Raw genomic sequence first — 56,548 nt, 5'->3', positions numbered from 1 at the left:
CTGATGATGATAGGATCCTGGTATGCAACCGCTCAGGACCCCCACCGGGCTCCAGCTCGGCCGGACCGCCCGCGTGGTGAGCCGCGCCTTCGACGAGGCTCTCGACGAGGCCGGCGGCTCGCTCCCGATGTGGCTGATCCTGCTCAACCTGAAGATCGGCCGCCCTGGGAACCAGCGCGAACTGGCCGCGGCGGTCGGCGTCCGCGACGCCACGCTGACCCACCACCTCAACGCGATGGACGCCCGCGGCCTGATCACCCGCCGCCGGGACGAGGCCAACCGCCGCGTCCACGTCGTCGAGTTGACCGAGGAGGGCGAGGCCGCGTTCGTCCGCCTGCGCGACGCCGCCGTCGACTTCGACCACCGGCTCAACGCCGGCCTCACCGAGGCCGAGCGCGACGCCCTGGACACCCTCCTCACCCGCCTCGCCGCCAACGTCGGCGCCCCGCCGTCCGACGACCCCGCCACCCCGCCCTGGACCGGCCTCGCCGACCACTGAGCCCACCGGCCCGGACTTCGGCCCGGGCTTCGGCCCGAACGGGGTCAGTTGAGGACGATCCAGGTCTGGCCGGGCTGGAGGGGGAAGGGCTTGCCCTGGTAGGTGAACGTGGTGCCGGAGGCGGGGGTGGGGCGGGTCCAGGTGACGGGGAAGGACTTCCCGTCGCGCAGCACGGTGCCCGTGCCGGAGCCCACCGTCCGGCTGAACGGCTCGCTGACCCGTCCGCCGCCGTTGGTGTCGACGAACCCGCCGGGCGACTTCGTCACCTCCACGTGCTGGATGATCACGTTCTGCGGGTGCGCGGGAGCCGTGTCGCGGCCGTCCATCAGCACGGTGTAGGACGCGGGGCCGGGGTTCCAGGTGAAGCGGAACGACGCCGCGGGCATCGCGGTGTTGGTGACCGCGGCCGCCGTGCCGCCCGCCGGCACGGCGCCGAAGCGCAGCCCGATGTCCTTGGCCGTCGACGCGCCCTGGGTGAGGCCCGCGGTCCGCACGAACAGGTTGTGCGGTGCGGACCGGTCGCTGCTGCGGACGTACGAGCCCGGCTTCTGCGCGGGCGAGACGTTCACCACGTCGGCCCCCTTCAGCACCTTGAGGAACCCGCTGACCGCCCCGCTGTACGCGAACGCCGGCTTGCCGTAGGCGGACAGCACCTGCAGGTCCGTCTCGCGGGCGCTGCGCACCGGGCCGACCTCCGCCGGCTTGTCCGTGCCGCCGTACACGGCCATGAACCGGCTCAGGCCGCCCTCGACCCGCTCGACGTACACGATGTCGGCCTGCGCCAGGCCGACCGCGGGCCGCGCCGGTTCCACGTTGTCGATCTTCACCGCGAGCAGCGGTCCGGCCGCTCCGGGCCGGCCGGTCAGCGGGTCGACGCCGCTCGCGGTCGTCGTGGGCCGCGCGGTGCCGCCGCCTCCCCCGCCGCCTCCGCCGCCGTTCCCGCCGGCCAGCGCGCCGATGCCCACGCCGGCCCCCGCCAGCACGATCGCGCAGCCGGCCGCGATCGCCGCCTTGGCCTTCGTCTCCACAACCCGGCCTCCTTCGGCCACCGCCGCCCTGTCGGCTCCGCCGCGGAGTCACCCCACGATTCTAGGCCCGAATCCGGACATAACTCCCCAGCGATATAGAAGAGAGCGCCGCGAAAAGCCCGCCTTTCGGCGCGGGCCGCACCCGTCAGCGGGGTGACCGTAGGCTCGGCGGCATGAGTCTGCGTCTGAGCACCGTGATCCTGCCGATCTACCGCTGGGCCGCCGAGGGGCGCGGCATCTGGAAGCGGGCCGAGGAGATGGGGTTCGGCGCCGCCTACACCTACGACCACCTGTCGTGGCGCGAGCCGTTCAGGGACGGGCCCTGGTACGGGGCGCTCCCGACGCTGACGGCCGCGGCCGGCGTCACCGAGCGCGTCAGGCTCGGGACGATGGTGACGTCCCCCAACTTCCGGCACCCGGTGACCCTCGCCAAGGAACTGATGACGCTCGACGAGGTGAGCGCGGGCCGGGTGACGCTGGGCATCGGCGCCGGCGGCACCGGGTTCGACGCGACCGTGCTCGGCCAGGAGCCGTGGCCGCCGAAGGAGCGGGCGGACCGCTTCGCGGAGTTCACCGCGCTGCTCGACCGGCTGCTCTCCGAGCCGCACGTGACGTCCGAGGGCGTCTACTACTCGGCGACCGAGGCGCGGACCGTTCCGGGCTGCGTGCAGCGGCCCCGCCTGCCGTTCGCCGTCGCCGCCACCGGTCCGCGCGGGATGCGGCTGGCCGCCCGGTACGGGCAGGCGTGGGTGACCACCGGCGACCCCAAGCTGTACGAGACGGGCACCCCCGAGCAGTCGCTGGCGGCCATCGGCGACCAGGTGAAGCGGGTGTCGGCGGCGTTCGCCGCGGAGGGCCGCGAGCCCGGCGGCATCCCGAAGATCCTGCTCTCCGGCTTCACCCCGGACTACGCCGCCCCGTTCACCTCTGTCGACGCGTTCGTCGACTTCGCCGGACGGCACGCCGAGGCCGGCATCGACGAACTCGTCATCCACTGGCCGATCCCCGACTCGGACTTCGCCTACGACCACGCGACCTTCGAGCGGATCGCCGCCGAAGCCCCGGCCCAGCTGGCCTGACCGGCCGCCGTCGATGGCCGGCCCTGAAGGGCCGGCCTGAAGGGCCGGCCGCCCGGCGCGGCCGGGACCCGCTTCCGGGCTCAGCTCGACGGGAGGGACAGGACCCGGCCCGCCTTGGCGACCGCCTGCCGGTAGTAGGAGGACGCGACGTCCGACGAGCCGCCGCCGAGTTCGAAGTAGTAGTAGCTGATCATGACCGCGCCGAACCGCTGCATCGCCAGGTAGCCCTTGACCCCGAAGCCCTGGAGGCTGGCCTCTAGCCGGGCGGCCGCGGTGCCGTGGCCGCCGAACGCGACCGGGGTCAGCGAGAACTTCAGGTGCGTGCCGCCGGTCGTCAGCGTCAGGGTGCGGCAGGCGCTCAGGGCCGCCCGCGTCCTGGCGTAGTCGGTGGCCATCAGGTCCGGGGCCTTGGTGGTCAGCCCCTCGGCCACGAACGGGCCGGTGCCGCCGCCGGAGAACCCGGACGACGCGGCCTGCTGCCCGGGCCTGGACGACGCCGCCATCGTCGCGTTCAGCGTCCCCGCCAGCGGCTCGCAGCCCTTGATGGAGGCGCCACCGATGCTGGTGGGGCTCATCGTCGTGCCCAGGCCGAGGTCGTGCGCGGTCAGCAGCGCCGACTTCAGGGCCGCTGCCGACGGCACGGCCGTGGCGGACGGGCTCAAGGCGGTCCCCGTACCGCCGGCACCGGAGTGCCCGCTCGCCGCGTTGCGCCCGGTCCCGCTGCAGCCCGCGGCACCGGCAGCGACGCCCAGGGCCACCGCCAGCGCCAGTACGAAGGCCACCACCGGAGCCGTGCCCGCGACACCGGGCGCACCACCCCGCAGACCGCCTCGAAGGCCCCCTCGGAGATCGCTTCCGTGTCCGTCCTGTCGTCCGTCCATACGCCGCTCCTCTCCTCGGCCACATTCTGTGGCGGTGCCGCGGCGCGCGCCGGACGACCGCCGCCGGATGGCGGGATCGGATGGTCGCGGCCAAGGTGGAGAGGGGCGGGAAAGAGAGGGGAACGGGAGGGGACAAGGGGAGGGAGCCCAGACACCGCGGGGCCCGGGCAGGCCGCACGCGCCCGCACCCGGCGGCCCTGATCCGGATCACCGCTTGGAGATGCGAGATGTCCGAAGTCACCACCCCGTACGAACCCGGCACACCGTGCTGGACCGACCTGATGGTCCCGAACCAGCAGGCCGCGCTGGACTTCTACCGGGACCTGCTCGGCTGGCAGGGCGAGGTCGGGCCCGAGGAGTTCGGCGGGTACTCGATGTGCACCCTCAGGGGCAAGGCGGTCGCCGGGATCATGAAGACCCCGGAGATGGAGGGCCAGCCCTCGCCGCCGCCGGCCTGGACCACGTACTTCACCAGCGCCGACGCCGACGCGACCCAGGCCGCGATCAACGCCAACGGGGGCAAGGTGATCGTCCCGGTGGCGGACGTCGGCACCATCGGCCGGATGCTGGTCGCCGCCGACCCGCAGGGCGCGGTGTTCGGCGTGTGGCAGGCGAAGGACTTCGCCGGCGCGCAGATCGTCAACGAGCCGGGCGCCCTGGTCTGGAACCAGCTGCAGACCCCGGACGTCGACGGGGCCCGCGCCTTCTACAAGGCCGCGCTGGGCCTGGACTCCGGTCCGATGCCGGAGCTTCCGGAGTTCGTCGGCTTCCAGGTCAAGGGCCGGACGATCGGCGGCGTGCAGGGCATGGCGAACCTGCCCGAGGGCACCCCGCCGAACTGGCTGGTCAACTTCTCCGTCGACGACGTCGACAGCACCGTGGACGCGCTGGTGCGCTCCGGCGGGAACGTCCTCGCGCCCGCCTTCGACATGGAGAAGATCGGCCGGATGGCCGTCCTGCAGGACCCGCAGGGCGGGGTCTTCGCCGTCGTCTCCCTCGCCTCGGCCGGCTGACCGGCGCGCGGGGCCGGGCCACGGCACGCGTACCCCCGGGAGCCGGGGTCCCGATCCGGGGCCCCGGCTCCCGGCATGACCGCGGGCCGGCCCCGCCGGGAGCGGTTGCGGGCGGTCCGGGCGCGGAGGAGATTGGAAGATGAGCGCGTCCGGAGCCGGTCGTGCGCACAAGGGCGCCGGGGCGCCGGACGCGGGTCACCGGGAAGGTGAGCGTCATGCGCATGCTGCTGACGGCGAAAATGGACTCGGAGAAGACCAACCAGCTCATCACGGACGGGACGCTGGGCAAGACGATGGAGGGCATCCTCGAGGAACTCAAGCCCGAGGCTGCCTACTTCACCGCCTGGGAGGGCGAGCGGACCGCGCTGCTGGTCATCGACCTCGACGACTCCAGCCAGATGCCGTCCGTCGCGGAGCCCTTCTTCCAGGCCGGCGCGAAGGTCAGCCTGCGTCCGGCCATGAACCGCGACGACCTCACGAAGGGCCTGGCGAGCCTCGGACGGTGACGTCCGGAACACCTGGATTGCACCACTCGGGTGGCGTTGATGTGAATATCGCCGGATTCAAGGTGCGGCTCCTCGGAATCTGTGCTGGCTTCCGCATGATCGGACTAGTCGGTTCACCGGTTCACGAGAAGCGAGAGGTCGACAGGTCATGGCTGCTACCTTCCGGACGTTCTGGGGCGCTCTGCTGAGCGTCCTGCTCAAGTGCATCGCCGCCCTGGGGTTCCGCACCCCCGCCACCCGTACCCAGGCCGCCGCCCCGGCGCCGGTCCCCGCCGGTGCCGAGGCCGGCGCCGTCGCCACCGCGGCCGCCGTGCCCGCGGCGAGGGGAGCCGGCTCCTCAGGGGGCTCCCCTTCGGCACCCGAGCCGGAGGGCCGCCACGTGCCGGCGCCCCGGGTCTACGAACCCGTGCGGAGCAGTCGCGACTGCCTGCTGCCGCCCACGATGAAGCAGCGGATCAGCGCAGAGGCGCACGGAGCCACCCCCGCAGGACGCAGTCTGCCCGCCGGCACGCTGGTGGCCGACGACGGCTACGGCGGCCTGATGACGGTGCCCGCGCCGGACGACGGCGAGGCCGCACGACGTTCCGCGCGGCGCACCCGGAACAGCGGCGGCGCGGCGGCCACCGCGAAGTCCCCGTCGCACGACGGCCGTTCCGTGGACAAGGGCAATGCCGCCGGCCCGCGCCGGCTCGCCGCCCTGCACGGCTGAACGGATCGCGCCGCACTTTCGGCGGCGCAGCGCCCCAGGCGCACCTGACGGAATGCGTCCGACCGCGGTTCCCCGGCTCTCTTGAGCCATAACCCGCACCTTTGTGCGGGGCAGGGGTGCAGTGCGGGAGGATGGGGATCGTGACCTCAGCCACCGAGCCCACCGGGCCCAGCGAGCCGGCCGATCCGCCCCTGGACAACGACAATCCCGCGGCCATACCCGCCGCGGAACCACCGGAGTCGCACGAGTCGCTCGACGATCCCGCCCCGCGGCTGATCGCCACCGACCTGGACGGCACGCTGCTGCGGGACGACAAGACCGTCTCGCCGCGCACGGTAGCCGCACTCGCCGCCGCAGAGGCGGCAGGGATCGAGGTCTTCTTCGTCACCGGACGCCCCGCCCGCTGGATGGGCGTGGTCTCCGACCATCTCGCCAGCCACGGTATGGCCATCGTCGGCAACGGCGCCGCGGTCTTCGACCTGCGCGCCGGCACGCTGATCGAGGCGTTCCCGCTGCCGGAGTCCGACGCGCTCGCCGTCGCGCACGCACTGCGCGAGGCCGTGCCCGGAACCGCGTTCGCGGTCGAGCGCGCCAGCGTCTTCCGGCGTGAGCCCGCCTACGAGGCCGCAGAACCGGACGGTCCCGGCGCCTGTGCGCCCCTGGAGACCCTGCTGGCGGAGAACCGCGACCAGCCCATTCTGAAGCTGCTGGCCAAGCACCCGTCCCTCGATCCGGACGACTTCCTCGCGACCGCTCTGGCCGTCGCCGGCCGCCAGGCCGAGATCACCCGCTCCAGCGAGACCGCGCTGCTCGAGATCAGCGGTGCCGGCGTCAGCAAGGCGACGACGCTCGCCAAGTGCTGCGCGGAGCGAGGGGTGACCGCCGCGGAGGTCGTGGCCTTCGGGGACATGCCCAACGACCTGGCCATGCTGAGCTGGGCCGGCACCGCCTACGCGGTCGCCAACGCCCATCCCCATGTGCTGGCCGCGACCCGGCACCGCACCGCGTCCAACGAGGACGACGGCGTCGCCCAGGTCATCGAGCGGATCCTCGCCGCGCGGCAGGGCTGAGGCTCACCACCTGCGCGGCGCAGCGGCACCTTGCTGGGGACGCCGCAGCCAAGGCCGCGGGGCGGCCGTGAGACGGCGGCCGCGGTCAGAGGCGCGGCCACGACGCCGCAGGGGACAGGGCGGCCGGGCCCGGATCGCCGCCCGGGCCCGGCCGTCTGTCGAGAAACCCCCGCGGCCTCAGGCGGCCGCGGCCACCGCCACCGGTTCCGACGCCTGCTCGCGCTCCAGGGTGCGGCGGAACGGGCCGTCCACGGCGGCCAGTTCGGCGTAGCCGCCGCGCTGCACGACGCGTCCGGCGTCCAGCACCACGATCTCGTCGACGGCCCCGCCTGCCAGGCAGGCCAGGCGGTGGGTGATCAGCACGGTCGTCCGGTCCCGGGTCGCGGCCAGCAGGTCGGCGGTCAGCGCGTCGGCCGTGGGCAGGTCCAGGTGCTCGGCGGGCTCGTCCAGCACCAGCACGGGGAAGCCCGCCAGCAGGGCGCGGGCCAGGGCGAGGCGCTGCCGCATGCCCCCCGAGAGGCGGGCGCCGTGCTCGCCGACCGACAGGTCCAGGTCGACGTCCAGCCGCGCCGCGGCCAGCGCCTCCGTCAACTCCTCGTCCGTCGCGCCGGGGCGTGCCAGCCGCAGGTTCTCCCGCACGGTGCTGTCGAAGACGTGCGCGTCCTGGGCGCACAGGCCGACCAGGCGCCGCACGTCGTCGCCTTCGAACCCCTGGGCGTCCCGCCCGGCGAGCGTGTAGGCGCCGGCCTCGGTGTCCAGGAAACGCAGCAGGACGTGCGCGAGCGTGGTCTTGCCCGCGCCCGACGCGCCCACCACGGCGATCCTGCGGCCCTCGGTGAGCGTGAGGTCCAGGTCCGCGACGGCCGGTGCGTCCTGTCCCGGGTGACGGGCCGTCACGCCGCGCAGGACCAGCGGGAAGGGTGCCGCGGGGGCCTGGGCGGGCTCCTGCGGCTCCCGGACCGGCACGGGCGCGTCCAGCACCTCGCGCACCCGCTCTGCCGCCCTGCGGCTGCGCTGCCGCTGCTGGACGGCGGCCGGCATCCCGGCGACCGCCTCGAACGCCGCCAGCGGGGTCAGCACCAGCACCGCCAGCAGCACGCCGTGCACCCGGTGGGCCGCGACGGCCTGCACGCCCACCGCCGCGCAGGCGGTCACGGTCAGGCCGGTGACCAGGGCGGTCAGCCCGGCGCCGAGCGCGGTCGCGGCCGCCGACCGCGCCTCGATGCGGCGCAGTTCGCGGTCGGTCCCGGCGGCCTGCTCCCGGCGGGCGGACAGCGCGCCGGCGACGGTGAGCTCCGCGGTGCCGGTGAACAGCGCCAGCACCCGCGCCGAGAGCGCGCCGCGCACCGGGGCGGTACGGCCCGCGGTCCTGCGGGCGACCGCGGCGGACAGTGCGGGCACCGCCAACCCGGCGACCAGCAGTCCCGCGCCGAGCAGCAGGCCGGCTTCCGGCAGCAGCCAGCCGGTGAACACGGCCGCGAGCAGGGCAGTCGTCCCGGCGGTCAGCGCGGGCAGCAGCCAGCGCAGGAACCAGTCCTGCACCGCGTCGACGTCCGCGACCAGCCGCGACAGCAGGTCGCCGCGGCCGGTGGCGCCGAGCCCGGCGGGCGCGAGCCGCTCCAGCCGGCGGAACACCCGCACCCGTACCTCGGCCAGGGCCCGGAACACCGCGTCGTGCCCCACCAGGCGCTCGGCGTAGCGGAAGACGGCCCGCCCGATACCGAAGGCCCGGGTCGCCGTCACCGCCACCATCAGGTACAGCACCGGCGGCTGCTGGGCGGCCCGGCTGATCAGCCAGCCGGAGGTGCCCATCAGGCCGATCGCGCAGCCCAGCGCGAGCACGCCGAGCGCGCCCGCGGCCGCGACCCGGCGCAGGAACCCCGGCGCCCGCACCAGCCCGATGACGGTGCCGCCCGTCAGCCGCGCCGCCCGCACCCGCGACGCACGTCCCCCGGCGCTCCCAGCCGATGCCGCGGGTTCCGCGGCCCGGGGCGCGGGCAGGCGCGGCGAGGCCGTGGGGGCGGGCTCGCCGGCGGTCAGGAGTGCGGGCTCCATGGCGCCGGTGGCGACTCCGGCCTTCGCGAGCGGGACCGGCGTCACGGCCGCGACCGCACCCGTTGCCCTGGTGGCGTCCGCGGGCTCGCCGGGCGCCTTCTCGGCGAAGGCCAGCGGGTGGACGTGGTCGGCCAGCGGGAGCAGGGCCGGGCGGTGGGCCGTCATCACGACGGTCCGGCCGCGGGCCAGTTCCCGCAGGGCCGCGATCACCCCCTGCTCGGTGTCGCCGTCGAGATGCGCGGTCGGCTCGTCCAGCAGAAGCAGCGGGCGGTCGGCGAGGAACGCCCGGGCCAGGGCGAGCCGCTGGCGCTGCCCGGCGGAGAGCCCGGCGCCGTCCTCGCCCAGCAGGGTGCCGGGCTCGGCGAACGACGCGACGCCGGCCGCGGCCAGCGCGGACCGCACCTCGGCGTCGGTGGCCTGCGGCCGGCCCAGCCGGACGTTCTCGGCGACGGTGCCGGCGAACAGGTGCGGCCGCTGCGGCACCCAGGCGATCTGGGCGTGCCAGGTCGCCTGGTCGATCGACGCCAGGTCGACCCCGTCGACCAGGATCCGCCCGGCCGACGGCACGGCGAACCCCAGCAGGGCGCTGAGCAGCGTGGACTTGCCCACTCCGCTCGGCCCGGTGACGGCCAGGAACTCCCCGGGCGCGATCTCCAGACTGGTGGGCGCCAGCACCCCGTCGTGCCGCACCTCGACGCCGTCGACGCTGATGGTCGCCGTGCGCAGGTCCGGTGCGGCCAGCCGTCCCGCCGCGCGGGTCGGTTCGGCCTCCAGGACCTCGAAGACCTCCTCCGCCGCGGCCAGGCCCTCGGCCGCCGCGTGGTACTGCGCGCCCACCTGCCGCAGCGGCAGATACGCCTCGGGGGCGAGCACCAGCACCAGCAGCCCGGTCCGCAGGTCCAGTTCGCCGTGCACCAACCGCATGCCGATGCCGACGGCGACCAGCGCCACCGAGATCGTCGCGAGCAGTTCCAGCACGAACGACGACAGGAAGGCGATCCGCAGGGTCCGCAGCGTCGCCCGCCGGTACTCGGCGGTGATCGCCCGGATGTTGTCGGCCTGCACCTTGGCCCGGCCGAACACCTTGAGGGTGGGCAGGCCCGCGACGACGTCGAGGAAGTGCCCGGACAGCCGGGCGAGCAGCCGCCACTGGCGGTCCATCCGCTCCCGAGTGGCCCAGCCGACGAGCACCATGAACAGTGGGATGAGGGGCAGGGTGACCGCGATGGTCGCCGCGGAGATCCAGTCCGCGGTCGCGATCCTGGCCAGGACGACCGCGGGCACCACGACGGCCAGCCCCAGTTGCGGCAGGTAGCGGGCGAAGTAGTCGTCGAGGGCGTCGATGCCGCGGGTGGCGAGCGTGGTCAGCTCGCCGCTCCTGCGGCCGGTGAGCCAGCCGGGGCCGAGGGAGGTGGCGTGCTCCAGCATCCGCCGGCGCAGCTCGGACTTCACGGCCGCCCCGGCCCGGTAGGCGCACAGCTCGGTCAGCCAGGCGACCAGCGCCCGCCCGGCCGACACGGCGGCCAGCGCCAGCAGGTCGCCGCGCAGCGCGCCGAGCCCCTGCCCGTGCTGGAAACCGCCGACCACCACATCGGCGATAAGCGTGGCCTGGGCGATGAGCAGTCCCGCACCCGCGGCTCCGAGCAGCACGGAACCGGCGAGGAACACCCTCGTCGCGCGGGCGTGGCGGACCAGACGCGGATCGACAGGTTTCACGTGGAACATCCCCTTTCACGCGGGTCCGGATGTTCCACGTGGAACATCCGGACCGCGCAGGACGACCGGGTGCCGCGCACCATCAGTGCGCGCCCTCCGCGAGGTGCTGGGTGCCGATCCGCTTGCGGAACACCCAGTAGGTCCAGCCCTGGTAGAGCAGCACCAGCGGGGTCGCGATGCCGGCGCACCAGGTCATGATCCGCAGGGTGTACGGGGTGGCGGAGGCGTTGCTGACGGTCAGCGACCAGCCGGCGTTGAGGCTGGACGGCATCACGTTCGGGAACAGCGCGAGGAAGAGCATCGCCATCGCGGCCGCGATCGCGACCCCGGAGAAGGCGAAGGACCAGCCCTCACGCCCCGCCAGGTTCGCGCCGATCGCTGCGGCCAGGGCGGCCACGGCCACGATCAGCGCCACCAGGCTCCACCGGTCGCCGGAGTGCACCTGGGTCCACACCAGGAAGACGGCGGCCGCGGCGGCCGCGATCAGCCCGGCCACGGTGGCCAGTGTCCGCGCCCGCTCCCGGATCGGACCGACCGTCTTCAGCGACACGAACACCGCACCGTGGAAGGTGAACAGGGTCAGCGTCACCAGGCCGCCCAGCAGGGCGTAGCCGTTGAGCAGGTCGAAGAACCCGCCCACGTACTCCTTGTTCGCGTCGATCTTCACCCCGCGGACGATGTTGGCGAAGGCCACGCCCCACAGCACCGCCGGGATCAGCGAGGTCCAGAACACCGCGTGCTCCCAGTTGCGCTGCCAGCGCTCGCCCGGCTGCTTGGCGCGGTACTCGAACGCCACACCGCGCACGATCAGGCAGACCAGGATGATCAGCAGCGGCAGGTAGAAGCCGGAGAAGAGGGTGGCGTACCACTCGGGGAAGGCGGCGAACGTCGCGCCGCCCGCGGTGAGCAGCCACACCTCGTTGCCGTCCCAGACCGGGCCGATGGTGTTGATCAGCACCCGGCGCTCGGCGCGGTCGCGGGCGAGCAGCTTGGTGAGGATGCCGACCCCGAAGTCGAACCCCTCCAGGAAGAAGTAGCCGGTCCACAGAACGGCGATCAGGACGAACCAGACGTCGTGCAGATGCATGTCGCGCTCCTCAGCTGCTCAGTACGAGAAGGCCATCGGCCGGTCGGCGTCGTCGTGGTCGCCGCCGATCCGGGTGGGGGAGCGGCGGTCGTCGTCGGTCAGCTCAGGTGGGCCGGTCCTGACCGCCTTGATCAGCAGGCGCACCTCGATGACGGCGAGCACCGCGTACAGGAGCGTGAGGACGATTACCGAGGTGAGCATGTCGCCGGCCGAGACGCCGGGGGAGACCGCGTCCCGGGTGCGCAGCACGCCGTAGACCACCCACGGCTGGCGGCCGGTCTCGGTGAAGATCCAGCCCCAGGAGTTGGCGAGCAGCGGGAAGACCATGGTCAGCAGGGCGATCCGCCAGTACCAGCGGGACAGGCCCTCGTTGATCCGGATCCCCCGGGTGAGCATCAGATGCGGCACCTCGTCGTCGCCGGTGCGGTACTCGGGCGCCAGCCAGAACTTCCTGCGGGTCAGCCACAGCCCGGCCGCGCCCACCCCGATGGAGACCGCGCCGAAGCCGATCATCCAGCGGAAGCCCCAGTAGGCGACCGGGATGTTGGGCCGGTAGTCGCCCGGGCCGTACTTCTGCTGCTCGGCCTTGTTCACGTCGTTGATGCCGCCGACGTAGGAGGTGAAGTCATCGGTGGCCAGGAACGAGAGCAGGTTGGGGACCTCGATGGCCACCTCGTTGTGGCCCTTGTTGACGTTGCCGACCGCGAAGATCGAGAAGGGCGCGCCCTTCTGTCCGTCCCACAGCGCCTCGGCCGCGGCCATCTTCATCGGCTGCTGCTTGAACATGACCTTGCCCAGGGTGTCTCCGCTGATCGCGGTCAGCGCTCCGGCGACCACCGCGACCACCAGCGCCATCCGCAGCGAGGACCGCATCACCGCGATGTGCTTCTTGCGTGCCAGGTGGTAGGCGCAGATGCCGATCATGAACGCGGCGCCGGTGAGGAAGGCGGCCGACATAGTGTGGAAAAACTGGGCGAGCGCGGTGTTCTGGGTGAGCACCGCGAGGAAGTCGTCGAGTTCGGCGCGCTTGGTCGTGGGGTTGTAGTGGTAGCCCACCGGGTGCTGCATCCAGGAGTTGGCCGCCAGGATGAAGTACGCCGACAGCAGCGTGCCGAGCGACACCATCCAGATGCAGGCCAGGTGGATCTTCTTCGGCAGCTTGTCCCAGCCGAAGATCCACAGCCCGATGAAGGTGGACTCGAAGAAGAACGCGATCAGCGCCTCGAAGGCCAGCGGGGCGCCGAAGATGTCACCGACGAAGCGCGAGTAGTCCGACCAGTTCATGCCGAACTGGAACTCCTGGACGATGCCGGTGACCACGCCCATGGCGATGTTGATCAGGAACAGCTTGCCCCAGAACTTGGTGGCCTGGAGGTACTTGTCCTTGCCGGTCCGCACCCAGGCGGTCTGCAGTGCCGCGGTCAGCGCGGACAGCGAGATCGTCAGGGGCACGAAGAGGAAGTGGTAGACGGTTGTGATGCCGAACTGCCATCGGGCGATGTCCAGCGTCCCCAGCGCGATCTGCACGGTTCGCCTCCCTTTCCGCGACGGCGAGTGATTCGCCCTGTTCACCAGACAAGACGTGACGTATGGGTACGACACGTTCGCTTGTGAACGTGAATACATTCACAAGGTAGTATCGCCTACGCCAAAAAGCCCCCTGACACCGGGGGTGGGTCAGGGGGCTCAAGGGCCTGAAACAGGCGGAAAACGGGGCCAAGCGACGCCCTGGGGGAGGGCCGCCGGCGGCTACAGCTCCTTGCGGAACGCCTCCGCGGTCCGCAGCATGATCGCGTTCGCCTCGGTCTCACCGACGGTGATCCGCACGCCCTCACCGGCGAACGGCCGGACCGTCACCCCGGCCCGCTCGCACGCCGCGGCGAAGTCCATGGTGCGCTCCCCCAGCCGCAGCCAGACGAAGTTGGCCTGGGTCTCCGGCACGGTCCAGCCCTGGCCGGACAGCGCCTCGACGACCCGGTTCCGCTCCACCACCAGCGCGGCCACCCGCTCCAGCAGGGCCGGCTCGGCGCGCAGGCTGGCCACGGCGGCGTCCTGGGCCAGCTGGCTCACCCCGAAGGGGACCGCGGTCTTGCGCAGCGCGGCGGCCACCGGCTCGTGCGCGATCGCGAAACCGACCCGCAGCCCCGCCAGGCCGTACGCCTTGGAGAAGGTGCGCAGCACCGCCACGTTCGGGCGGTCCCGGTAGACGTCGACGCCGTCCGGCACCTCGTCGTCGGTGATGAACTCCCGGTAGGCCTCGTCCAGTACGACCAGCACATCGGACGGCACCCGGTCCAGGAACCGCTCCAGGGCGGCCCGCCGCACCACGGTGCCGGTCGGGTTGTTGGGGTTGCAGACGAAGATCAGCCGGGTCCGGTCGGTGACCGCGTCGGCCATCGCGTCCAGGTCGTGCCGCTCCTCGGCGTCCAGCGGCACCTGCACGGCCTCCGCGCCACTGATCCGGGTGATGATCGGGTAGGCCTCGAAGGAGCGCCAGGCGTAGATCACCTCGTCGCCCGGCCCGGACGTCGCCTGCAGCAGCTGCTGGGCCACGCCCACCGAGCCGGTGCCGGTCGCCACGTGCGCGGCGGGCACGCCGAAGCGCTCCGCCAGCTCCGCGGTGAGCGCCGCGCAGGCCATGTCGGGGTAGCGGTTGAAGGACCCCGCGGCGGCGGTGGCCGCCTGAAGGACCCCGGGCAGCGGAGGGTAGGGGTTCTCGTTCGAGGACAGCTTGAAGGCCGGGCCCGCGGAGGCGCCGTCCTCCTCCGTGGCCGGGGGTCGCCCGGGCTTGTACGTCGGGATGCCGTCCAGTTCCGCGCGCAGCTTGGGGGTGGTCATGGCCTCACCCTACGAGCCGGGCGTTCGGCTGGGGAGATGGTCGGCCGGGTGCGCTCCGACACAGGGCGCACCCATGCCCCGGTCACCCGTTGGGGACGCGTGCTCGGGTGGCGTGCGCGGTGGCGCGCATCCCCCGTAGGAGTGAGTTGCCGGACGGGCTGCCGCCGGGCCAATGGCCGCATCGGGGCCGAGAACAGGCCCGTATCCCCCGTATCGCGGGCCTGCCGCCTGCATATTCCACCTTGCATACAGGCTTCGATCTTGCAGAAACCGTTCTCCCGCCCGATCGGGCAGCCGGAGGCTTGGGGGACCCCTACCGCCCTAGTATCGGCACGCCATGACAGCAGCAGGGAAACACCAGGCGAGCCGGCCCATCGGACGCCGGCTGGAGCGAGCGGGGATCAGGGATGTCGCCGCTGCCGCCGGAGTCTCGATCACGACGGTCTCCGACGCGCTCAACGGCAAGGGCCGCCTGCCCGACGCCACCCGACGCCATGTGCGTGAGGTCGCCGACCGGCTGGGCTACCGCCCGTCCGCCGCCGCCCGCACCCTCCGCACCGGCCGCTCCGGCCTGATCGGCCTGACGGTGACGACCTACGGCGAAGAACCGTTCACCTTCACGGAGTTCGCGTACTTCGCCGAGATGGCCCGCGCCGCCACCTCGGCCGCGCTCGCCCGGGGCTACGCCCTGGTGATCCTGCCCGCCTCGTCCCGCCACGACGTGTGGGGCAACGTCGCGCTGGACGGCACCGTCGTCATCGACCCGTCCGACCAGGACCCGGTGGTCACCGAACTCGTCCGCCAGGGCGTGCCGGTGGTCAGCGACGGCCGGCCGGTGGGCAGCCTGCCGGTGCACGCCTGGGTCGACAACGACCACGAGAACGCCGTGCTCGGCATCCTCGACCACCTGGCCGCCGCCGGCGCCCGCCGGATCGGCCTGCTGACCGGCACCAGCACCGACACCTACACCCGGCTGTCCACCACCGCGTACCTGGACTGGTGCGCGCGCGTGGGCCAGGAACCGGTCTACGAGGCGTACCCCGCCCACGACCCGTGCGCCGGCGCCGTCGCCGCGGACCGCTTACTGGCGCGGCCCGACCGACCCGACGCCGTCTACGGCCTGTTCGACCCCAACGGCACCGATCTGCTGGGCGCCGCCCGCCGTTACGGGTTACGCGTCCCCGACGACCTGCTGCTGGTCTGCTGCAGCGAGAGCGGCGGCTACGCCGGCACCGATCCGCCGATCACCACCCTGTCCCTGCAGCCGCGCCGGATCGGCACGGCTGTCGTGCAGTTGCTCATCGACGCGATCGAGGGAATCGGCCCCGCCCACCCGGTGCAGCAGGTGATGCCCACCGAGCTGATCATCCGGGCCTCCTCCCAGCGCCGGCCGCACCGCACGACGGTCAGCCCGCCCCGAGGGCCCTCGCGCGGCGAGTGAACGGCGGTGCCGGGCACCGCCGGAGGGTGTACTGGGCGGTATTCGGGGTGGTTTGTCTGGACCTTGGGAAAACCCGGGTGCCTGGGTATGTCACAACGCGCCAGCGTCATTCCTATGATGGGCGGATGGCGGCGCGATCGTGGAGGGGTCGATGACTCAGGGGGCAGGTCACGGGTACGAACCCGGTGCCGGGTACGAGCCCGGTTCCGAGCCCGCGCCCGGTTACGGGACGGCGCCCGGCTACGAAGCGGCCGCCGGGTACGCACACGACTACCCGGCTCCCGGTTCGGCCTACGACCGCCCTGCCCCGGGAACCGGTGCGCCCGGACCCGGCGCCCCCGCGGCCCCGCCCGTGCCCTCGTACGACGCGGGCACCAGCGCGCCGCCGGCGCCCGCCGGTTACGAGCCCACCCGCCCCGACACCCCGCTGGTCCCGCCGGACTACACCCCGACGGCCCGCGATCTGCCGGTGATCACCGTGACCCCCGATCAGGGCGACCGCCCGGGACCGCTGTACGTCGTCGGCGACGTGCACGGCTACCTCAGCGAACTGCTGGCCGCCCTGCGGGAGAACGGCCTGGTCAACGCGGACGGGCACTGGTCCGCGGGCAGCGCCCGGCTGTGGTTCCTCGGCGACTTCACCGACCGCGGCCCGGACGGCATCGGCGTCATCGAACTCGTCATGCAGCTCTCGGCCGAGGCCGCGGCCGCCGGCGGCTACTGCCGCGCGCTGATGGGCAACCACGAGCTGCTGCTGCTCGGCGCCCACCGCTTCGGCGACACCCCGGTCAACTCCACCGGCGGCACCGCGTCCTTCCTCGCCGCCTGGCGGCTCAACGGCGGACAGCCGTCCGACATGGAGCGGCTGGAGGACCGCCACCTGACCTGGATCTCCCGGCTGGACGCCGCCCATGTCACGGACGGCCACCTGCTGGTGCACTCCGACACCACCGCGTACCTGGAGTACGGCAGCAGCGTCGAGGAGATGAACGACGCGATCACCGGGGTGCTGCAGCGCAGCGACGCCGACGAGTGCTGGGACCTGTTCCGGAAGCTGACCAAGCGATTCGCCTTCCGCGGCGACGGCGGCGCCCAGGCGGCGCGTGAACTGCTCGGCACCTACGGCGGCAAGCGGGTCGTGCACGGCCACAGCCCGATTCCGTATCTGCTCGGCGAGGTCGGCGGGGAGCACCCGCTCGACAGCGAGGAGCGGGGCCAGACGGTGAACGGGCCGATGGTCTACGCGGAGAACCTGGCCGTGGCCATGGACGGCGGGGTCACCATGGACGGCCGACTGCTGGTCGCCCAACTTCCGCTGGTCGGCTGAGAACTGACGATCCATCAGAAGACAAGGCGGAATCTGCCACACCACTCGTGCGATCCGGCAGGTTCCGCCACTCCCACATTTCCTGGTTGCACCCTGTCACGGCCTGACGTACCGCCCTACCATCGGCAGTATCCGTAGGGCACACCGCTCTCCTGGCATCCGGCGGGCCGAGACGGTTCCACGTGGAACGTCCAGCCGCGCACGGAGAGTCGGAGCATCGGGGGATGCACATGACCAGCGCTCCACATCTGCTCAACGAAGACCGCTCGGATTTCGAGCATGTCCTCGACGACGCACTGCGCATCGTCCTGGACGACATGGACGCGGAATCCGGGTCGCCGCTGAACGCCGAGCAGTTGCGCACGATGGCGCTCGCCGCGTCCGATCTCATCGGGACGGCGGCCGCCGAGGAGTACGACGCGTACCGCACGCTGCGTGCGGAGTTCCGTGAGGCGAACCGGGCGTCGGCGCGCGCCCGCGACAACAGGGCGTTCGGCTACGCGGCGATGGGCGTCGCCGAGGGCGCCGGATCCGGTGCCGGGCTGATCGCGGTGATGGCCGTCCTCACGCCCCTGCTGGCCGGCGCCGCCGCCGTGATCTTCCTGCTCATCGGCTACGCCCTGCACGCGGTGTCGCCCGAACCGGGCATCGCCTCGCCGCTGCGCACCGCCGGGTGGTTCTTCGCCGCCCTCATGGGCGCGTCCGTCCTGCTGGGCGGCGTCGGGCTGCTGCTGACCGCGCTGCGCAACAGCTCCTCGGCGATACACGACGCCCCCGACGCCATGCCGCCCGAGGTCGCGCAGGCCCGCCGGCAGTGGCACGACGCGCTGCTGACGCTGGGCCTGGTGCCCTTCCTGGACGACGCCCTGGCCGAGGCGGCCGCGAACGCCACCACCGCGGCCACCGCCACCGCCCCGCCCGCCGGGCCGGCCGCGGCATCGCCGCCCCGGATGCCCCGCCTCGGCTACACCCGCCCCGACTTCAGCTCGCCGCAGGACCCGCACGCCGCCGCTCCGCGCTTCTCCTCGCCGGACTTCACCAGCCCGGACTTCAGCGGCCCGGACCGCCGGCCGGACTAGTCACCCGGACGGACGCCGGAGCCGGCGGCCGGGGGGCGCGCCTCCCCGGTTGGACGTTGCCGGCTCGCGGGCCCGGCCACGGGCGGATTGACTCGTTCCGACCCAGTTCAGTTGTCCCGCGACTGGTCGGAACGGGAGAGGCCCATGCGTGTCCGTCGTCCGCTTGCCGTGCTGTGCGCGATCGTCCCGCTCGCCCTCGGCGCGGCGGCCTGCTCGGACTCGTCCGGCGGTACGGTGCAGGGCTTCCGCGGCGTGGTCCTCGTCCGCCAGATCAACAGCCCCATCCAGAACAACTGCCAGAACTTCGGCCCCGTCGGGGTGAGCCAGGTGCACAACAACACCGGCGTCGACATCGTGCTCCACAAGAACCTCGACTGCACCGACCCGCCGGGCCAGACCAGCTTCTACCTCGCCACCACCCTCTCGGCCACCTCCGCCGCCAACCTGGGCCTGTGGAAGAGCTTCGCCCCCGTCGGCTGGCCCCCGCCCGTCTCGGTCAACTGACCCCACCTTGGGCCTGGCACCCCACGGCCGGCCCTGTGCATGGCTGTGCCCCGGAGAGCGAGGCTCCCGGGGCACAGCTGCGGTGTGACGGTCCGTCGGTGTAGGGCGTCAGGGAGTCAGTCGGTCAGGGGGAGGTAGACGCGGTTGCCGGAGGCGGCGAACTCGCGGGACTTCTCGGCCATGCCCGCCTCGATCTCGGCGTCGGCATCGGCATCGGACTGGGTGGCGCCGTGGGTGCGGCGGATGTCCTGCGAGATCTTCATCGAGCAGAACTTGGGCCCGCACATGGAGCAGAAGTGGGCGGTCTTGGCGGGCTCGGCGGGGAGCGTCTCGTCGTGGAAGGCGCGCGCGGTGTCGGGGTCGAGGGCCAGGTTGAACTGGTCCTCCCAGCGGAACTCGAAGCGCGCGTCGGACAGGGCGTCGTCCCATGCCTGGGCGTCGGGGTGGCCCTTGGCCAGGTCGGCGGCGTGGGCGGCGATCTTGTAGGTGATCACACCGGTCTTCACGTCGTCGCGGTCCGGCAGCCCCAGGTGCTCCTTGGGCGTGACGTAGCAGAGCATCGCCGTGCCCCACCAGGCGATCATCGCCGCGCCGATGCCCGAGGTGATGTGGTCGTAGGCGGGCGCGATGTCCGTGGTCAGCGGGCCGAGCGTGTAGAACGGCGCCTCCTCGCAGATCTCCTGCTGGAGGTCGATGTTCTCCTTGATCTTGTGCATCGGCACATGGCCGGGGCCCTCGATCATGGTCTGCACGTCGTGCCGCTTGGCGAGGGTGTTGAGCTCGCCGAGCGTGCGCAGTTCGGCGAACTGCGCCTCGTCGTTGGCGTCCGCGATGGACCCCGGCCGCAGGCCGTCGCCGAGCGAGAACGTCACGTCGTAGGCGGCGAGGATCTCGCACAGCTCCTCGAAGTGCTCGTACAGGAAGGACTCCCTGTGGTGCGCCAGGCACCACGCGGCCATGATCGAACCGCCGCGGGAGACGATGCCGGTCTTGCGGCGGGCGGTCAGCGGCACGTAGCGCAGCAGCACGCCGGCGTGCACCGTCATGTAGTCGACGCCCTGCTCGGCCTGCTCGATGACGGTGTCCTTGTAGACCTCCCAGCTCAGTTCCTCGGCGCGCCCGTCGACCTTCTCCAGCGCCTGGTAGAGCGGGACGGTGCCGATGGGGACGGGGGAGTTGCGCAGCACCCACTCGCGGGTGGTGTGGATGTTGCGTCCGGTGGACAGGTCCATCACCGTGTCCGCGCCCCAGCGTGTCGCCCAGGTCATCTTCTCCACCTCCTCCTCGATGGAGGAAGTGACCGCGGAGTTGCCGATGTTGGCGTTGACCTTCACCAGGAACCGCTTGCCGATGATCATCGGCTCGATCTCCGGGTGGTTGACGTTCGCCGGCAGCACCGCGCGTCCCGCGGCGATCTCGTCGCGGACGACCTCGGGCGCGACGTTCTCGCGCAGGGCGACGAACTCCATCTCCGGGGTGATCTGGCCGCGCCTGGCGTACGCCAGTTGGGTGACGTGCGCTCCGTCCCGCCCGCGGCGGGGGAGCCGCGGGCGCCCGGGGAAGACCGCGTCGAGGTTGCGCAGTCCTCCGCGGGGCGCGGTGTGCTTGATGCCGTCGTCCTCGGGCCGGACGGGCCGGCCGGAGTACTCCTCGGTGTCGCCGCGGCCGGCGATCCAGTTCTCCCGGAGGGGGGCGAGCCCCCGGCGGACGTCGGTCTCCACGGTCGGGTCGGTGTACGGGCCGGACGTGTCGTACAGCGTCACGTCGCGGCCGGTGGTCAGGTGCACTTGCCGGACCGGAACCCGCAGGTCCGTCCGTGATCCGGTGAGGTACGACTTGTGCCAGCCGATTTCACGCGTGCGCGCATCCTGCATGGTCATCAGACCTACTCCCTACGCCGGCATTACCCGGTAACAGGTTCGGCGGTCGGCGCAGCCGTCGCGTTGTCGCGATCCAGCGCCCTCTCAGCCCGGTGCTCCGAGCTCCCGCGTGTGCAAAGGTGGCCCCAACGGTAGCGAACGTCTGCGGACACACACCAGGGGCCCTTGCGATGATCTGCCCGTGGACTCCTCCTCTGCAGGCCCGCACGGCCACCCCCACGACCACGGGCACGAACCGGCCCCCGGCGGTCCCGAGCTGACGCACGACCACGGCGGCGGCCACAGCCACGCGCACGGCCACGGCCACGGTCCGGTGCCGCCGGTCTCCCGCCACCTGCGCAAGGTGATCGCCGCGGTCCTCGTGCCGTTCGCCGCCGCGGTGCTGGTCGGCCTGGTCGTGCTCTGGCCGGGCGGCGCCCCCGGGCACGCGCGTACCGGCGTCGGGTTCGACCAGCAGACCCGCAAGGGCACGGTCGTCGCCCTGACCGACGTCTCGTGCCGCGCGGCGAACGCCCTGCCCGACCAGTCGTCGGCGGGCGGCCCGGCCTCCGACGCGTGCCAGAAGGCGACGATCGAGGTGACGTCCGGGCCGGACAAGGGCACGCGCTTCACCGAGATCGTGCAGCCGGACCAGACCCGCCGCTACACCAAGGGCGAGGGCGTGGTCCTGATGTACGCGCCCGCTGCCGAGCCGGGACAGCGCTACTCCGTCACCGACGCCCAGCGCGGCGTGCCGCTGGCGCTGCTGGCCGGCATCTTCGCCTTGGCGGTGATCGTCGTGGGGCGGCTGCGCGGGCTGATGGCGCTGGTCGCGCTCGCGGTGTCGTTCGCGGTGCTGACGCTGTTCATCCTCCCGGCGATCCTGCGCGGCGACAATCCGCTGCTGGTCGCGGTGGTGGGCGGCAGCGCCATCATGCTGGCCGCCCTGTACATGTGCCACGGCGTGAACGCCCGCACCTCGGTCGCGGTGCTGGGCACGCTGTGCTCGCTGTTCCTGATCGGGGCGCTGGGCTCCGGCTTCATCGGCTGGAGCCGGCTGACCGGCAACACCTCGGACGAGACCGGGGTGATCCACACCCTGTACCCGCACATCGAGATCAAGGGCGTGCTGCTGGCGGGGATCATCATCGGTTCGCTGGGGGTGCTGGACGACGTCACGGTGACCCAGGTCGCCGCGGTCTGGGAGCTGAAGGACGCCGATCCGGGCGCGGGCTGGCGCAAGCTGTACGGCGCCGGGATGCGGATCGGGCGGGACCACATCGCCTCGGTGGTCAACACCCTGGTGATGGCCTACGCGGGTGCGGCGCTGCCGCTGCTGCTGCTCTTCTCGATCGCCCGCAGCGGGGTGGTGCAGGTGGCGGGCAGCGAGCTGGTCGCGGAGGAGATCGTCAGGACCCTGGTCGGCAGCATCGGCCTGGTGGCCTCGGTACCGCTGACGACGGCGCTCGCCGCCCTCGTGGTCAGTGCCGACCGGGGCGGCGACGGGGGTGGGGGCCGCGGTGAGGCGGGCGGGGCCGGGTACGCGACGGCCGGCCGCCCTCCTGCGGGTGGTGCCGCGGTGCCGGGGCAGTCGGCCGGGGGCCGGGGAGCGGGGCTCCCCAGGGGCTCCGGCGGCGGCAGTCACCGCCGCCGTGCGAAGTGAGCGGCCCGCTGGTGCGGGCTGCGCCCACCGGGGTCACCAGTCCCGCTTGGACCCGCCGCCCGAGGTGACGCGCTTCACCACGAAGACCAGGGCGCCGACCAGGATCACGAAGACGATGACCTTGAACAGCAGCCCGACGACGATGCTGATCAGGCTCGCGACGAGTCCGCCGAAGACGACCAGCGCGATGACCGGGATGCCGATCCACTTGACCCACCAGGGCAGGCTCTTCAGCAGATTGTCCATGACGCTCGTAGTCTCCTTGGTTGCCGTAGCGTTCTGGTACTTCGAGAGTAGGGCCATCCGGGCACTCCGCGGAGGCCCCGGAGTCCCGATCCGACCCTGAACGCTCCCCTAGGGTTCCGGGGGCGAGAACACCACCATGACCCTGAGGTCCTCGCTGATGTGGTGGAAGCGGTGCGGCGTGCGGGCCGGGACGAACACCACGCTGCCGCGGGCGACCGACGTCGTCTCCTCCCCCACGGTGAGCGAGGCCCGGCCGCTGACCACGAGGTAGATCTCGTCCTGGTCGTGCGGCTTCTGCGGGTCGCTCTCCCCGGCGCGCAGCGCGTACAGCCCGGCCGACATCGTGCGTTCCTTGAGGAATCGCAGGTAGGCGCCCTGGTTCGCGGCACGCTCCGCGTCCAGGTCGTCCAGCCGGAACACCTTCATTGCCACTCCTCAGGCTGCGGTACAGCTACGGTTCTGTCCGGTCTCTTGTCCTGGTGATCGGTTCTGCGACGATCACACCATGAAGAATTTCATCGTCAAGACCCTGGCCAACGCCGGGGCCCTGGCAGTGGCCATCTGGCTACTCAAGGACATCACGCTCTCCGGTGGCTCCACCGCGCACAAGGCACTGACGCTGATACTCGTCGCCCTGGTCTTCGGCGTCGTGAACTGGCTGGTCAAGCCGGTCGTCAAGGTGCTGGCCTTCCCGCTGTTCATCCTCACCCTGGGCCTGATCACCCTGGTGGTGAACGCCCTGATGCTGCTGCTGACCTCGTGGCTGGCGGGCAAGTTCGACCTGGACTTCCACGTGTCCGGATTCTGGACCGCGGTCCTCGGCGGCCTGATCATCAGCATCGTGTCCTGGGCACTGCACGTGGTGCTCCCGGACGACGAGTGAGCGCCGCTGCCGGGGGAACACACCACGACGTCGAGAACGTCGGCAACGAGATCGCCGCCGGTGCGGGTGACAGCACCCGCAGCGTGCACGCGGGCCGCCCGCCGGCCGCCGCGTACGAGCCGAGCCTGCCGGGCCCGGTCTTCGTCTCGCACTACCACCTGCCGGGCGAGGCCACCGGCCCGTACACCTACGGCAGGGACGAGAACCCGACGTGGGACCGGCTGGAGGAGGCGATCGCGGCGCTCGAGGCGCCGGGCGACGCGTCCGCGACCACGCTGTCCTTCGCCTCGGGCATGGCGGCGATCGCCGCCGTGGTGCTGTCGCAGGTGCAGGCCGGCCAGACGGTGGTACTGCCGTCCGACTCCTACCAGGCGACCCGCGCGCTGCAGGAGCGCCTGGAAGCCTTCGGGATCGCGGTGCGCCTCGCGCCGACCGCGGGGGACGCGCAGCTCGCGGCGCTGGGCGGCGCCCGGCTGCTGTGGCTGGAGACTCCGTCCAACCCGGGGCTGGACGTGTGCGACATCCGGCGGCTGGCGGAGGCCGCCCACGCGGCGGGCGCGCTGGTCGCCGTGGACAACACGCTGGCCACCCCGCTCGGGCAGCGGCCGCTGGATCTCGGCGCAGACTTCTCGGTGTCCAGCGGCACCAAGGCGCTGTCCGGCCACGGTGACCTGCTGATGGGGTACGTGACCACGCGGGACGCGGGCCTCGCGGCCGGCGTCCGCAAGTGGCGCAAGCTCGTCGGTGCCATCCCGGGGCCGATGGAGGCCTGGCTGGCGCACCGCTCGCTGGCGACGCTCGCCCTGCGGGTGGACCGGCAGGCGGGCAACGCGCTGGCGCTCGCGCAGGCGCTGCTGGACCGGCCCGAGGTCAGCGGTGTGCGCCACCCGGGACTGCCGGACGACCCGGCGCACGAGGTCGCGGCCGCGCAGATGCGCCGGTTCGGGAGCGTGGTGTCGTTCACCCTGCCCGACCAGGCCCACGCCGAGCGCTTCCTGGCCGCGCTGCGGCTGACGGCCGAGGCGACGAGCTTCGGCAGCGTGCAGTGCACGGCCGAGCGCAGGGCGCGCTGGGGCGGGGACGCGGTGCCGCCCGGCTTCATCCGCTTCTCGGTGGGCATCGAGGACCCCGAGGACATCGTGGCCGACGTGCTGCGGGCCCTGGACGAAGCCGCCGGCTGAGCCGGATTCCGCTGCCGGGCGGGTGGGGGCCCGGCGCGGACGGCGGCCGGTCCGCTGCCAGGGCCGTCCGGCCCCGGGCGGGTCCGTTCCGTGACACCGGGTGGCTTCCGTTACGCGGGTGCCCGCCGCGACCAGCGGCACCGTGATTGGGCGCTCCGGACACGTTTGCCCCCGGGTCCGTCGCGGCAGATCTCAGGCATGCCTCCGGACACGCACCCCAGTCCCACCACTCGCCCGGTGGTCAAGCGCACCGCCCGCGGGATCGTCCTCGACGGCGACCACCTGATCCTGATCAAGCGGACCAAGCCCGGCCTCGCCCCCTACTGGGTGACCCCGGCGGCGGTGTCGAGGACGACGACGCCGACGTCCTCACCGCGCTGCACCGCGAGATCGACGAGGAGCTGGGCGGCAAGATCACCGACGCCGTCCCGGCGTTCGTCGACACCATCGAGCACATCGCCGAGGACGGCTCGCACGGCGTCAAGGTGCAGTACTTCTTCGCCTGCCGTCTGGAGTCGATGGACCCGGCCCGCCGGCACGGCCCGGAGGTCGAGGCGCCCTGCGGCGACTACGAGGTGGTGCGGGTGCCGTTCAGCAGGATGGGCCTGGCCTCGGTGGACATCGTCCCGCTGACGCTGCGGCACTACCTCGACGCCAACATCGAGGGCGTACTGGGCCTACTGGGACCGGATCTGGGCTGACGGACCGGCCACCGGCCCGGGAACGCCCTGGGGGCCGCGGCCGAGGAGACCGACCGGGATCCCGGTCACGGTGCGTGTTCCACGTGGAACATCGCGTCGACCGCACAGTCCAGGACGACGATCCTACGCGCCGCCCCGGTCGCAGGGGCCGACCTTCGCCCTATTCACACGAAGCGGTGGGTTCTGGTGCCAGGCTCGGCTCATCATGGACGCCAAGCCGCCGTCGCCGGACGCCTTCCTGATCCGGCGCACCTTGGACGAGATCGCACCTGTCGCGGACAAGGCGACCTCGTACTTCTACGCGCTGCTGTTCCTGCGCCGTCCGGACCTGCGCGACCTGTTCCCGGTCTCGATGGAGGCCCAGCGGGACCGGCTGTTCAAGGCCCTGCTCAGCGCGGCCGAACGGATCGACGACCCGGACGCGCTCACCGTGTTCCTGTCCCAGCTGGGCCGCGGCCACCGCAAGTACGGCACCCGGGCCCCGGACTATCCCGCCGTCGGCGAGTCGCTGATCGGCGCCCTCAGCCGGTACGCGTCCGCTGTGTGGACCACGCAGACCGAGGCCGCCTGGGTACGGGCGTACACCGCGATCTCGCAGATCATGATCGACTCGGCGGCGGCAGACGAGAAGACCTCCCCGCCCTGGTGGCATGCGGAGATCGTCGCCCATGAGCGCCGAACCAGGGATGTCGCGGTGCTGACCGTGCGGCCCGACCAGGCGTACCCCTTCCTGGCCGGGCAGTACACCTCGGTCGAGACGCCGTGGTGGCCGCGGGTCTGGCGGCACTACTCCTTCGCCTCCGCGCCCCGGGACGACGGGCTGCTGACCTTCCACATCCGGGCCGTCCCGGCCGGCTGGGTGAGCAACGCCCTGGTCAACCGGGCGGGGCCCGGGGACGTCATCCGGCTCGGCCCGCCGGCGGGCAGCATGACCGTGGACCACGGCAGCGAGAACGGCCTGCTGTGCCTGGGCGGCGGTACCGGCATCGCACCCATCAAGGCGCTGGTCGAGGACGTCGCCGAGCACGGCGGCCGGCGCTCGGTCGACGTCTTCTACGGCGCCCGGCACGACCACGACCTGTACGACCTGGACACCATGCTGGCCCTGAGGGCCAAACACCCGTGGCTTTCGGTGCGCACGGTGGTCTGCGACACCCCACACGACGCGCTGTCCGGGCCGCTGCCGGAGGCCGTCGAGGAGTTCGGGCCGTGGGACACCCACGACGCCTACCTGTCGGGGCCGCCCGGGATGATCCGCAGCACGGTCGACACCCTGGTGCGGATCGGCGTGCCCTCGCACCGCATCCGGCACGACCTCGTCCACGAACTGGTGGCCGCCGGGGACTGAGCGCGGGCCGGGCCTGTCACTTCCCGGTCATGTACGGGCCTGACGCGGCCGGCGCACTCCCTGGACGCCCTCGGGGCTCTCCACCGGCACCGCGCAGTGCCCGCTGGCCAGCCGGTTGAGTGCCGAGACGAACACCGCCTGCTCGTTCTCGGGCAGGGCGTCCAGCACGTCCCGGTGGACCCGGTCGACGATGGCCTGGCCTGCGGCGACGGTCTCCACGCCGCGCGGGGTCACCTTGATGATCCGCGCCCTGCGGTCGGTCGGCGAGGGCACCCGCTCGGCCAGCCCGGCCCGCTCCAGCATGTCCACGGTGACGACCATCGTCGTCTTGTCCAGGTCGGACAGCTCGGCGATCTGGGCCTGGGTGCGCTCGGCCTGCAGGGCGTGGGCGAGCACGCAGTGCGCGCGGGGGGACATGCCGATCTCCGCCAGGGCGGCGGTCATCTGCGTGGTGAGCACATGGGCGGTGTGCTGCAGCAGGAACGACAGGTCGGGGGTGCCGACGGCGACGGGGTCGGGGGTCTGGGCGGTCATGTCTCCAGGCTAGCAAAATAGGTCTACTACGGGATTGTTCGTCAGCGGACCTATTTTCGGGTCCGGGACACGCCTCCACCGACCAGGTAAGGCCGTAAAAGATAGTCTTCAACAAAACCATCTGCTACGGTCGGTCTTGCCACTCCGACCCCGCCTGGAGGCGACTTCCCATGGCACAGCCTTCCCCCGAGCCGCTCGTACCGGCCGGGACCCGCTCACCGGGAGCGGCCCTCGCCGTGCTGAGCGCCGGCACGCTGATGATCGTCCTCGACGGGACGATCGTGAACGTCGCCCTGCCGTCCATCCAGCACGACCTGGGCTTCTCCCAGGCCGGCCTGGCCTGGGTGGTCAACGCCTACCTCATCGCCTTCGGCGGGCTGCTGCTGCTCACCGGCCGCCTCGGCGACCTGCTCGGCCGGCGCCGCATTCTCGTCGCCGGACTCACCGCCTTCAGCGCCGCCTCGCTGCTGTGCGGCATCGCCGACTCGGCCGGCGTGCTGATCGCCGCACGCTTCGTCCAGGGCGCCGCCGGGGCGATGGTCTCCGCGGTGGCGCTCGGCATGGTGATCGCCCTCTACCCCGAACCCCGCGGCCGGGCCCGGGCGATGGGCGTCTACAGCTTCACCCAGTCCGCCGGCGGCGTCCTCGGGCTGCTGGCCGGGGGCGTCCTCACCCAGGCCATCAACTGGCACTGGATCTTCTTCGTGAACCTGCCCATCGGCATCGCCGCCGCCCTGCTGAGCCTGCGCCTGCTGCCGGACGACCGCCCGGCCGGCAGCGCCCCGAGGTCGCTGCGCGGCGTCGACGCACCGGGCGCCGTCCTGGTCACCGCCGCCTTGATGCTCGGCGTCTCCACCATCGTCAGGACCGCCGACCACGGCTGGACCTCGACCTCCACCGCGGTGTCCGGCGCGCTGTCCCTGGCCCTGCTCGCGGCGTTCCTGCTGCGGCAGGCCCGAGCCGCCCAACCCCTCATGCCGCTGCGGCTGTTCCGCTCCCGGATCGTGTCCGGCGCCAACCTCGTCCAGGCGCTGATGGTGGCGGGCGGCTTCGGCTTCCAGTTCCTCATCAGCCTCTACCTGCAGCGGGTGCTGGGCTACGACCCGCTGGAGATCGGCCTGGCCATCGCACCGACCGGCGTGGTCATCGGCGTGATGTCGCTGGCGCTGTCCGCCCGGCTGGGTGCCCGCTTCGGGCAGCGGGCGGTGCTGCTGCCGAGCCTCGCGCTGTTCGCGTCCGGCTTCCTGCTGCTGGCCAGGGCGCCGTCCGCGCACGCCTCCTACCTCACCGACGTGCTGCCGCCCATCCTGGTGTTCGGCGTCAGCTTCGGCCTGGCCATGCCGTCGCTGATGACCCTCGGCATGTCGGACGCCACCCCGGCCGACTCCGGCCTGGTCTCCGGCGTCTTCAACACCGCCCAGCAGATCGGCGGCGCCCTCGGCCTGGCGGTGCTGGCCTCATTGGCCGGCGCCCGCACCGACGATCGGCTGGCCGCGGGCGACCCGCTTCCGCAGGCGCTGACCAGCGGCTACCACCTGGCCTTCCTGGCCGCCGCCGGCCTGCTGGCCGCCGCCACCGTGATCGCCGCGGCGCTGCTCCGCACCCCGGCCGGGCCCGGCGGCGGCCAGCCCCAGGAGGGCACCCCGGCAGACAGCGCCACCACCGGCGCGGCGCCGGCCGCGGCGGCGCCGGCGACCACGCCGGCGCCGCGGGTTCAGCCGGTCAGTGCCAGCCCGGGAAGCCGCCCGGCACCGGAGCCGACGGCTCGTACGGCTCGCGTGTGAACACGAAGGACCCCAGGTCGAGATGGCTCACCGAGCCGTCGGCCGCGCGCACCACGCGCAGCGTCTCGCCCGCGTAGTAGCCCTCGCGACCGGTCCAGGTGCCGTCCGGTTCCACGTGGAACCGCGATCCGCGGCCCTGGCCGGTCAGCGGGGCGAGGTGCAACTCGCCCCCGGCCCGCAGCCGCAGGGCGAACGCCGAGGTGCCCCAGTACCAGGGGCCGGCCAGCTCCAGGACCGCCGGATCGACGTCCTCGGCCGGACGCCAGGGAGCGGGGAAGACCGGCTCGGCGTCGACGGTGATCGCCAGCAGATCCGCGGCGACCCCGCCCACGGCAGGGCCCGAGGTGCAGTTGGCCAGCGCGATCGCGCCCGTCCCGTCGGCCACGCTGATCCACAGCGCGGCCACGAACCCGGGCATCGAGCCGGTGTGCCCCACCAGTTGGCGACCGCCCCGGCGCTGCAACTGCAGGCCGAGCCCGTATCCGCCGTCCGGATCCACCTCCTGCGGCGGTGCGGCCGGCAGCCGCATCTCCTCCACCGTGCTCGCGCTCAGCACCCCGTCCTGACCGGCCGCCAGGAAGCCCGCCCAGCGGGACAGGTCCGCGGCGGTGGACCACAACTGACCGGCGGGCGCCATACGCCCGGTCTCCTGCACCGCTTCGGGAACCATCACGTCGGCCCACGGGTGCACCGCGAAGCCGCCCGCGGACGGCGCCTGGGGCAGCAGCGTGGTGCGGTCCATGCCGAGCGGTGCCAGCACCTCGGCGGCCAGCACCTCGCCCCAGGGCTTGCCGCGCAGCTGCTCCACCACGGCGCCCAGCAGCGCGTATCCGGGGTTGGAGTAGTGATAGTGGCGACCGGGCAGCAGCTTGGCCGGGTCCGGGCCGAGGATGTCGGCGATCTCCGGGCGCAGCTCGCCGGGCGTGCGCTCCCACCACGGGCTGGGCGTCTCGGAGGCGATACCGGAGGTGTGCGCGAGCAGCTGACCGATCGTCACCCCGGCCGCACCGTCCACCACGGGCAGATGACGTCCGACCGGGTCGGTCAGCTCCAGCAGCCCCTCGTCCCGCAGCCGCATCACGAGCACGGCGACGAAGGTCTTGGTGATCGAGCCGATCCGGTACTGCGTGTCCGCGTCCGGCGCGTGCCCGTCGACCATGCTCTGCGAGCCGGTCCACACCGGCCGGCCACCGCGCACCACCGCCCCGACGAGCGAGGGGGCGCGGCCCTCGGACTGGCCGACGGCGACCCGGTGCATCAACGCCCGCCGGGTGGCGGGCAGCAGGCTGTCCCGATACGTCCGCGGGGAGTCGGGACCGAGGGAGGACTGGGGATCAAAGGTCAATTGTTCGTCTCTCTTGCCGATGCGATGTCTGCGGTCGTGCCGATCCCGCGCCGGTGGGTCCGGCGACGGATCAGGCGGGGCGCCGGGTCCGTCGTGGACCCGGTGGCGTGCCGCACGGGCACGCGCTCGTCATGCTATTCCGCCGTTCCAGGGGCCTCACCGAAACGGACGGCGATGATCGACATCCGCATCGACCGCACACCGGGGATCCGATGGGACAGCGGCGCGATCGCGTAGAGGCCGCGCCCGCGGCGGAAGCGCAGGCTGCGGACCTCGGTGATGCGCGGCGAGGCGGCGGCGACCTTGCGGTACTCCTTGACGTCCATGCCCCACTGCCAGCGCGGCGCCCGGTACCCGACGTCCCCGCCCCGGTCCATGGCGCCCGCCTGGTTCCGGGCGACCATCGCCCGCGGCAGGGCGTCGAACAGGAAACGGCCGCCGGGGAACCGCTCGGCGCAGGCCGCGATCAGGCCCTTGGCGTCCTTCTCCGGCAGGTACATCAGCAGGCCCTGCGCGGTGACCAGCACGTCCCGGCCCGCCACGTCGGCCCCCACCTCGTCCATCCAGCGCAGGTCCAGCGCGGAGCAGGCGAGGCTGCGACGGCGCGGCGGGTCGTCGGGCAGCAGGGCCCTGCGGACCGCGACGGTCTCCGGCAGATCGACCGTCAGCCAGCGCACCCGGCCGTCGTCCACCCGCCAGAACTGCGTCTCCAGGCCCTCGCCGAGCGCCACCACCGTCCCGCCGGGGCGTTCGGCGAGGAACCGCCGCACCTCGTCGTCCAGGCAGCGCACCCGCAGCGCGTGCCACTGCGCCATGGCGGCGGCGCCGAACCGCTCGAAGGGGTAGTCGATACGGTCCACCAGCGCCACGGCCCGCGGGTCGTCGAGCACCCGGGAGCCGGGACGCCGGGCCTCGGCGGCGCGGTTGTACAGGTTCCACAGCAGCGTCTCCGGGACGCCCTCCAACTCGACCTTGATCCGTTCGTTCTTCTCCTCTGCCATGCCTTCAGGCTCCCACCAGCCCCGCTGTTGTGAGAAAGGTTGACACCCCCTCAGCGCGGGCGTACATATCTCGTCGGTCAGAGAGCGCTCTCAGCACGACAGCGCACGGTTCACCCCCCACCCGGAGCCGACTTCCGACAGAGGAGCCCACGACATGAGGGTCACCCCACGCGACCTCCTGCCTGGCCGTAAACGTTTCCGACGATCCCCCCACGGCGTTCTCCTGCTCACCCTGGCGATGATCGCCTCGGTCTACCTCTCACTCGCACCGACCTCCTCCCACGCGGACACGCCGACCCTGCTCTCGCAGGGCAAGCCGGCCACCGCCTCCTCGGTGCAGGACGCGTTCACGCCGAGCGCCGCCGTGGACGGCGATCCCGGGACCCGCTGGTCGAGCCTGGCCGCCGATCCGCAGTGGCTCCAGGTGGACCTCGGGTCCAGTCAGCCCCTCACCCAGGTCGTGCTCACCTGGGAGACGGCCTACGCGACGGCCTTCCAGATCCAGGCGTCCGACGACGGTTCCACGTGGAACACGCTGTACTCGACCACGACCGGCACCGGCGGCACCCAGACCCTGGCGGTCTCCGGCTCCGGCCGGTACGTGCGGATGTACGGCACCCAGCGGGCCACCCAATGGGGCTACTCGCTCTGGGAGTTCCAGGTCTACGGCGGAGCCGGCGGCGGCACCCCGCCGGCCACCTGCGGCACCACCACGGCCGCCCTGGGTAAGCCCGCCACCGCCTCGTCCACCGAGAACGCGGGCACGCCCGCCTCCGCGGCCTTCGACGGCAACGCCGGCACCCGCTGGTCCAGCGCGGCCTCCGACCCGCAGTGGCTCCAGGTCGACCTCGGCTCCTCGCAGTCCCTGTGCGGCGCGCAGCTGAACTGGGAGACGGCGTACGCGAAGGCCTACCAGATCCAGGTCTCCGACACCGGGAACGCCAACGACTGGCACACGGTGTACTCCACGACCAGCGGCGCGGGCGGCACGGAGAACCTGAGCTTCAACGCCACCGGCCGCTATGTGCGGATGTACGGCACGGTCCGGGCCACCCAGTACGGCTACTCGCTCTGGGAGTTCACGATCCTGACGCCGGGCGGCACCAGCACCCCGCCGGGCGGCGGCAACGGCGACTGCCCGTGGGTGGGCTCCACCGCGCCGGTCGCGACCCGCGTCGCCCAGGTCATGGCGCAGATGACCACCGCGCAGAAGGTGTCGATCCTGCACGGCAACAACAACTCCTCGCCGTACATCGGCAACATCACCGGCATCCCGTCCCTGTGCATCCCGAGCATCGGGTTGCAGGACGGGCCGCACGGCGTCGGTGACGGCCTCGGCGGCGTCACGCAGATGCCGTCCGCGAACGCCTCGGCGGCGACCTGGGACACCGCGCTGGAGCAGCAGTACGGCTCGGCGATCGGCGCGGAGTTCGCGGGCAAGGGCGTCCAGGTGGCGCTCGGCCCGACGCTGAACATCGTCCGCGACCCGCGCTGGGGCCGGTCCTTCGAGACGTTCAGCGAGGACCCGTACCTCAACGGGCAGATGGCCGCCGCCGACATCCGCGGCATCCAGAGCCAGGGCGTGATGGCCGAGATGAAGCACGTGGCCGTCTACAACATCGAGAACCCGGCGGGCACGGTCGTCGTCGACAAGCGCACCCTGCAGGAGCTGTACCTGCCGGCCTTCCAGGCGGCGGTGCAGCAGGGCTCGCCGGCGGCCGCGATGTGCGCGTACAGCGTGGTCAACAGCGTGCCGGCCTGCCAGAACCCGGACCTGATGAACACCGGGCTCTACCAGCAGGCGAACTTCGGCGGCTTCATCACCAGCGACTGGGGCGGCACCCACTCGACGGTGGAGTCCGCCAACGCCGGTCTGACGGTGGAGATGCCCAACGGGTACTTCTACGCCGACTTCCTCGCGCAGGCGGTCGCCAGCGGCACGGTCAGCCAGGCCACGCTGGACACCATGGTGAGTCGGCTGCTCACCCAGTTCTTCGCCTTCGGCCTGTTCGACAAGGCGCCCAGCGGCTCGAAGGACGCCACCGTCACCACCCCGGCCCACGCGCAGGTCGCGCTGCAGGGCGCCGAGGAGGGCGCGGTGCTGCTGAAGAACAACGGCATCCTGCCGCTGTCCACCTCCACCACCCACTCGATCGCGGTGATCGGCTGGGACGGCGGCGCGGGCGTGCAGACCATCGGCGGGGGCAGCGCCACGGTGACCAGCCCCGGCACGGTGTGGCCGATCACCGGCATCCAGAACCGGGTCGCCGGCACCGGTACCACCGTGCAGTACAACGACGCGACCAACCTGGCCTCGGCGGTGGACCTCGCCCGCAGTTCCGACGTCGCGATCGTCTACGCCTCGGACAACTACGGCAACGAGGAGCACGACACCACCACGCTCGACCTGCCGAACAACGGCGGCGGCTCGGTCAGCCAGAACGACATGATCGCCCAGGTCGCGGCGGCGAACCCGCACACCATCGTGGTGCTGAACAACAACGCGGCGATCAACATGCCGTGGCTGGGCCAGGTCGCCGGCGTCTTCGAGGCCTTCTACCCGGGCCAGCAGATCGGCACCGCGATGGCGGCGCTGATCTTCGGCGACGTCAACCCGTCGGGCAAGCTGCCGGTCACCTTCCCCAAGTCGCTGGCCGACGTGCCCGCGAACACCCCGGCGCAGTGGCCGGGCGCCAACGGGCAGGTGCAGTACAGCGAGGGGCTGAACGTCGGCTACAAGTGGTACGACGCCAAGAACATCACGCCGCTCTTCCCGTTCGGGTACGGCCTGTCGTACACCACCTTCGGCTTCAGCAACCTGCAGGTGGGCGCGCTGAACGGCAGCACCTCGACCGTGCATGTGACGGTCACCGACACCGGGTCGCGGGCCGGAACGGACGTCGCCCAGCTGTACGTCGGCGATCCGGCGTCCACCGGTGAGCCGGTGCACCAGTTGCGCGGCTTCCAGCGGGTCACGCTGAACCCGGGCCAGTCGCAGACGCTGACGTTCACGGTCAGCACGCACGACCTGGCGTACTGGAACACCGGCAGCGGCAACTGGACGACCGCGGCGGGCAGCTACCAGATCCTGCTGGGGGACTCCTCGCGCAACCTGCCGGTGTCCGGGACGCTTACCGTGCCGACCACCGTCAACGGGGCGGTGGCCCCGGCGACTTCGGGAGCCGGTACCGCCGCCAGAGCCGCGGCGGCCACGACCGCCGGCCCCGCGGCGCAGCTGTCCGTGCCGAACCCGTACGGCATGAGCAGCCCGCTGCACCGCGCGGTCGACTGGGTCCTCGACCCCAACGCGGCCACCGGGACGACCTACACCGCGACCGGCCTGCCGCCGGGCCTGGCGCTCAGCCCGGCGGGCCGGTTCACCGGCTCGGCCACAGGCAAGGGCACCTTCACGGTGACGGTCACCGCCCGGAACACCGCGGGCTCCACGGGCTCGGCCACCTTCGTGTGGACGGTCACCTGACGGTCGCCTGAGCCGCCTCGCACCGCGGGCCGGCCGGGAGACGCCCTCCCGGCCGGCCCGCGCCCGTGCCATAGTCGACGCCATGCGTGACGAGGTGCAGCCGCTGCTCGACCGTTTTCTCGACGGGGTGCGCGACACCGTCCCGCTGGACGCCCTGTGGGCCCACGGCTCCCTGGCCCTGGGGGACTTCCAGCCCGGCCGCAGCGATCTCGACATGATCGCCGTCCTCGGCTCCGACGCCGACACCGCGCAGCAGCAGCGGCTGACGGACCTCCACCGCGAGCTGGCGGCCGCCGACCCGCAGGCGGAGAAGCTGCACTGCTCGTACATGGTCCGCGGCGAGCTGGCCGACGCGGACGTCCGCCACCTGACGTGGGCCCACCAGGAGCTGATGCGGCGGCCGGTGACCCCGGTCAGCCGGCGCGAGCTGCACACCGCCGACCTCACCCTGTTCGGACCGCCGCCCAGCGCCGTTCTCCCGGCGACCACCGACGCGGAACTGACCGCGTTCGTCCGCCACGACCTGCGGACGTTCTGGCTGCCCGCCACCGCCAGGCCCCGGCGCTGGCTCCAGGACATCTGGGTGGACCTCGGCGCGCTCACCACGGCCCGCGCCCGTGTCACCCTCACCGACGGACGCCTGATCAGCAAGGGCGAGGCGCTCGACCTGCTGCCCGGACTCGGCGCCCCCCAGGACCTGGTCGACGACATCCGCAGCCGCCGCTACGCCACCCCGCGAACCCTGACCCTCCCCCAACGCGTGCGCCGCGCCCACCAGTCCCGCGCCTTCACCCGCGGGGCGATCCGCCGCATCCTCGCCGCACAGCCGTGACACCCGAAGGGCCCGGCGTACCCGCCGTGTACGGCTGCCCCACCCGATAACCCGGGTGCGCGGCACGCCGGCCGCCCACCAGACTGCGCCTCACGGACGACATCATCGGCGCCCCTGCGCCCGCGTGCTCCCGACCACCCGGGCGGCACTGCATACAGGGCCGCCGCGCGCGGAGGGGAGCGGCCCATGGCCGGTATCTCGCTGACGGTATGCCTGCCCGCCGAGGCCGTGGACGACGTCCGGGGCGCCCTCGCTGCGGACGAGCCCGCGCCCGACCCCGCGGAAGAGCCCGCGAAGCCCCCCGGCCCACCGACCGAACGGAGTCACCGTGCCACCCCTGATGAAGCTGACCGCGATCACCCTCGACTGCGCCGACCCGCTCGGGCTCGCCGCGTTCTACCAGCAGGCCACCGGCCTCGAACCGCATCCGAAGTCCGACGCCGAGTTCGCCGGAGTCACCTGCGAGGACGGGCTGTTCATCGGTTTCCAGCGGGTCGACGGCTACCGCGCGCCCCGCTGGCCGGGCCAGGAGGTGCCGCAGCAGCTCCATCTGTGCTTCGCGGTCGCCGACCTGGACGAGGCGGAGGCCGAGCTGCTGGCCCTGGGCGCCGGCAGGCCCGACGACCAGCCGGACGAGGCCGGATGGCGCGTCCTCACCGACCCGGCGGGGCACCCGTTCTGCGTGGTGGTGAAGAGCTGAAGCGCGGCGCCGCGGCGAACCGGCCGGCCGGGGTCACTCCGGGTCGCGCAGGTACTGCAGGACCGCGAGGACCCGCCGGTTGTCGTCGGAGGCGGCCGGCAGGTCGAGCTTGGTGAAGATGCTGTTGATGTGCTTGCTCACCGCGTTCTCGGTGACGAACAGGGTCGCGGCGATCCCGGCGTTGGAACGGCCCTGGGCCATCAGGGACAGCACCTCGCGCTCCCGGGCGGTCAGCCGGGCGAGCGGCTCGCGGCCGTCGAGCCGGGTCACCATCGCGGCCACCACCTTGGGATCGAGGACCGTCGCACCGGCCGCCACCTGGCGCACCGTGTCGATGAAGTCGGGCACGTTCCCGACCCGGTCCTTGAGCAGATAGCCGATCGCGCCCTCGCCCGAGCGCAGCAACTCCCGTGCGTACAGCTGCTCCACGTACTGGCTCAGCACCAGCACCGGCAGTCCGGGCCGGCGGGTGCGGGCGTCGATCGCGGCCACCAGGCCCTCGTTGGTGAACGTCGGGGGCATCCGCACATCGACCACCGCGATGTCCACCTGCTCGGTCTCCAGGACCCGGGTCAGCTCCTCGACATCGCCGACAGCCGCCGCCACCTCGAAGTCGTGCGCCGTGAACAGCCTGGTCAGGCCGTCCCTGAGGAGGGCGAGATCCTCGGCGATGACAACGCGCACCGTACCTCCATGGTCACCTGGGTCGGACCGCCCGCCGGACTGTCGACGGCCAGGACGCCGTCGAAGACCTCCAGCCGCCGTACCACCCCGCGCAGACCGGTACCCGCCCCCGGGGCGGCGCCTCCGCAACCGTCGTCGCCGACGAGCACCGTCAGCGTATCGCCGGCGTGCATCAGGCGGACCCACGCCCGGGACGCCCGGCTGTGCTTGACCACGTTCGCCAGGCACTCGGTGACCGCGAAGTACACCGCGGACTCCACCGGCGCCTCCAGCCGGCCGGGCACCTCGGAGGTGACCGTCACCGGCACCGCCAGGTCCAGGGCGACCGCCTCCACCGCGCCCACCAGACCCCGGTCGGCGAGCACCGGCGGCTGGATCCCCTCCATCACCGTCCGCAGCTCGGCCAGCGCCGTCAGCGTGGTGGCCCGCGCCTCCACCAGCAACTCGGCGACGGTGTCCGGGTCGCGCGACAGCAACTCGCTTGCCAGGCCCAGGTTCATCGCCAGGGACACCATGCGGGCCTGCGCGCCGTCGTGCAGGTCCCGCTCGATCCGCTTGAGTTCCGCGGCCTGCACGTCCAGGGCACTGCTGCGGGTCCGGCTGAGCACCGCGACCCGGCTGGCCAGCTCCCGCTCCCGGACCACCGACGGCCGGCGCCGCCACAGCAGGTGCGCCACCCACGCGAGGACCGCCGCCGGAACGCTGGCACCCGGCCAGAACCAGCCGCCGCCCGCCAGTGCCCACACCGCCACGTCCAGCGCGGCGTAGACAGCGGTCAGCGCGCCGTGCACCGCGATGGCCCGGCTGCCCCGCGGCCGCCGCAACCCCCAGCGGACCGCGTACTGCGCCGCCACGTTCACCGTCAGGCCGAACCACACCCAGCGCGGCCAGTAGTACTGCTCCTGCCCGGCCGCCCACACCGCGGTGGTGACCAGCCCGCCCACCACCACCAGCAGCGCCTGGGCGGTCAGGAGAACGCCCCAGCCGGGCGGCGGCAGACGCCGACCCCCCGGCTGGAACCCCTGCGCGGCCCCCGTCACTGGGCCACCCCGCGCAGCGCGCCCGTCATCGGCAGCCGCACCGCCCGCCGGGTCGCCGTCATGCCGGCCGCCACCGTCAGGGCCACGACCCCCGCGACCACCGCTGCGTACACCCCGGCCGAGGTGTCCGGCAGCGCCCGGTCCGAGACCGCCACGCTGTACGGGACCACGGTCAGCAGCGCCGCCGCCGAACCGAACACCACCCCCGTCACCAGCATCAGCGCGGTCTCCGCGCCGACCAGCTGAAGGATCTGCCGCGGCGTCGCCCCCGTCAGCCGCAACCGGGCGAACTCGCCGCGGCGGCCCGCGATCTCGGCCACCAGCAGGTTCACCAGCATCACCGCGGCGAACACCGCGATCATCCCCACCACCACGTAGTTCAGCATCTCCGTGCCCTTGTCGTCGGCCGCGGCCGGATGCCGCCCCCCGTTCCAGATCGCCTCCATGTACAGGGTGCCGGTGGAGATCGCCGTGCACACCACGATCGGCATCATGGGGGTCGCCGCCCGCTGCAGCCGCTGCCGCACACCGAGCATGCCCAACTGCGCGGCCGGACCGCCCAGCGCGGTCAGCAGCGGGGCGAGCAGGGCCGTGGCGCCGCGCAGCAGCAGCGGGGCCAGCAGCGCGAAGCCCAGCGACGACAGGATGGCGCCCTCGGCCGCCACCGACTGCGTGGCCATCTGCTTGCCGTCCATCACCGTCATCGTGGTCACACCGCAGTTGACGCCGGCGACGACCAGCACGATGCCCGCGACCCGCCGGAACCGGCTCATCCGCCGGCCGCCCGCCGACGCCTCGGCCAGCGCGCTCCGCGCGGAGCGGCGCGCCCACCGCCGGCCTGTCAGCCACGCCGCCGCCAGCGCCGCCAGCAGGCAGCCGCCCGCCCCGATACCGAGGGCGGCCCCGCCGAACCGGTAACCGGTGCCGTCCGAGATCTGCCCCGAGTGCTCCAGCGCCGCCAGCAGCCCGGCCCCCGCGCCGTAGCCCACCGGCACCGCCGCCAGCACACCGAGCACGCCCACCAGCGCGACCTCGCCGACCAGCAGCCGCGTCACCTGCCCCGGCGTGGCCCCCACCGTGCGCAGCAGCGCCAGCTCACCGGCCCGCTGCCGCGCGGCCACCGCGACCGTGGTGGCCACCGCCGAGGCCACGATCACCGCGCCCCAGCCGCCGACCACCGAGGCCATGATGCCCAGCGCCGAACGGTCGGTGTCCGAGACGCCCGGGCCGCCGCCGGTGTCCAGCAGCGAGGCGAACGCCATCAGGATGGCCGCGCCGAGGAACACCGACAGGAACGTCGCGGCGGATCCGCCCCGGCGGTGGCGTACCGACGCCCGCGCCAGCCCGGTCATCGTCCCGCCCCCGTCCCGGCACGGCGGGCCCGCGCCGCCTCGTCCAGCCCGGTCATCCGGCGGGCCACCTCGTCCGCCTCGGGAGCCTCCAGCCGGTCCACGATCCGGCCGTCGGCCAGGAACACCACCGCCTGCGCACGGGCCGCCGCGACCGGATCGTGGGTCACCATCACCACGGTCTGGCCGAACTCCCGCACCGCCTCCTGGAGCAGGTCCAGCACCTGGCGGCCGCTCGCCGTGTCGAGCGCACCGGTCGGCTCGTCCGCGAACAGCACCGCGGGCCGGCTCACCAGCGCCCGGGCGATCGCCACCCGTTGCTGCTGGCCGCCGGACAGCTCGGCGGGCAGCCGGTCGGCCAGGTCGCCGATGCCCAGCAGGCCGAGCACCGTCGCGGACTCCTTGCGGGCGGGGCGGCGCCCGGCGAGCCGCTGCGGCAGCGTCACGTTCTGCGCCACCGTCAGATACGGGATCAGGTTGTACTGCTGGAACACGAAGCCGACGCGGCCCCGGCGGAACCGGGTCACCGCGGCCTCGGCGCCGACCGGCAGCTCCTCACCGCCCACGTGGACCCGGCCCGACGTCGGGGCGTCCAGCCCCGCCGCGCACCGCAGCAGGGTGCTCTTGCCCGAGCCCGACGGGCCCATCACCGAGGTGAAGCTCCCCGCGGGGAGGGTCAGCGACACCGCGTCGAGCGCGGTCACCGGCCGCGAGGCCCCCTCGTACACCTTCGTCAGCGATTCCAGCCGCAGCGCCTCGCCGCTGCGCGGCGGCCCCAGCGTCGTCACCCCGTGCATCGTCGTCCCCTCGTCCCTCGTCCTCGCCGGCCATCTGCCGGACCGTGCCGGGCGAGCCCCGGCGGGCCCCGGAAACTCCCCGGCCCCGTGCCCGGGGAGTTCCCCCGGAGGGCCGTGCTTTCCGGTGCCTTCGAAACTACGGAGGACGCGGAGCAGGGGACATGGCACCAGCATCCCGTCGCCCACCTACAGAAAACCCCACCCTCTGGGGGCCAGAACCGGAGCGGGGGCGGCCGGAGGCCGCGCGTGGCACCCGGGCGGACCCAGGCCATCGGAGGGGCGCAAGCCGAGGCGCCACGGATCCGTCGCCCTCACGCAGCCGCTAAGCGGTCGCCCGCCGCACCCGGTGGTCCCAGCGCCTCAGCGCCCGCAGGTCGTCGATCCCGAGGATGACGGCCGGCGGCACCACCGCCTCCCGCTCCCCGCCGCCCGTCAACGCTTCAGGAACCGCAGATAGAACGCCCCGAAGACCAGGACGATCCCGACGTTCACCATCAGGCGCTCCCAGAAGTGGTGGCGAAAGAAGAGGACGTCCACGCCCACCACGACGGCTACCAGCGCGAGCACGTAGAGCACGACGACCGCCTGCCTACCCATCCTCCCTTTCTACTCCCCGCGGTTGCGGCGGCCGAGCCCCGAGCACGGGGCTCATCGGCGAACCCGGAACGCGCACCGATGAGTTTCCCGCGCCGCGCCGGTCCTAACGCCGGACACCCACGGACGGAAGGCGGCGCCATGCGGAAACTGATCTACGGCATGAACCTGACCCTGGACGGCTACATTGCCGCGGTCGGCGACGACATCGGCTGGAGCGGACCGCCGAGCGACGAACTGTTCCAGTGGTGGCTCGACCAGGAGCAGGCGAGCGGCCTGACGCTGTACGGGCGCAAGCTGTGGCAGACGATGAGCTCCTACTGGCCGACCGGCGACCAGCGGCCCGGCGCCACCCCGGCGGAGATCGCGTTCGCGGAGAACTGGCGGGACACGCCCAAGGTGGTGTTCTCCTCGACGATCGACACGGTCGACTGGAACACCCGCCTGGTCACCGGCGACGCGATCGCCGAGATCACCCGGCTCAAGGCCGAGGACGGCAGTCCCATGACCATCGGCGGCGCAACACTCGCCGCGGCGGCCATGCGCGCCGGGCTGATCGACGAGTACCTGATCGCCACCCACCCGGTCCTGGTGGGCGGCGGCACGCCGTTCTTCACCGCGCTGGACAGCTGGGTGAACCTGAACCTGGTGGAGACGCGGACGCTTCCCGGCGGCGTGGTCATGACCAGGTACGAGACGAGGCGCTGAGCAGCTTCCCGCGCGGCCGGGATCAGGTCTGGGCCATGTCCACGAAGCGGGAGTAGTGGCCCTGGAAGGCCACGGTGATGGTGGCGGTGGGGCCGTTGCGGTGCTTGGCGACGATGAGGTCGGCCTCGCCGGCGCGCGGGGACTCCTTCTCGTAGGCGTCCTCGCGGTGGAGCAGGATGACCATGTCGGCGTCCTGCTCGATGGATCCGGACTCGCGGAGGTCGGAGACCATCGGCTTCTTGTCGGTGCGCTGCTCCGGGCCACGGTTCAGCTGCGAGAGCGCGATCACCGGGACCTCCAGCTCCTTGGCGAGCAGCTTGAGGTTACGGGACATGTCCGAGACCTCCTGCTGCCGCGACTCCGGACGGCGCGAGCCGCCGGACTGCATCAGCTGGAGGTAGTCGATGACGACCAGCCGCAGGTCGTTCCGCTGCTTCAGGCGGCGGCACTTGGCCCGGATCTCCATCATCGACAGGTTCGGCGAGTCGTCGATGTAGAGCGGTGCCTCGGTCACGTCCGACATCCGGCGCGCGACCTTGGTCCAGTCGTCGTCGGTCATCGTGCCCGACCGCATGTGGTGCAGCGCGACGCGCGCCTCCGCCGACAGCAGGCGCATCGCGATCTCGTTGCGCCCCATCTCCAGCGAGAAGATGACGCTGGGCATCTTGTTGGCGATCGAGCAGGCGCGCGCGAAATCCAGCGCGAGCGTGGACTTGCCCATCGCCGGGCGGGCGGCGATGACGATCATCTGGCCCGGGTGCAGGCCGTTGGTGAGGGAGTCGAGGTCGGTGAAGCCGGTCGGTACACCGGACATCTGGCCGCTGCGCGAGCCGATCGCCTCGATCTCGTCGAGCGCGCCCTCCATGATGTCGCTGAGCGGCAGGTAGTCCTCGGAGGTGCGCTGCTCGGTGACCGCGTAGATCTCGGCCTGCGCGTTGTTGACGATGTCGTCGACGTCGCCGTCCGCGGCGTACCCCATCTGGGTGATGCGGGTGCCGGCCTCCACCAGCCGCCGCAGGACGGCGCGTTCGTGGACGATCTCGGCGTAGTACTCGGCGTTGGCGGCGGTGGGCACCGCGTTGACGAGGGTGTGCAGGTACGGGGTGCCGCCGACGCGGGCGATCTCGCCGCGCTTGGTGAGTTCGGCGGACGTGGTGATGGGGTCGGCGGGCTCGCCGCGCGCGTACAGGTCGAGGATCGCGCTGTAGATCGTCTCGTGCGCCGGCCGGTAGAAGTCCTGGCCCTTGAGCACCTCGACGACGTCGGCGATGGCGTCCTTGGACAGCAGCATGCCGCCCAGTACGGACTGCTCGGCGTCCAGGTCCTGCGGCGGGACCCGCTCGAAGCCGCCGCCGCCCTCGGTGAACCGCCCGTCGTCACCAGGCCCTTGGGAGCCCTTCTTGCGGAACTGGCTGACCGGCTGCGGGCCGTCCGGCGGGGAGTCGTGCCACGGGCCGTCCATGGGTTCGGGCTGGCTCATGACCGCCACCTCCCTCCCGTCCGGCCGGTCCGCCGGGACCGCGTGCGTGCCACTCTTTCACGGCACGGCTGATGACAACTGAGCCACCCGACTTCCGTATTCGGCGCGTCGGGGGACGGTCCACGGTAGGCCCCCGGAGGAGTCGCACCAACCTCGTTATCCACAGGGGGTGTGGATGAGCGCGGCATACCTGTGGAGAACTGCCCCCAACCTGTGTACAGCCCTTGGGACAGCGCTGTGGACAAGTGGGTGACTCGCGAGTCAGGTCGCCTCTGACCTGGGAGTTCTTCATCCATAGCCTGTGCAGGAGAAAAACTTTCGCCCCGGGATCAAGATCACGACAAACGACGCGGAGGAGATCACTCTACGCAGTCGAGCGTAATGAGCAGTTTATGCCTGCACCTCTTACCTGTGGACGATTATGCTGATCCTGTGAACGCGGCCACCACCCCCTCGGAACCGTCCCCCGGACCGCCCTCCCCAGCGCCCTCCGCGCCACCGCTGCGCAAGCGGTCGAGGCGCCTTCCCGGCATGCGCTCAGCGGGCCCCGCGCGCTCCGCAGCCGGCCCGGATGCGCCGGCGTCCCCGGGTTCCACGAGCCCGGCCGGACCCGCCGGACCGTCGCGCCACGACCGCGAGATCCTCGCCCTCGCCCTGCCCGCGTTCGGCGCCCTGGTGGCCGAACCGCTCTTCGTCATGGTCGACAGCGCGATCGTCGGCCACCTCGGCACCACCCAGCTCGCCGGGCTCGGCGTCGCCGCCGCGCTGCTGACCACCGCCGTCAACGTCTTCGTCTTCCTCGCCTACGCGACCACTGCCGCCGTCGCCCGCCGGGTCGGCGCCGGGGACCTGACAGCGGCCCTGCGCCAGGGCGTCGACGGCATCTGGCTCGCCCTGCTGCTCGGCGCCGTGGTGGTGGCGGCGGTGCTGCCGGCCGCCGCCGCGCTGGCCGATCTGTCCGGCGCGTCCGCCAACGCGGCCCCGTACGCCACCACGTACCTGCGGATCAGCGCCCTCGGCATCCCCGCGATGCTGGTGGTGCTGGCCGCCACCGGCGTGCTCCGCGGGCTGCAGGACACCCGCACCCCGCTCTTCGTGGCCGTCGGCGGCTTCACCGCCAACGCCGCGCTCAACGTCTCGCTGGTGTACGGGGCCGGCCTGGGCATCGCCGGCTCCGCGTGGGGCACGGTCATCGCCCAGAACGGGATGGCCGCGGTCTACCTGTGGGTGGTGGTGCGCGGCATCCGCCGGCAGGCCGGTGCGCATGCCGGCGCCGCCCGCACGGGCGCGGGCCCTGCCGACTGGCGTGCGCTGCTGCGCCCCGACGCGGCCGGCATCCGCGCCTGCGCCCGGGCCGGTGCACCGCTGCTGGTCAGGACGATCAGCCTGCGGGCGATGCTGCTGCTCGCCACCGCGGTGGCCGCCCGGCTCGGTGACACGGCCATCGCCGCCCACCAGATCACCCTCACCGTCTGGTCGCTGCTGGCGTTCGCGCTCGACGCCATCGCCATCGCGGGCCAGGCCATCATCGGCCGCTACCTCGGCGCGGACGACGCCGCGGGGGCGCGGGCCGCCTGCCGCCGCATGATCGAGTGGGGGGTGGCCTGCGGGGTGGTGCTGGGGCTGCTGGTCGCGCTCGGCCGGCCCCTGATCGGGCCGATCTTCAGCTCCGATCCCGCCGTGCAGCACGCGCTCTCCGCTGCGCTGCTGGTCGTGGCCGTGGGGCTGCCGGTCACCGGGGTGGTGTGCGTGCTCGACGGCGTGCTGATGGGCGCGGGCGACGGGCCCTACCTGGCCTGGTCGATGCTGGTCACCCTGGCGGTCTTCGCCCCGGCCGCGCTGGCCGTGCCCGCCCTGGGCGCCGGCCTGGCGGCCTTGTGGGGAGCGCTGACGCTGATGATGGCCACCCGGCTCGCGGCCCTGTGGCTGCGGACCCGGTCCGGCCGCTGGGTCGTCACCGGCGCCACGCGCTGACCAAGCCACACGCTGACCGGGGCAGCAGGGGCCCGAAGCCCCCACCCCTCGGCCTCGCGGCACAAGCAAGCCCCACAAGCGAGCCGCGCAAGCGAAAGGGCCGGCCCCCCGTTTCCGGGGAGCCGGCCCATGTTCCACGTGGAACAAATGCCGCGTTACGCCGCGACGACCTCGACGTCGAGGACAGCCTCGACCTCGGGGTGCAGGCGCACCGAGACCTTGTGCGCGCCGAGCGTCTTGATCGGCGAACCGACCTCGACACGGCGCTTGTCCACCGCCGGGCCACCCGCGGTCTTGATCGCCGCAGCGATGTCGGCCGGGGTGATGGACCCGAAGAGGCGCCCGGTGTCGCCGGCGCGGGTGCTCAGCTTGACCCTGACGGACTGCAGCTGGGCCTTGACGGCGTTGGCGTCCTCGAGCGAGTGGATCTCGCGGATGCGACGGGCACGGCGGATCTGCTCGACGTCCTTCTCGCCACCCTTGGTCCACGCGATGGCGAAGCCACGCGGGATCAGGTAGTTGCGGGCGTAGCCCGGCTTGACGTCGACGATGTCGCCGGCGGCACCGAGGCCGCTGACCTCGTTGGTGAGGATGATCTTCGACATGTCACCCTCCCTTAGCGAGCGGTCGAGGTGTACGGCAGCAGTGCCATCTCACGGCTGTTCTTCACAGCCGTGGCGACGTCACGCTGGTGCTGGGTGCAGTTGCCGGTCACGCGGCGGGCACGGATCTTGCCGCGGTCGGAAATGAACTTCCGCAGCATGTTGGTGTCCTTGTAGTCCACGTACACGGTCTTGTCCTTGCAGAACGCGCAGACCTTCTTCTTCGGCTTGCGCGGGGGCGGCTTCGCCATCGTGTTTCTCCTATGCGATCAAGAAGTGTGAGGGTCCGCCCTTAGAAGGGCGGCTCGTCCGAGTAGCCGCCTCCGGAGGAACCGGAGCCGCCGCCCCAGTTGCCTCCACCGCCCTGGCCGCCGCCGGCCGGTGCGCTGGTCGCCCACGGGTCGTCGGCGGGAGCGCCGCCGCCCTGGCCGCCGCTGGGACCGCCGCCCCAGTTGCCGCCCTGGCCGCCCTGACCGCCGCCTCCGTAACCGCCGCCCTGCTGGCCGCCACGACCGCCGCCACCACTGGTTTTGGTGACCTTGGCCGTCGCGCTGCGCAGGCTGGCGCCCACCTCGTCGACGTCCAGTTCGTAGACCGTCCGCTTGACGCCGTCACGGTCCTCGTAGGACCGCTGCTTCAGCCGGCCCTGCACGATGACGCGCATGCCCCGCTGGAGCGACTCGGCGACGTTCTCCGCCGCCTGCCGCCAGACCGAGCACGTGAGGAAGAGGCTCTCGCCGTCCTTCCACTCGTTCGTCTGGCGGTCGAAGGTGCGGGGAGTCGACGCGACACGGAACTTCGCGACCGCCGCACCGGACGGCGTGAAGCGCAGTTCGGGGTCGTCGACGAGATTGCCGACGACGGTGATGACGGTCTCGCCTGCCATGGGATGACCTCTCGACTGACTGTGGGCAGTGCTGGTGACTGCTACTCGAAGTCCGGACTAGTGCAGTTCCGGACGGAGGACCTTGGTCCGCAGCACCGACTCGTTCAGGTTGAGCTGACGGTCGAGCTCCTTGATGACCTCAGGCGTGGCCTTGAGGTCGACGACCGAGTAGATGCCCTCGGGCTTCTTGTTGATCTCGTAGGCGAGACGACGACGGCCCCAGGTGTCGACCTTCTCCACGCTGCCGCCGCCGTTGCGGACGACGGACAGGAAGGACTCGATCAGCGGGGAGACAGCGCGCTCCTCGAGATCGGGGTCGAGAATGAGCATGAGCTCGTAGTGACGCATAGTGGAACCCACCTCCTTTGGACTCAGCGGCCACGGCGTTTCCGTGGCAGGAGGGTTTGTGCTTGCGTCGCAACGGTAACGCGGGGCACTGACAACGCGGACGGCTCATCGGGACGCCGCCGGCGGGCCAGTGTCGCCCGAGCCCCACCGATCCGGCTGGCCCCGGGCATCCACGCAGACACCGTCGCAGACCGTACAGACTACCCGGGCTGGTCCCCCGGGTTGAAATCCGGTCCCTAATGCCCGCAATCTGTACACATCGGGTGTGTAGTGCGCTACACCGCGCCACGACTCCGTCACGGAGGTGCCCCATGGCACAGCATGCGGAACGGACCCCTCAGCGAACCCACCACTTCACCTTCAACACCGACGGCCAGCCGCATCCGCTGGAGAACACGCTGGTCGCCGTCACCGTGGTGCTCGGCGTCATCTCGGTGGTCACGGCAGGGTTCCACTTCCTGCACGCGGTCAGCTCCTGGACCGGCCTCGCCGGCATCCTCACCGGCGGCTACGGCCAGTTCATCTCGGCGACCACGGCGGAGCGGTTCGTCCTGGTCATCGCCCTGGGGATGGCCGCACTCGGCTTCTACCTCGGCATCGCGCACGGCGGCCTCTACTAGCCGTCCGGCCGGCACCGGCACGCAGTACCCGGCAGTACCAGTGGTAAGAGAAGGACCCTCGGTCCATGGCTGCGGCGCTCCCTGTGCGCAAGTAGGCTTCGGGCCAGTAAGCCCGCAGTCGTGAGCATGGGGAGCGCCCCGCATGAGCCTGACCCTGAGGACCATCAGCCGCGAGCAGCACCTGGCGTACATCCAGAGCCTGCCGTCGGCGAGCCACTGCCAGGTCCCGGCATGGGCTGATGTGAAGAACGAGTGGCGGTCGGAGAACCTCGGCTGGTTCGATGACAGGACCGGTCAGCTGGTGGGCGCCGGCCTGGTCCTGTACCGGCAGATCCCCAAGGTGAAGCGGTACCTGGCGTACCTGCCCGAGGGCCCGGTGATCAACTGGTACGCGCCGAACCTGGAGGAGTGGCTGCAGCCGATGCTCAGCCACCTGAAGTCCAAGGGCGCCTTCACCGTCAAGATGGGCCCCCCGGTCATCATCCGCAGGTGGGACGCGACCGCGGTCAAGGCCGGCATCGCCGACCCCGACGTCAAGCGCCTGCGGGACGTGGAGGCCACCTTCATCGAGCCGCGCGCCTTCGAGGTCGCCGACCGGCTGCGCCGCATGGGCTGGCAGCAGGGCGAGGACGGCGGCGCGGGCTTCGGCGACGTCCAGCCGCGGTACGTCTACCAGGTCCCGCTGGAGAACCGTTCGCTGGAGGACATCCAGAAGAACTTCAACCAGCTGTGGCGCCGCAACATCAAGAAGGCCGAGAAGGCCGGCGTCCAGGTGGTCCAGGGCGGCTACGACGACCTGCCGGTCTGGCAGCAGCTGTACGAGATCACCGCCGAGCGCGACCACTTCCGGCCGCGCCCGCTGTCGTACTTCCAGCGCATGTGGACCACGCTCAACGGCGAGGACCCGCAGCGGATGCGGCTCTACCTGGCCGTCCACGAGGGCGAGGCCGTCGCGGCGGCCACCATGCTCACGGTCGGCCGCCATGTCTGGTACTCCTACGGCGCCTCCGCGAACCACAAGCGCGAGGTGCGTCCGTCGAACGCGATGCAGTGGCGGATGCTGAGCGACGCGTACCAGATGGGCGCGAGCGTCTACGATCTGCGCGGCATCAGTGACTCCCTGGACGAGACCGACCATCTGTTCGGACTTATCCAGTTCAAGGTGGGCACCGGCGGCCAGGCTGCCGAATACTTGGGCGAGTGGGATTTCCCGCTCAACAAGCTGCTGCACAAGGCGCTCGACATCTACATGTCGCGTCGCTGACCGGCCGACTCGCACAAGGAAGGTCCAGACCAGGCCATGGCGCTCACTCTGTACGTCGACTCCACGCGCTGGCGTGCCCACCATCGCTCCGTGGCCGAGCAGTTCCCGGGCATCGTGCCTGTCTGCAAGGGGAACGGCTACGGCTTCGGCCATGAGCGTCTCGCCGACGAGGCGACGCGGCTCGGCGCCGACATGCTGGCCGTGGGCACGACCTACGAGGCAGCGCGCATCAAGGACTACTTCAGCGGCGACCTGCTGGTCCTCACGCCCTACCGCCTCGGCGAGGAGCCGGTGCCGCTGCCGGACCGGGCGATCCGCTCGGTGTCCTCGGTGGAGGGCGTCCGCGGCCTGGTCGGCGCGCGGGTCGTCATCGAGGTGATGAGCTCGATGCGGCGGCACGGCGTCGCCGAGGACGACCTGGTCAAGCTGCACACCGCGATCGACGACGTCCGGCTGGAGGGCTTCGCCATCCACCTGCCGCTGGACCGCACCGACGGCAGCGACGCGGTGGAGGAGGTCTTCACCTGGATGGAGCGGCTGCGGGCGGCCCGGCTGCCGCTGCACACCCTGTTCGTCAGCCACCTGAAGGCGACCGAGCTGGCCGCGCTGCAGCAGCAGTTCCCGCAGACCCGGTTCCGCGCCAGGATCGGCACCCTGATGTGGCTGGGCGACCACGACGCGACCGAGTACCGCGGCGCGGTGCTCGACGTCACCCGCATCGCCAAGGGCGAGCGCTACGGCTACCGGCAGGAGAAGGCGGCCGCCGACGGGCACCTGGTGGTCGTCGCGGGCGGCACCTCGCACGGGGTGGGCCTGGAGGCGCCGAAGGCGCTGCACGGCCTGATGCCGCGGGCCAAGGGCGTGGCCCGGGCCGGCCTGGCGACCGTCAACCGCAACCTGTCCCCGTTCGTGTGGGCGGGCAAGCAGCGGTGGTTCGCCGAGCCGCCGCACATGCAGGTGTCGATCCTGTTCCTGCCCGGCGACGTGGCCCCGCCCGCCGTGGGCGACGAGCTGGTGGCGCACCTGCGGCACACCACGACGCAGGTCGACCGGGTCGTGGACCGGCAGCCCGCCTGACCCGCACCTCGGGTCCGCAGGACCTCATGTGTAAGGCCCGCCATCCTCTGATGGCGGGCCTTACATGTGCTGACTCAGGGGGGCGCCATCAGGCGGCGTGCGCGGCGTGCTTGGGCTCGTGCGGCGCCGGGCCGAGCACGAACACGTCCTGAGCGCCGTCCAGCACGCCGCCCGCCGGGTCGTCCGAGCCGTCCTGCCGCAGCACGTCGTGCTGCGGCAGGAGGATGTCCCGCACAACCATGGCGCACAGGTACAGCACGCCCAGCAGGTGCACGGCGATGGCCAGGTGGTAGGCGTCGGCGGTCAGGCCGTGGTGCTTGGTGCCGGTGACGTACGCCAGCCGCATCCAGATGCCGAGGAAGTAGAGCACCTCGGCGCCCTGCCAGATCAGCAGGTCGCGCCAGCGCGGCCGGGCCAGCACCGCCAGCGGGAGCAGCCAGAGCACGTACTGCGGCGAGTAGACCTTGTTGCTCAGCACCAGCGCGGCCACCACCAGGAAGGCCAGCTGGCCGATCCGCGGGCGGCGCGGCGCGTACAGGGCCAGCGCCGCCACCCCCGCGCACAGCAGCAGCATGACCGCCGTGGCGTAGGCGTTGACGCCGTCGAGCGGGTTGCCGGCGCGCTCGGCGATGATCAGCCACAGCGACCCGTAGTCCGTGGGCCGGGTCCGGCTGAAGGTGTAGAACTCCGCCCAGCCGTGCGGCGCGAGCAGCATCACCGGCACGTTGACCACCAGCCAGGCGGCGATCGCCGCGCCCAGCGCGGCGCCGAACGAGCGCAGCCGTCCGGCCCGCAGGCACAGCACGAACAGGGCGAGCAGCAGCAGGACGGGGTAGAGCTTGGCGGCGGTGGCCAGCCCGATCAGCACACCGGCGGCCGCCGGCCGGCTGCGGGCCCAGCACATCATCCCGGCGGCGGCCAGGGCGACCGCGAACAGGTCCCAGTTGATCGTCGCGGTCAGCGCCAGCGCGGGGGACAGGGCGACGAACAGTCCGTCCCAGGGCCGCCGCTTGTTGGTCCGCGCCAGGCACACCACCAGCACCACCGCGCACACCATCAGCATCGCGGAGTTGGCGATCCAGTACGCCTGTGCGCTGTGCTGGGGCGAGCCGTGCGGGGTCACCCAGGAGGCGACCTCCATGAACAGGCCGGTCAGCACCGGGTACTCGAGGTAGTGCAGGGTCCCGGACCCGCTGACGGTGTCGGGGATGCGGTCGAAGTACGGCACCAGGTCCGAGGCGAAGCCGCGCTGCGCGTACAGGTGCGGGATGTCGGAGTAGCAGGCGTGGATGTACTGCGGGTCGCCGGCCTTGAACCAGGCCGAGGAGTAGCAGGACGCCTTCTGGGCCATGCCGAGCGCGAACATGCCGATGACGACCAGCACCATCACCCGCAGCGGGTTCCACCAGCGGTGCCCGCCGGTGGCGGCCCGCCGGCCGACCGGGCCGCCGATGATCTCGCTGCCCGACGCGGCCACCGGGTCCTCGTCGGTGGGGCGCACCGGGACCTCTCGCCGGTCGTCCTCTTCGCGGTAGCGCACGCTCGTCATGGCGCCATCCTGCCGTACCGGGCTGTGTACGCGAGAGCCCCTGCGACGACGATTCGTCGCAGGGGCTCCACCGTGCCGCGCGGGCTGTGCCGAGTGGCGTCGGTCAGCCGCCCGGGCCCTTGGTGTGCTTCGTGGGCGGACCGTTGCCCGGTGTGGTGCTGGTGCCGGTCGGTGTCGGCGATCCGGTGTTGTTGCAGTTGGTATCCCACGGGAAGCACGGCGTCGTCGGCGTGTCGCTCGGCGTGGGGTTGGTCGGCGGCGTCCAGGACGGGCTGGTCGGCGGCGTCGTGGGCGGCGTGGTCATCGGCGTGGTGACCGGGGCCGTCGGCGTGGTGGCGGTCGGGGGCGGCGTCGGGCTCTTGACGTTGCCGTAGACCACTTCGCCGACGTCACCGGACGGCTTCTCGAACGCGGTCTGCGGCTGGCCCTTGAGCGCCACGCTCATGTAGTCCTTCCAGATCTGCGCCGGGAAGGAGTTACCGTGGATCTTCGCCGCGCCACCCGTTCCGTACATCTTCAGGAAGGGGTTGTTGAGCGCCTTGCCGGTCTTCTTGTCGATGTGCGTCTGGTCGTCGCGCCGGTACATCACGATCGACGTGGACAGCTGCGGGGTGTAGCCGTCGAACCAGGCCGACTTGTTGTCGTCGGTGGTACCGGTCTTGCCGGCCGCGGGCCGCCCGTCGGGCAGCTGGGCCGTGGTACCGGTGCCCTTCTTGATCACGTCGGTGAGCATCCCGGTGATCGTGTCGGCGACGTTGGCGTCGAAGGCCACCTTGGTCTTCGCCTTGTGCTGGTAGACGTTCTCGCCCTGGTGCAGCACCTTCGACACCGAGTACGGGTCGTTCTGCTCCCCGTGGTTGTCGAAGGTCGCGTACGCCCCGGCCATCCGGATCGCGCTGGGCGACGAGGTGCCGATGGAGTACGTGGCGCTGTTCTTGTAGTCCTTCAGCGCGTTCGACGCGCTGGGGACCAGGCCGGCCTTGAGCGCGGCCTGGTACACCCTGTCCGTGCCCACGTCCACGCCGAGCTGGACGAAGGGGGCGTTGAGCGACTTGTCGAGGGCCTCGCGCAGGGTGACCCGCGGCAGGTTGTCGCCGTCGTCGTTGGGCTGGAACCACGGCTGGCCGTCGTTGTTGAGCCACGGCTTGCCGTTGTAGTCCATGATCTGCTGCTTGTTCTTACCGCTGAACACGCTGTCCGGCGAGACCTTCTGCCGGCTGTCGTCGCTCTGGTCCGCCCCGAGTTTGGGGTCGCGGACACCGTCGGTCATCGCCGCGGCGAGCACGAAGGGCTTGAAGGTCGATCCGACCTGCGCACCGGTCTCGTCCGCGTTGTTGGTGAAGTGCTTCGTGTAGTCCGTGCCGCCGTAGATGGCCTCGATGGCGCCGTCCTTGGGGTTGACGGACGCACCGCCGAACTGCACGAACTTGTCGACGTCCTCACCGTTGTCCATGTGGGTGCCGCCGGGCTTGATGTACTGCTTCTGCACCTTCTTCACTGCGGCTTCCAGGGCATCCACCTTGGGCTTCTGGAAGGTGGTGTAGATCTGGTAACCGCCCTGGGTGAGCTGGTCGTCGGTGAGCACCTTGTTGTTCAGCACGTAGTGCTTGGCCAGCTCGACCAGGTAGCCGATCTGCCCCGCCATCTGCGCGTTCTTCTTCGGCGCCTGCGGCATCGGGTACGCGGTGATCTTCGCCCGGTCGGCCGCCGTCATCTTCCCGTCCTTGACCTCCTGGTCGAGGATCCAGGCCCAGCGCTCCTTGGAGTTCTTCAGGTTGTTCGCCGGAGTGGCCGTCGGGTCGACGTCCGTGTTGCCGGCCGGGTCGAAGTACGTGGGGCCCTTGAGGAGCGCGGCGAGGAAGGCGCACTGGCTGGGCTTGAGCTGGATGGCGTTGACGCCGTAGTACGTGCGGGCCGCGGCCTGGATGCCGTAGGCGCCGCGGCCGAAGTAGGAGGTGTTCAGGTAGCCGGCCATGATGTCGGACTTCTTCATGGTCGCGCCGACCTTTATGGAGATGAACAGCTCCTTGAACTTGCGGCTGAACGTCTGCTGCTGGTCGAGCCGGGTGTTCTTCACGTACTGCTGGGTGATCGTCGAACCGCCCTGGGTCTCACCCCCGCGGGCCATGTTGTAGATGGCGCGGGTGATGCCCATCGGGTCGACGCCCTTGTCCGACCAGAACGTCTTGTTCTCGGCCGAGACCACCGCGTCCTGCATGGCCTTGGGGATCTCGTCGATCGTGATGATCTGGCGGTTGACGCTGTTCTCGCCGCCGGTGGCGATCATCGGGGTGCCGTCGGCCCAGTAGTAGACGTTGTTCTGCGCCTTGGCCGCCAGGTTGACGTCGGGGACGCTCACCATGGCGTAGGCGACACCGATCACGCCGACGAGCGCACCGAAGAAGCCGATGCACACGGCCGTCACCTGGCGCCAGGACGGCATCCAGTGACGCCAGCCGTCCTTGTCGAAGCGCGGGTAGTCGATGAACCGTTTCTTGCCGGGCCGCCGCGCGGGTCCTCGCCCGGCTCTGCCCGCCGGCCCCCGCGATCCGGGGCCCGAGGGGTTCGCGGCCCGTCGTCGGCCGCCGCCGCGGTCCTGGGCGGCCCGCCGCGCCGCGGCGCGCCCCTGGTAGGGCTCCTCCTCGGGGCGGGGGCCGCTGGGGGATCCAGCGGGTGTGCCGCTGGGTCCACCGAGTGGGGGGCCGCCTGCGGCGCGCCGGCCGCCGGAGGGAGGGGGCGCCGGCTGCTGTCCCCCGCGCCGGGCGGCAGCGCGGCCGCCGCCGGGGGGCGGCGACTGCGGCGGCTTGCGACGGTGCTCGCTCATGAACAGCTACTCCTCGACAGGCGGGATCGCCTGAAGGCTTCGGTGACAGTCGATCGGGTCCCCCTGCGTGCGACCGTGTCAAGTCGCACCGCACCAAGGATCAGGACGCCTCCCGGCGTCCGGAGGTTCCCGGCGCTCTGCATGGCGAACAGAGTACGCACGCGCAAAAGATCCACGATCCGAAGATCCGGCACATATCGGGCGGGCGACGGGTCACAGGTTTGAGGATGTGACACCGGTCACCAAGCCGCGCCTTGCGCGATGTCTCACTCCGTTCTATCGTCGCGATGTATCGACTCGATACATCGAGTCGAGACGGTCTGGGAAGAACATGCTGAACACGCTCACCAGGCCGGGGCGAGCGCCAGCAGGCAGCTCGATACGTGAACGAGGAGACGATGGGATCGCAGCATTGAGCAAGCGCTCCGGAATCCTCGAGTTCGCGGTTCTCGGTCTGCTGCGCGAGTCCCCGATGCACGGTTATGAGCTGCGCAAGCGGCTCAACACCTCGCTCGGAGTGTTCCGCGCCTTCAGTTACGGGACGCTGTACCCCTGCCTGAAGACGCTGGTCACCCAGGGGTGGCTGATCGAGGAGACGGCCGCGGACATCGATCCGCACGCCGCCCCCCTGGCCGGCCGCCGGGCGAAGATCGTCTACCGGCTGACGGCCGCGGGCAAGGAGCACTTCGAGGAGCTCCTGGCCCACTCCGGCCCCGACGCCTGGGAGGACGAGCACTTCGCTGCTCGTTTCGCCTTCTTCGGCCAGACGTCGAAGGACGTCAGGATGCGCGTCCTCGAAGGGCGGCGCACCCGCCTGGAGGAACGCCTGGAGAAGATGCGCGCCTCGCTGGCGCGCACCCGCGAGCGGCTCGACGACTACACGCTCGAGTTGCAGCGGCACGGCATGGAATCGGTGGAGCGCGAGGTCCGCTGGCTCAACGAGCTGATCGAGACCGAACGGTCCGGACGCACCGAGCGGACGGCCACCGGGCGGGACGACAACGACAACAACCAAGAGAACGGCGGCCGACCCGGGGACCGGGGAACCGCGTGACGATTTCACAAGGAGCAACCGGTATGGGTTCGGTTCGCGTAGCCATCGTTGGCGTCGGCAACTGTGCCACGTCGCTGGTGCAGGGTGTCGAGTACTACAAGGACGCCGACCCGGACAGCAAGGTGCCTGGTCTCATGCACGTGCAGTTCGGCGACTACCACGTGCGTGACGTCGAGTTCGTGGCCGCCTTCGATGTCGACGCGAAGAAGGTCGGCCTCGACCTGGCGGACGCCATCGGCGCCAGCGAGAACAACACCATCAAGATCGCCGACGTGCCGCAGACCGGCGTGACCGTTCAGCGCGGCCACACCCTCGACGGCCTCGGCAAGTACTACCGCGAGACGATCGAGGAGTCCCCCGAGACCCCGGTCGACGTGGTCCAGATCCTCAAGGACCGCAAGGTCGACGTCCTGGTCTGCTACCTGCCGGTCGGCTCCGAGGGGGCGGCGAAGTTCTACGCCCAGTGCGCCATCGACGCCAAGGTCGCGTTCGTCAACGCCCTCCCGGTCTTCATCGCCGGCACCAAGGAGTGGGCGGACAAGTTCACCGAGGCCGGTGTGCCGATCGTCGGCGACGACATCAAGTCCCAGGTGGGCGCCACCATCACGCACCGCGTGCTGGCGAAGCTCTTCGAGGACCGCGGTGTCATCCTCGAGCGCACCATGCAGCTGAACGTCGGCGGCAACATGGACTTCAAGAACATGCTCGAGCGCGAGCGCCTGGAGTCCAAGAAGATCTCCAAGACGCAGGCCGTCACCTCGCAGATCCCGGACCGCGAGCTGGGCGCCAAGAACGTCCACATCGGCCCGTCCGACTACGTGGCCTGGCTCGACGACCGCAAGTGGGCCTACGTCCGCCTCGAGGGCCGTGCGTTCGGCGACGTCCCGCTGAACCTGGAGTACAAGCTGGAGGTCTGGGACTCCCCGAACTCCGCGGGTGTCATCATCGACGCGGTGCGCGCGGCGAAGATCGCCAAGGACCGCGGCATCGGCGGCCCGATCCTGTCGGCGTCCTCGTACTTCATGAAGTCCCCGCCGGTCCAGTACTTCGACGACGAGGCCCGCGAGGCCGTCGAGAAGTTCATCCGCGGCGAGGTCGAGCGCTGAACCGGTCGCCCGACCGCTCACCGCACCTCCAGTAGTACCGGTCGCTGACCGGACCGTCGTTTGCGACGGAGAACCGCCGGCGGGGGGGGGCGGGGGGGGGGGCGGGGGCCCCCCCCCGCGGCCCGGGGGGGGGGGGAGAGGTTTTGGGGGACGAACGCGGCGGGGTGGGGGGGGCCAATATTCGCGGGGGGGGGCGGTACCC

49 protein-coding genes, 1 pseudogene and 1 riboswitch are annotated in these 56,548 nt (G+C 71.9%); of the genes and pseudogenes, 26 read left to right on the top strand and 24 right to left on the bottom strand.

What is annotated here, in order from left to right:
• The first annotated feature begins 22 nt into the window (after positions 1 to 22).
• Entirely contained in the window at positions 23 to 499 is a 477-nt protein-coding gene (locus ACH4TG_RS05115; protein WP_398240768.1) for a MarR family winged helix-turn-helix transcriptional regulator, read from the top strand.
• Between the two features lie 44 nt (positions 500 to 543).
• Here ACH4TG_RS05115 and ACH4TG_RS05110 read toward each other — a convergent pair whose 3' ends face one another.
• Entirely contained in the window at positions 544 to 1,527 is a 984-nt protein-coding gene (locus ACH4TG_RS05110) for a DUF3048 domain-containing protein (protein WP_398240767.1), read from the bottom strand.
• A 173-nt stretch (positions 1,528 to 1,700) separates the two neighbouring features.
• Between ACH4TG_RS05110 and ACH4TG_RS05105 the strand changes: the two genes are divergently transcribed.
• The gene (locus ACH4TG_RS05105) at positions 1,701 to 2,606 is read left to right on the top strand and encodes an LLM class flavin-dependent oxidoreductase (protein WP_398240766.1); all 906 of its coding nucleotides are present in this window, start codon (positions 1,701 to 1,703) and stop codon (positions 2,604 to 2,606) included.
• A gap of 80 nt (positions 2,607 to 2,686) precedes the next feature.
• Here the strand turns inward: ACH4TG_RS05105 and ACH4TG_RS05100 are convergent, their stop codons facing one another.
• Complete coding sequence (locus ACH4TG_RS05100) at positions 2,687 to 3,388, bottom strand: hypothetical protein (protein ID WP_398240765.1); 702 nt, start codon at positions 3,386 to 3,388, stop codon at positions 2,687 to 2,689.
• A gap of 326 nt (positions 3,389 to 3,714) precedes the next feature.
• On the opposite strand from ACH4TG_RS05100, the gene ACH4TG_RS05095 reads away from it, so the two are divergent.
• The 4 genes from ACH4TG_RS05095 (at position 3,715) to ACH4TG_RS05080 (ending at position 6,785) form a co-directional block, all read left to right on the top strand.
• Positions 3,715 to 4,500 carry a VOC family protein gene (locus ACH4TG_RS05095; protein ID WP_398240764.1) on the top strand — a complete coding sequence of 262 codons (786 nt, stop codon included), beginning with the start codon at positions 3,715 to 3,717 and terminating at the stop codon, positions 4,498 to 4,500.
• 215 nt (positions 4,501 to 4,715) lie between these two features.
• Positions 4,716 to 5,006 (top strand): hypothetical protein, encoded by a 291-nt coding sequence (locus ACH4TG_RS05090; protein ID WP_398240763.1) that lies wholly within the window; start codon positions 4,716 to 4,718, stop codon positions 5,004 to 5,006.
• Positions 5,007 to 5,154: 148 nt separating this feature from the next.
• The gene (locus tag ACH4TG_RS05085; protein ID WP_398240762.1) at positions 5,155 to 5,715 is read left to right on the top strand and encodes a DUF6344 domain-containing protein; all 561 of its coding nucleotides are present in this window, start codon (positions 5,155 to 5,157) and stop codon (positions 5,713 to 5,715) included.
• A 140-nt stretch (positions 5,716 to 5,855) separates the two neighbouring features.
• Entirely contained in the window at positions 5,856 to 6,785 is a 930-nt protein-coding gene (locus ACH4TG_RS05080) for a Cof-type HAD-IIB family hydrolase (RefSeq protein ID WP_398240761.1), read from the top strand.
• Positions 6,786 to 6,962: 177 nt separating this feature from the next.
• On the opposite strand, the gene cydD is transcribed toward ACH4TG_RS05080, so the two are convergent.
• The 4 genes from cydD to hisC all read right to left on the bottom strand — a co-directional run bounded on the left by cydD (position 6,963) and on the right by hisC (position 14,481).
• Positions 6,963 to 10,565, bottom strand: coding sequence for a thiol reductant ABC exporter subunit CydD (gene cydD / locus ACH4TG_RS05075; RefSeq protein ID WP_398240760.1), 3,603 nt, complete (start codon positions 10,563 to 10,565; stop codon positions 6,963 to 6,965).
• Positions 10,566 to 10,638: 73 nt separating this feature from the next.
• Positions 10,639 to 11,643, bottom strand: coding sequence for a cytochrome d ubiquinol oxidase subunit II (gene cydB, locus ACH4TG_RS05070; RefSeq protein ID WP_398240759.1), 1,005 nt, complete (start codon positions 11,641 to 11,643; stop codon positions 10,639 to 10,641).
• An 18-nt stretch (positions 11,644 to 11,661) separates the two neighbouring features.
• Positions 11,662 to 13,170 carry a cytochrome ubiquinol oxidase subunit I gene (locus tag ACH4TG_RS05065; protein ID WP_398240758.1) on the bottom strand — a complete coding sequence of 503 codons (1,509 nt, stop codon included), beginning with the start codon at positions 13,168 to 13,170 and terminating at the stop codon, positions 11,662 to 11,664.
• Between the two features lie 222 nt (positions 13,171 to 13,392).
• Positions 13,393 to 14,481: a histidinol-phosphate transaminase gene (gene hisC, locus ACH4TG_RS05060; protein WP_398240757.1), complete on the bottom strand. Its 1,089-nt coding sequence runs from the start codon at positions 14,479 to 14,481 to the stop codon at positions 13,393 to 13,395.
• A gap of 337 nt (positions 14,482 to 14,818) precedes the next feature.
• Here hisC and ACH4TG_RS05055 point away from each other — a divergent pair, with 337 nt between their 5' ends.
• The 4 genes from ACH4TG_RS05055 to ACH4TG_RS05040 all read left to right on the top strand — a co-directional run bounded on the left by ACH4TG_RS05055 (position 14,819) and on the right by ACH4TG_RS05040 (position 18,832).
• Positions 14,819 to 15,922, top strand: a complete 1,104-nt coding sequence (locus tag ACH4TG_RS05055) for a LacI family DNA-binding transcriptional regulator (protein WP_398240756.1) — start codon at positions 14,819 to 14,821, stop codon at positions 15,920 to 15,922.
• Positions 15,923 to 16,073: 151 nt separating this feature from the next.
• The gene (locus ACH4TG_RS05050) at positions 16,074 to 17,249 is read left to right on the top strand and encodes a metallophosphoesterase (RefSeq protein ID WP_398240755.1); all 1,176 of its coding nucleotides are present in this window, start codon (positions 16,074 to 16,076) and stop codon (positions 17,247 to 17,249) included.
• A 224-nt stretch (positions 17,250 to 17,473) separates the two neighbouring features.
• The gene (locus ACH4TG_RS05045) at positions 17,474 to 18,328 is read left to right on the top strand and encodes a hypothetical protein (RefSeq protein ID WP_398240754.1); all 855 of its coding nucleotides are present in this window, start codon (positions 17,474 to 17,476) and stop codon (positions 18,326 to 18,328) included.
• 144 nt (positions 18,329 to 18,472) lie between these two features.
• Positions 18,473 to 18,832, top strand: coding sequence for a hypothetical protein (locus ACH4TG_RS05040; protein WP_398240753.1), 360 nt, complete (start codon positions 18,473 to 18,475; stop codon positions 18,830 to 18,832).
• 116 nt (positions 18,833 to 18,948) lie between these two features.
• Here the strand turns inward: ACH4TG_RS05040 and thiC are convergent, their stop codons facing one another.
• Entirely contained in the window at positions 18,949 to 20,712 is a 1,764-nt protein-coding gene (gene thiC / locus ACH4TG_RS05035; RefSeq protein ID WP_398240752.1) for a phosphomethylpyrimidine synthase ThiC, read from the bottom strand.
• Positions 20,705 to 20,831: riboswitch (TPP riboswitch) on the bottom strand. It overlaps the preceding gene by 8 nt.
• A 62-nt stretch (positions 20,832 to 20,893) precedes the next feature.
• Here thiC and ACH4TG_RS05030 point away from each other — a divergent pair.
• On the top strand, positions 20,894 to 22,354 hold the full coding sequence (locus ACH4TG_RS05030; RefSeq protein WP_398240751.1) for a YibE/F family protein: 1,461 nt from the start codon (positions 20,894 to 20,896) through the stop codon (positions 22,352 to 22,354).
• Positions 22,355 to 22,387: 33 nt separating this feature from the next.
• Here ACH4TG_RS05030 and ACH4TG_RS05025 read toward each other — a convergent pair whose 3' ends face one another.
• Positions 22,388 to 22,600, bottom strand: a complete 213-nt coding sequence (locus tag ACH4TG_RS05025) for a DUF5326 family protein (protein ID WP_398240750.1) — start codon at positions 22,598 to 22,600, stop codon at positions 22,388 to 22,390.
• Positions 22,601 to 22,708: 108 nt separating this feature from the next.
• On the bottom strand, positions 22,709 to 23,026 hold the full coding sequence (locus ACH4TG_RS05020; protein WP_398240749.1) for a cupin domain-containing protein: 318 nt from the start codon (positions 23,024 to 23,026) through the stop codon (positions 22,709 to 22,711).
• Between the two features lie 79 nt (positions 23,027 to 23,105).
• On the opposite strand from ACH4TG_RS05020, the gene ACH4TG_RS05015 reads away from it, so the two are divergent.
• The 4 genes and pseudogenes from ACH4TG_RS05015 to ACH4TG_RS05000 all read left to right on the top strand — a co-directional run bounded on the left by ACH4TG_RS05015 (position 23,106) and on the right by ACH4TG_RS05000 (position 26,713).
• A complete protein-coding gene (locus ACH4TG_RS05015) occupies positions 23,106 to 23,483 on the top strand; it encodes a phage holin family protein (protein ID WP_398240748.1) in 378 nt (125 codons plus the stop codon).
• A gap of 50 nt (positions 23,484 to 23,533) precedes the next feature.
• Entirely contained in the window at positions 23,534 to 24,664 is a 1,131-nt protein-coding gene (locus tag ACH4TG_RS05010; protein ID WP_398241184.1) for a cystathionine gamma-lyase, read from the top strand.
• Positions 24,665 to 24,862: 198 nt separating this feature from the next.
• A pseudogene (locus ACH4TG_RS05005) lies at positions 24,863 to 25,365 on the top strand (NUDIX domain-containing protein).
• Between the two features lie 205 nt (positions 25,366 to 25,570).
• Complete coding sequence (locus ACH4TG_RS05000) at positions 25,571 to 26,713, top strand: globin domain-containing protein (protein ID WP_398240747.1); 1,143 nt, start codon at positions 25,571 to 25,573, stop codon at positions 26,711 to 26,713.
• Positions 26,714 to 26,740: 27 nt separating this feature from the next.
• Here the strand turns inward: ACH4TG_RS05000 and ACH4TG_RS04995 are convergent, their stop codons facing one another.
• Positions 26,741 to 27,247, bottom strand: coding sequence for a MarR family winged helix-turn-helix transcriptional regulator (locus ACH4TG_RS04995; RefSeq protein WP_398240746.1), 507 nt, complete (start codon positions 27,245 to 27,247; stop codon positions 26,741 to 26,743).
• A gap of 170 nt (positions 27,248 to 27,417) precedes the next feature.
• Between ACH4TG_RS04995 and ACH4TG_RS04990 the strand changes: the two genes are divergently transcribed.
• Positions 27,418 to 29,031 (top strand): DHA2 family efflux MFS transporter permease subunit, encoded by a 1,614-nt coding sequence (locus ACH4TG_RS04990; protein ID WP_398240745.1) that lies wholly within the window; start codon positions 27,418 to 27,420, stop codon positions 29,029 to 29,031.
• Here ACH4TG_RS04990 and ACH4TG_RS04985 read toward each other — a convergent pair.
• Entirely contained in the window at positions 28,970 to 30,289 is a 1,320-nt protein-coding gene (locus ACH4TG_RS04985; protein WP_398241183.1) for a serine hydrolase domain-containing protein, read from the bottom strand. The genes ACH4TG_RS04990 and ACH4TG_RS04985 overlap by 62 nt on opposite strands.
• Before the next feature lie 221 nt (positions 30,290 to 30,510).
• Positions 30,511 to 31,377 carry a class I SAM-dependent methyltransferase gene (locus ACH4TG_RS04980; RefSeq protein ID WP_398240744.1) on the bottom strand — a complete coding sequence of 289 codons (867 nt, stop codon included), beginning with the start codon at positions 31,375 to 31,377 and terminating at the stop codon, positions 30,511 to 30,513.
• 238 nt (positions 31,378 to 31,615) lie between these two features.
• On the opposite strand from ACH4TG_RS04980, the gene ACH4TG_RS04975 reads away from it, so the two are divergent.
• The 3 genes from ACH4TG_RS04975 (at position 31,616) to ACH4TG_RS04965 (ending at position 36,390) form a co-directional block, all read left to right on the top strand.
• Positions 31,616 to 34,858, top strand: a complete 3,243-nt coding sequence (locus ACH4TG_RS04975; protein WP_398241182.1) for a discoidin domain-containing protein — start codon at positions 31,616 to 31,618, stop codon at positions 34,856 to 34,858.
• 82 nt (positions 34,859 to 34,940) lie between these two features.
• A complete protein-coding gene (locus tag ACH4TG_RS04970; RefSeq protein WP_398240743.1) occupies positions 34,941 to 35,690 on the top strand; it encodes a nucleotidyltransferase in 750 nt (249 codons plus the stop codon).
• Between the two features lie 328 nt (positions 35,691 to 36,018).
• The gene (locus ACH4TG_RS04965) at positions 36,019 to 36,390 is read left to right on the top strand and encodes a VOC family protein (RefSeq protein WP_398240742.1); all 372 of its coding nucleotides are present in this window, start codon (positions 36,019 to 36,021) and stop codon (positions 36,388 to 36,390) included.
• A 33-nt stretch (positions 36,391 to 36,423) separates the two neighbouring features.
• On the opposite strand, the gene ACH4TG_RS04960 is transcribed toward ACH4TG_RS04965, so the two are convergent.
• The 5 genes from ACH4TG_RS04960 to ACH4TG_RS04940 all read right to left on the bottom strand — a co-directional run bounded on the left by ACH4TG_RS04960 (position 36,424) and on the right by ACH4TG_RS04940 (position 40,857).
• Positions 36,424 to 37,074, bottom strand: coding sequence for a LuxR C-terminal-related transcriptional regulator (locus tag ACH4TG_RS04960; RefSeq protein ID WP_398240741.1), 651 nt, complete (start codon positions 37,072 to 37,074; stop codon positions 36,424 to 36,426).
• Positions 37,026 to 38,114, bottom strand: a complete 1,089-nt coding sequence (locus tag ACH4TG_RS04955; RefSeq protein ID WP_398240740.1) for a sensor histidine kinase — start codon at positions 38,112 to 38,114, stop codon at positions 37,026 to 37,028. The genes ACH4TG_RS04960 and ACH4TG_RS04955 overlap by 49 nt, the downstream gene beginning before the upstream one ends.
• Positions 38,111 to 39,466 carry an FtsX-like permease family protein gene (locus tag ACH4TG_RS04950; protein WP_398240739.1) on the bottom strand — a complete coding sequence of 452 codons (1,356 nt, stop codon included), beginning with the start codon at positions 39,464 to 39,466 and terminating at the stop codon, positions 38,111 to 38,113. Before ACH4TG_RS04950 ends, ACH4TG_RS04955 begins: the two co-directional genes overlap by 4 nt.
• Positions 39,463 to 40,260, bottom strand: coding sequence for an ABC transporter ATP-binding protein (locus ACH4TG_RS04945; RefSeq protein WP_398240738.1), 798 nt, complete (start codon positions 40,258 to 40,260; stop codon positions 39,463 to 39,465). The genes ACH4TG_RS04950 and ACH4TG_RS04945 overlap by 4 nt, the downstream gene beginning before the upstream one ends.
• Positions 40,261 to 40,692: 432 nt before the next feature.
• Positions 40,693 to 40,857 (bottom strand): hypothetical protein, encoded by a 165-nt coding sequence (locus ACH4TG_RS04940; protein WP_398240737.1) that lies wholly within the window; start codon positions 40,855 to 40,857, stop codon positions 40,693 to 40,695.
• Positions 40,858 to 40,995: 138 nt separating this feature from the next.
• Here ACH4TG_RS04940 and ACH4TG_RS04935 point away from each other — a divergent pair, with 138 nt between their 5' ends.
• Positions 40,996 to 41,562 carry a dihydrofolate reductase family protein gene (locus ACH4TG_RS04935; protein WP_398240736.1) on the top strand — a complete coding sequence of 189 codons (567 nt, stop codon included), beginning with the start codon at positions 40,996 to 40,998 and terminating at the stop codon, positions 41,560 to 41,562.
• 22 nt (positions 41,563 to 41,584) lie between these two features.
• Here ACH4TG_RS04935 and dnaB read toward each other — a convergent pair whose 3' ends face one another.
• Positions 41,585 to 43,042, bottom strand: a complete 1,458-nt coding sequence (gene dnaB / locus ACH4TG_RS04930) for a replicative DNA helicase (RefSeq protein WP_398240735.1) — start codon at positions 43,040 to 43,042, stop codon at positions 41,585 to 41,587.
• Positions 43,043 to 43,573: 531 nt separating this feature from the next.
• Between dnaB and ACH4TG_RS04925 the strand changes: the two genes are divergently transcribed.
• Positions 43,574 to 45,016 carry an MATE family efflux transporter gene (locus tag ACH4TG_RS04925; protein ID WP_398240734.1) on the top strand — a complete coding sequence of 481 codons (1,443 nt, stop codon included), beginning with the start codon at positions 43,574 to 43,576 and terminating at the stop codon, positions 45,014 to 45,016.
• 155 nt (positions 45,017 to 45,171) lie between these two features.
• On the opposite strand, the gene rplI is transcribed toward ACH4TG_RS04925, so the two are convergent.
• From rplI to rpsF, 4 genes are read right to left on the bottom strand one after another with little or no spacing between them, the layout of a single operon-like run.
• Positions 45,172 to 45,621, bottom strand: a complete 450-nt coding sequence (gene rplI, locus ACH4TG_RS04920; protein WP_398240733.1) for a 50S ribosomal protein L9 — start codon at positions 45,619 to 45,621, stop codon at positions 45,172 to 45,174.
• Positions 45,622 to 45,632: 11 nt separating this feature from the next.
• Positions 45,633 to 45,869 (bottom strand): 30S ribosomal protein S18, encoded by a 237-nt coding sequence (rpsR, locus tag ACH4TG_RS04915; protein ID WP_031512678.1) that lies wholly within the window; start codon positions 45,867 to 45,869, stop codon positions 45,633 to 45,635.
• 41 nt (positions 45,870 to 45,910) lie between these two features.
• On the bottom strand, positions 45,911 to 46,504 hold the full coding sequence (locus ACH4TG_RS04910; protein WP_398240732.1) for a single-stranded DNA-binding protein: 594 nt from the start codon (positions 46,502 to 46,504) through the stop codon (positions 45,911 to 45,913).
• 57 nt (positions 46,505 to 46,561) lie between these two features.
• Positions 46,562 to 46,852 carry a 30S ribosomal protein S6 gene (gene rpsF / locus ACH4TG_RS04905; protein WP_398240731.1) on the bottom strand — a complete coding sequence of 97 codons (291 nt, stop codon included), beginning with the start codon at positions 46,850 to 46,852 and terminating at the stop codon, positions 46,562 to 46,564.
• Between the two features lie 311 nt (positions 46,853 to 47,163).
• On the opposite strand from rpsF, the gene ACH4TG_RS04900 reads away from it, so the two are divergent.
• The 3 genes from ACH4TG_RS04900 to ACH4TG_RS04890 all read left to right on the top strand — a co-directional run bounded on the left by ACH4TG_RS04900 (position 47,164) and on the right by ACH4TG_RS04890 (position 49,813).
• Positions 47,164 to 47,472, top strand: a complete 309-nt coding sequence (locus ACH4TG_RS04900; RefSeq protein ID WP_398240730.1) for a hypothetical protein — start codon at positions 47,164 to 47,166, stop codon at positions 47,470 to 47,472.
• A 142-nt stretch (positions 47,473 to 47,614) separates the two neighbouring features.
• On the top strand, positions 47,615 to 48,736 hold the full coding sequence (locus ACH4TG_RS04895) for a lipid II:glycine glycyltransferase FemX (protein ID WP_398240729.1): 1,122 nt from the start codon (positions 47,615 to 47,617) through the stop codon (positions 48,734 to 48,736).
• A gap of 36 nt (positions 48,737 to 48,772) precedes the next feature.
• A complete protein-coding gene (locus ACH4TG_RS04890; protein WP_398240728.1) occupies positions 48,773 to 49,813 on the top strand; it encodes an alanine racemase in 1,041 nt (346 codons plus the stop codon).
• A gap of 88 nt (positions 49,814 to 49,901) precedes the next feature.
• Here ACH4TG_RS04890 and ACH4TG_RS04885 read toward each other — a convergent pair whose 3' ends face one another.
• Together ACH4TG_RS04885 and ACH4TG_RS04880 are read right to left on the bottom strand one after the other, a co-directional pair.
• Complete coding sequence (locus ACH4TG_RS04885; RefSeq protein ID WP_398240727.1) at positions 49,902 to 51,362, bottom strand: glycosyltransferase family 87 protein; 1,461 nt, start codon at positions 51,360 to 51,362, stop codon at positions 49,902 to 49,904.
• Positions 51,363 to 51,465: 103 nt separating this feature from the next.
• On the bottom strand, positions 51,466 to 53,805 hold the full coding sequence (locus tag ACH4TG_RS04880) for a transglycosylase domain-containing protein (protein WP_398240726.1): 2,340 nt from the start codon (positions 53,803 to 53,805) through the stop codon (positions 51,466 to 51,468).
• Positions 53,806 to 54,598: 793 nt separating this feature from the next.
• Between ACH4TG_RS04880 and ACH4TG_RS04875 the strand changes: the two genes are divergently transcribed.
• Positions 54,599 to 55,240: a helix-turn-helix transcriptional regulator gene (locus ACH4TG_RS04875; RefSeq protein WP_398240725.1), complete on the top strand. Its 642-nt coding sequence runs from the start codon at positions 54,599 to 54,601 to the stop codon at positions 55,238 to 55,240.
• Positions 55,241 to 55,263: 23 nt separating this feature from the next.
• Positions 55,264 to 56,346, top strand: coding sequence for an inositol-3-phosphate synthase (locus tag ACH4TG_RS04870; protein WP_398240724.1), 1,083 nt, complete (start codon positions 55,264 to 55,266; stop codon positions 56,344 to 56,346).
• Positions 56,347 to 56,548 lie beyond the last annotated feature (202 nt).

This window comes from Streptomyces sp. NPDC020917, from assembly GCF_044333795.1.
Lineage (GTDB): Bacteria > Actinomycetota > Actinomycetes > Streptomycetales > Streptomycetaceae > Actinacidiphila.
Note: the sequence above shows the minus strand (reverse complement) of the source record. Positions and strands in the feature narration are given on the sequence as shown.

Coding starts and splice junctions, on each gene's coding strand:
- ACH4TG_RS05090 (WP_398240763.1), top strand. CDS start 4,716: ATGCGCATGCTGCTGACGGCGAAAATGGACTCGGAGAAGACCAACCAG.
- ACH4TG_RS04935 (WP_398240736.1), top strand. CDS start 40,996: ATGCGGAAACTGATCTACGGCATGAACCTGACCCTGGACGGCTACATT.
- ACH4TG_RS04970 (WP_398240743.1), top strand. CDS start 34,941: ATGCGTGACGAGGTGCAGCCGCTGCTCGACCGTTTTCTCGACGGGGTG.
- ACH4TG_RS04980 (WP_398240744.1), bottom strand. CDS start 31,377: ATGGCAGAGGAGAAGAACGAACGGATCAAGGTCGAGTTGGAGGGCGTC.
- ACH4TG_RS05040 (WP_398240753.1), top strand. CDS start 18,473: ATGCGTGTCCGTCGTCCGCTTGCCGTGCTGTGCGCGATCGTCCCGCTC.
- ACH4TG_RS05000 (WP_398240747.1), top strand. CDS start 25,571: ATGGACGCCAAGCCGCCGTCGCCGGACGCCTTCCTGATCCGGCGCACC.
- thiC (WP_398240752.1), bottom strand. CDS start 20,712: ATGACCATGCAGGATGCGCGCACGCGTGAAATCGGCTGGCACAAGTCG.
- ACH4TG_RS05085 (WP_398240762.1), top strand. CDS start 5,155: ATGGCTGCTACCTTCCGGACGTTCTGGGGCGCTCTGCTGAGCGTCCTG.
- rpsR (WP_031512678.1), bottom strand. CDS start 45,869: ATGGCGAAGCCGCCCCCGCGCAAGCCGAAGAAGAAGGTCTGCGCGTTC.
- rplI (WP_398240733.1), bottom strand. CDS start 45,621: ATGTCGAAGATCATCCTCACCAACGAGGTCAGCGGCCTCGGTGCCGCC.
- ACH4TG_RS04945 (WP_398240738.1), bottom strand. CDS start 40,260: ATGCACGGGGTGACGACGCTGGGGCCGCCGCGCAGCGGCGAGGCGCTG.
- ACH4TG_RS05020 (WP_398240749.1), bottom strand. CDS start 23,026: ATGAAGGTGTTCCGGCTGGACGACCTGGACGCGGAGCGTGCCGCGAAC.
- rpsF (WP_398240731.1), bottom strand. CDS start 46,852: ATGCGTCACTACGAGCTCATGCTCATTCTCGACCCCGATCTCGAGGAG.
- ACH4TG_RS04950 (WP_398240739.1), bottom strand. CDS start 39,466: ATGACCGGGCTGGCGCGGGCGTCGGTACGCCACCGCCGGGGCGGATCC.
- ACH4TG_RS05045 (WP_398240754.1), top strand. CDS start 17,474: ATGCACATGACCAGCGCTCCACATCTGCTCAACGAAGACCGCTCGGAT.
- ACH4TG_RS04870 (WP_398240724.1), top strand. CDS start 55,264: ATGGGTTCGGTTCGCGTAGCCATCGTTGGCGTCGGCAACTGTGCCACG.
- ACH4TG_RS05015 (WP_398240748.1), top strand. CDS start 23,106: ATGAAGAATTTCATCGTCAAGACCCTGGCCAACGCCGGGGCCCTGGCA.
- ACH4TG_RS04900 (WP_398240730.1), top strand. CDS start 47,164: ATGGCACAGCATGCGGAACGGACCCCTCAGCGAACCCACCACTTCACC.
- ACH4TG_RS04995 (WP_398240746.1), bottom strand. CDS start 27,247: ATGACCGCCCAGACCCCCGACCCCGTCGCCGTCGGCACCCCCGACCTG.
- ACH4TG_RS04975 (WP_398241182.1), top strand. CDS start 31,616: ATGATCGCCTCGGTCTACCTCTCACTCGCACCGACCTCCTCCCACGCG.
- ACH4TG_RS05055 (WP_398240756.1), top strand. CDS start 14,819: ATGACAGCAGCAGGGAAACACCAGGCGAGCCGGCCCATCGGACGCCGG.
- ACH4TG_RS04885 (WP_398240727.1), bottom strand. CDS start 51,362: ATGACGAGCGTGCGCTACCGCGAAGAGGACGACCGGCGAGAGGTCCCG.
- ACH4TG_RS05025 (WP_398240750.1), bottom strand. CDS start 22,600: ATGGACAATCTGCTGAAGAGCCTGCCCTGGTGGGTCAAGTGGATCGGC.
- cydD (WP_398240760.1), bottom strand. CDS start 10,565: ATGTTCCACGTGAAACCTGTCGATCCGCGTCTGGTCCGCCACGCCCGC.
- hisC (WP_398240757.1), bottom strand. CDS start 14,481: ATGACCACCCCCAAGCTGCGCGCGGAACTGGACGGCATCCCGACGTAC.
- ACH4TG_RS05050 (WP_398240755.1), top strand. CDS start 16,074: ATGACTCAGGGGGCAGGTCACGGGTACGAACCCGGTGCCGGGTACGAG.
- ACH4TG_RS05115 (WP_398240768.1), top strand. CDS start 23: ATGCAACCGCTCAGGACCCCCACCGGGCTCCAGCTCGGCCGGACCGCC.
- ACH4TG_RS04880 (WP_398240726.1), bottom strand. CDS start 53,805: ATGCCGTCCTGGCGCCAGGTGACGGCCGTGTGCATCGGCTTCTTCGGT.
- ACH4TG_RS04940 (WP_398240737.1), bottom strand. CDS start 40,857: ATGGGTAGGCAGGCGGTCGTCGTGCTCTACGTGCTCGCGCTGGTAGCC.
- dnaB (WP_398240735.1), bottom strand. CDS start 43,042: ATGAGCCAGCCCGAACCCATGGACGGCCCGTGGCACGACTCCCCGCCG.
- ACH4TG_RS04890 (WP_398240728.1), top strand. CDS start 48,773: ATGGCGCTCACTCTGTACGTCGACTCCACGCGCTGGCGTGCCCACCAT.
- ACH4TG_RS04985 (WP_398241183.1), bottom strand. CDS start 30,289: ATGCACCGGGTCGCCGTCGGCCAGTCCGAGGGCCGCGCCCCCTCGCTC.
- ACH4TG_RS05105 (WP_398240766.1), top strand. CDS start 1,701: ATGAGTCTGCGTCTGAGCACCGTGATCCTGCCGATCTACCGCTGGGCC.
- ACH4TG_RS05095 (WP_398240764.1), top strand. CDS start 3,715: ATGTCCGAAGTCACCACCCCGTACGAACCCGGCACACCGTGCTGGACC.
- ACH4TG_RS04925 (WP_398240734.1), top strand. CDS start 43,574: ATGCGCTCAGCGGGCCCCGCGCGCTCCGCAGCCGGCCCGGATGCGCCG.
- ACH4TG_RS04895 (WP_398240729.1), top strand. CDS start 47,615: ATGAGCCTGACCCTGAGGACCATCAGCCGCGAGCAGCACCTGGCGTAC.
- ACH4TG_RS04990 (WP_398240745.1), top strand. CDS start 27,418: ATGGCACAGCCTTCCCCCGAGCCGCTCGTACCGGCCGGGACCCGCTCA.
- ACH4TG_RS04910 (WP_398240732.1), bottom strand. CDS start 46,504: ATGGCAGGCGAGACCGTCATCACCGTCGTCGGCAATCTCGTCGACGAC.
- cydB (WP_398240759.1), bottom strand. CDS start 11,643: ATGCATCTGCACGACGTCTGGTTCGTCCTGATCGCCGTTCTGTGGACC.